This window comes from Lactobacillus sp. HBUAS51381, assembly GCF_012641095.1.
Lineage (GTDB): Bacteria > Bacillota > Bacilli > Lactobacillales > Lactobacillaceae > Levilactobacillus.
The window spans coordinates 1-56117 of record NZ_JAAVSC010000019.1 but is presented as its reverse complement, the minus strand read 5'-3'; the positions used below and the strand labels follow the sequence as shown (position 1 = coordinate 56117).

52 protein-coding genes, 2 tRNA genes and 1 riboswitch are annotated in these 56117 nt (G+C 50.4%); of the genes, 23 read left to right on the top strand and 31 right to left on the bottom strand.

What is annotated here, in order from left to right; all coding sequences use genetic code 11:
• Positions 1-192: hypothetical protein (locus HEQ50_RS12740; protein ID WP_211089271.1), on the top strand; the 192-nt coding region annotated here is incomplete at its 5' end.
• A 45-nt stretch (positions 193-237) separates the two neighbouring features.
• Here the strand turns inward: HEQ50_RS12740 and pepF are convergent.
• The 6 genes from pepF to HEQ50_RS07885 all read right to left on the bottom strand — a co-directional run bounded on the left by pepF (position 238) and on the right by HEQ50_RS07885 (position 6851).
• Positions 238-2046: an oligoendopeptidase F gene (gene pepF, locus HEQ50_RS07910; RefSeq protein WP_168899973.1), complete on the bottom strand. Its 1809-nt coding sequence runs from the start codon at positions 2044-2046 to the stop codon at positions 238-240.
• A gap of 90 nt (positions 2047-2136) precedes the next feature.
• Positions 2137-3204, bottom strand: coding sequence for a competence protein CoiA family protein (locus HEQ50_RS07905; protein WP_168899972.1), 1068 nt, complete (start codon positions 3202-3204; stop codon positions 2137-2139).
• 128 nt (positions 3205-3332) lie between these two features.
• On the bottom strand, positions 3333-3980 hold the full coding sequence (gene trmB / locus HEQ50_RS07900) for a tRNA (guanosine(46)-N7)-methyltransferase TrmB (RefSeq protein WP_168899971.1): 648 nt from the start codon (positions 3978-3980) through the stop codon (positions 3333-3335).
• Between the two features lie 63 nt (positions 3981-4043).
• Entirely contained in the window at positions 4044-4835 is a 792-nt protein-coding gene (locus tag HEQ50_RS07895) for a phosphotransferase family protein (protein ID WP_168899970.1), read from the bottom strand.
• A gap of 58 nt (positions 4836-4893) precedes the next feature.
• Positions 4894-6120 (bottom strand): ABC transporter permease, encoded by a 1227-nt coding sequence (locus HEQ50_RS07890; RefSeq protein ID WP_168899969.1) that lies wholly within the window; start codon positions 6118-6120, stop codon positions 4894-4896.
• Positions 6117-6851 (bottom strand): ABC transporter ATP-binding protein, encoded by a 735-nt coding sequence (locus tag HEQ50_RS07885; protein ID WP_168899968.1) that lies wholly within the window; start codon positions 6849-6851, stop codon positions 6117-6119. The genes HEQ50_RS07890 and HEQ50_RS07885 overlap by 4 nt, the downstream gene beginning before the upstream one ends.
• Positions 6852-7024: 173 nt before the next feature.
• Here HEQ50_RS07885 and HEQ50_RS07880 point away from each other — a divergent pair, with 173 nt between their 5' ends.
• The 4 genes from HEQ50_RS07880 (at position 7025) to HEQ50_RS07865 (ending at position 9326) form a co-directional block, all read left to right on the top strand.
• Positions 7025-7483: an HIT family protein gene (locus tag HEQ50_RS07880; RefSeq protein ID WP_370520137.1), complete on the top strand. Its 459-nt coding sequence runs from the start codon at positions 7025-7027 to the stop codon at positions 7481-7483.
• Positions 7484-7485: 2 nt separating this feature from the next.
• Positions 7486-7806, top strand: coding sequence for a hypothetical protein (locus tag HEQ50_RS07875; protein WP_168899967.1), 321 nt, complete (start codon positions 7486-7488; stop codon positions 7804-7806).
• A 112-nt stretch (positions 7807-7918) separates the two neighbouring features.
• Positions 7919-8839 (top strand): peptidylprolyl isomerase PrsA, encoded by a 921-nt coding sequence (locus HEQ50_RS07870; protein WP_168899966.1) that lies wholly within the window; start codon positions 7919-7921, stop codon positions 8837-8839.
• Positions 8840-9143: 304 nt separating this feature from the next.
• On the top strand, positions 9144-9326 hold the full coding sequence (locus HEQ50_RS07865; RefSeq protein ID WP_168899965.1) for a hypothetical protein: 183 nt from the start codon (positions 9144-9146) through the stop codon (positions 9324-9326).
• Between the two features lie 132 nt (positions 9327-9458).
• On the opposite strand, the gene HEQ50_RS07860 is transcribed toward HEQ50_RS07865, so the two are convergent.
• From HEQ50_RS07860 to HEQ50_RS07815, 10 genes are all read right to left on the bottom strand, one after another.
• Entirely contained in the window at positions 9459-10076 is a 618-nt protein-coding gene (locus HEQ50_RS07860) for a sugar O-acetyltransferase (RefSeq protein WP_211089269.1), read from the bottom strand.
• Positions 10077-10133: 57 nt separating this feature from the next.
• On the bottom strand, positions 10134-11108 hold the full coding sequence (locus tag HEQ50_RS07855; RefSeq protein WP_168899963.1) for a 3'-5' exoribonuclease YhaM family protein: 975 nt from the start codon (positions 11106-11108) through the stop codon (positions 10134-10136).
• A gap of 11 nt (positions 11109-11119) precedes the next feature.
• The gene (locus tag HEQ50_RS07850) at positions 11120-13747 is read right to left on the bottom strand and encodes an AAA family ATPase (protein ID WP_168899962.1); all 2628 of its coding nucleotides are present in this window, start codon (positions 13745-13747) and stop codon (positions 11120-11122) included.
• Entirely contained in the window at positions 13737-14957 is a 1221-nt protein-coding gene (locus HEQ50_RS07845; RefSeq protein WP_168899961.1) for a DNA repair exonuclease, read from the bottom strand. The genes HEQ50_RS07850 and HEQ50_RS07845 overlap by 11 nt, the downstream gene beginning before the upstream one ends.
• 190 nt (positions 14958-15147) lie before the next feature.
• The gene (locus tag HEQ50_RS07840; RefSeq protein WP_168899960.1) at positions 15148-15489 is read right to left on the bottom strand and encodes a YlbF family regulator; all 342 of its coding nucleotides are present in this window, start codon (positions 15487-15489) and stop codon (positions 15148-15150) included.
• 89 nt (positions 15490-15578) lie between these two features.
• Complete coding sequence (locus HEQ50_RS07835) at positions 15579-17678, bottom strand: PBP1A family penicillin-binding protein (protein WP_168899959.1); 2100 nt, start codon at positions 17676-17678, stop codon at positions 15579-15581.
• 267 nt (positions 17679-17945) lie between these two features.
• On the bottom strand, positions 17946-18413 hold the full coding sequence (locus HEQ50_RS07830; RefSeq protein ID WP_020089242.1) for an arginine repressor: 468 nt from the start codon (positions 18411-18413) through the stop codon (positions 17946-17948).
• 935 nt (positions 18414-19348) lie between these two features.
• Entirely contained in the window at positions 19349-21040 is a 1692-nt protein-coding gene (gene argS, locus HEQ50_RS07825) for an arginine--tRNA ligase (RefSeq protein ID WP_168899958.1), read from the bottom strand.
• A 313-nt stretch (positions 21041-21353) separates the two neighbouring features.
• Positions 21354-21424, bottom strand: a tRNA-Gly gene (locus HEQ50_RS07820).
• 79 nt (positions 21425-21503) lie between these two features.
• A complete protein-coding gene (locus HEQ50_RS07815; RefSeq protein WP_057733531.1) occupies positions 21504-21734 on the bottom strand; it encodes a DUF2187 domain-containing protein in 231 nt (76 codons plus the stop codon).
• A gap of 339 nt (positions 21735-22073) precedes the next feature.
• Here HEQ50_RS07815 and HEQ50_RS07810 point away from each other — a divergent pair, with 339 nt between their 5' ends.
• The 3 genes from HEQ50_RS07810 (at position 22074) to HEQ50_RS07800 (ending at position 24336) form a co-directional block, all read left to right on the top strand.
• Positions 22074-23339 carry an N-acetylmuramoyl-L-alanine amidase family protein gene (locus HEQ50_RS07810; protein ID WP_232842711.1) on the top strand — a complete coding sequence of 422 codons (1266 nt, stop codon included), beginning with the start codon at positions 22074-22076 and terminating at the stop codon, positions 23337-23339.
• Positions 23340-23403: 64 nt separating this feature from the next.
• Positions 23404-23931: a dihydrofolate reductase family protein gene (locus HEQ50_RS07805; protein ID WP_168899957.1), complete on the top strand. Its 528-nt coding sequence runs from the start codon at positions 23404-23406 to the stop codon at positions 23929-23931.
• Between the two features lie 63 nt (positions 23932-23994).
• The gene (locus HEQ50_RS07800; RefSeq protein WP_168899956.1) at positions 23995-24336 is read left to right on the top strand and encodes a DUF1516 family protein; all 342 of its coding nucleotides are present in this window, start codon (positions 23995-23997) and stop codon (positions 24334-24336) included.
• 82 nt (positions 24337-24418) lie between these two features.
• Here the strand turns inward: HEQ50_RS07800 and HEQ50_RS07795 are convergent, their stop codons facing one another.
• Genes HEQ50_RS07795 through HEQ50_RS07785 form a run of 3 tightly spaced genes read right to left on the bottom strand, consistent with a single transcriptional unit; the run spans position 24419 to position 27589 of the window.
• Positions 24419-24952 (bottom strand): hypothetical protein, encoded by a 534-nt coding sequence (locus tag HEQ50_RS07795; protein WP_168899955.1) that lies wholly within the window; start codon positions 24950-24952, stop codon positions 24419-24421.
• The gene (locus tag HEQ50_RS07790; RefSeq protein ID WP_232842713.1) at positions 24903-26060 is read right to left on the bottom strand and encodes a glycoside hydrolase family 28 protein; all 1158 of its coding nucleotides are present in this window, start codon (positions 26058-26060) and stop codon (positions 24903-24905) included. The genes HEQ50_RS07795 and HEQ50_RS07790 overlap by 50 nt, the downstream gene beginning before the upstream one ends.
• Positions 26060-27589 (bottom strand): MFS transporter, encoded by a 1530-nt coding sequence (locus HEQ50_RS07785; protein WP_168899953.1) that lies wholly within the window; start codon positions 27587-27589, stop codon positions 26060-26062. Before HEQ50_RS07785 ends, HEQ50_RS07790 begins: the two co-directional genes overlap by 1 nt.
• A 262-nt stretch (positions 27590-27851) precedes the next feature.
• On the opposite strand from HEQ50_RS07785, the gene HEQ50_RS07780 reads away from it, so the two are divergent.
• The gene (locus tag HEQ50_RS07780; protein ID WP_168899952.1) at positions 27852-28688 is read left to right on the top strand and encodes a helix-turn-helix domain-containing protein; all 837 of its coding nucleotides are present in this window, start codon (positions 27852-27854) and stop codon (positions 28686-28688) included.
• Positions 28689-28755: 67 nt separating this feature from the next.
• On the opposite strand, the gene HEQ50_RS07775 is transcribed toward HEQ50_RS07780, so the two are convergent.
• The 4 genes from HEQ50_RS07775 to HEQ50_RS07760 all read right to left on the bottom strand — a co-directional run bounded on the left by HEQ50_RS07775 (position 28756) and on the right by HEQ50_RS07760 (position 33589).
• Positions 28756-29469, bottom strand: coding sequence for an aspartate/glutamate racemase family protein (locus HEQ50_RS07775; RefSeq protein WP_168899951.1), 714 nt, complete (start codon positions 29467-29469; stop codon positions 28756-28758).
• A 5-nt stretch (positions 29470-29474) separates the two neighbouring features.
• A complete protein-coding gene (locus HEQ50_RS07770; RefSeq protein WP_168899950.1) occupies positions 29475-30728 on the bottom strand; it encodes a carboxylate--amine ligase in 1254 nt (417 codons plus the stop codon).
• A 123-nt stretch (positions 30729-30851) separates the two neighbouring features.
• Positions 30852-32735: an asparagine synthase (glutamine-hydrolyzing) gene (gene asnB, locus HEQ50_RS07765; protein ID WP_168899949.1), complete on the bottom strand. Its 1884-nt coding sequence runs from the start codon at positions 32733-32735 to the stop codon at positions 30852-30854.
• Between the two features lie 152 nt (positions 32736-32887).
• The gene (locus HEQ50_RS07760) at positions 32888-33589 is read right to left on the bottom strand and encodes a Crp/Fnr family transcriptional regulator (protein WP_168899948.1); all 702 of its coding nucleotides are present in this window, start codon (positions 33587-33589) and stop codon (positions 32888-32890) included.
• 135 nt (positions 33590-33724) lie between these two features.
• On the opposite strand from HEQ50_RS07760, the gene HEQ50_RS07755 reads away from it, so the two are divergent.
• On the top strand, positions 33725-35134 hold the full coding sequence (locus HEQ50_RS07755; protein ID WP_168899947.1) for a C69 family dipeptidase: 1410 nt from the start codon (positions 33725-33727) through the stop codon (positions 35132-35134).
• A gap of 69 nt (positions 35135-35203) precedes the next feature.
• A complete protein-coding gene (locus HEQ50_RS07750; protein WP_168899946.1) occupies positions 35204-35443 on the top strand; it encodes a hypothetical protein in 240 nt (79 codons plus the stop codon).
• A 176-nt stretch (positions 35444-35619) separates the two neighbouring features.
• Here the strand turns inward: HEQ50_RS07750 and HEQ50_RS07745 are convergent, their stop codons facing one another.
• A complete protein-coding gene (locus HEQ50_RS07745; RefSeq protein WP_168899945.1) occupies positions 35620-38127 on the bottom strand; it encodes an excinuclease ABC subunit UvrA in 2508 nt (835 codons plus the stop codon).
• Positions 38128-38365: 238 nt separating this feature from the next.
• Between HEQ50_RS07745 and HEQ50_RS12800 the strand changes: the two genes are divergently transcribed.
• The 5 genes from HEQ50_RS12800 (at position 38366) to HEQ50_RS07720 (ending at position 41119) form a co-directional block, all read left to right on the top strand.
• On the top strand, positions 38366-38896 hold the full coding sequence (locus HEQ50_RS12800; protein WP_168899944.1) for a minor capsid protein: 531 nt from the start codon (positions 38366-38368) through the stop codon (positions 38894-38896).
• Between the two features lie 53 nt (positions 38897-38949).
• Positions 38950-39450 (top strand): VanZ family protein, encoded by a 501-nt coding sequence (locus tag HEQ50_RS07735; RefSeq protein ID WP_168899943.1) that lies wholly within the window; start codon positions 38950-38952, stop codon positions 39448-39450.
• 13 nt (positions 39451-39463) lie between these two features.
• Positions 39464-39742: a heavy metal-binding domain-containing protein gene (locus HEQ50_RS07730; protein WP_168899942.1), complete on the top strand. Its 279-nt coding sequence runs from the start codon at positions 39464-39466 to the stop codon at positions 39740-39742.
• A gap of 65 nt (positions 39743-39807) precedes the next feature.
• A tRNA-Leu gene (locus HEQ50_RS07725) sits at positions 39808-39891 on the top strand.
• Between the two features lie 748 nt (positions 39892-40639).
• Positions 40640-41119 (top strand): MarR family winged helix-turn-helix transcriptional regulator, encoded by a 480-nt coding sequence (locus HEQ50_RS07720; protein ID WP_168899941.1) that lies wholly within the window; start codon positions 40640-40642, stop codon positions 41117-41119.
• 44 nt (positions 41120-41163) lie between these two features.
• Here the strand turns inward: HEQ50_RS07720 and HEQ50_RS07715 are convergent, their stop codons facing one another.
• Together HEQ50_RS07715 and HEQ50_RS07710 are read right to left on the bottom strand one after the other, a co-directional pair.
• Positions 41164-41847 (bottom strand): type II CAAX endopeptidase family protein, encoded by a 684-nt coding sequence (locus tag HEQ50_RS07715; RefSeq protein WP_334427447.1) that lies wholly within the window; start codon positions 41845-41847, stop codon positions 41164-41166.
• A 360-nt stretch (positions 41848-42207) separates the two neighbouring features.
• Entirely contained in the window at positions 42208-42411 is a 204-nt protein-coding gene (locus tag HEQ50_RS07710; protein WP_168899940.1) for a hypothetical protein, read from the bottom strand.
• A 276-nt stretch (positions 42412-42687) separates the two neighbouring features.
• On the opposite strand from HEQ50_RS07710, the gene HEQ50_RS07705 reads away from it, so the two are divergent.
• Together HEQ50_RS07705 and pgmB are read left to right on the top strand one after the other, a co-directional pair.
• The gene (locus HEQ50_RS07705) at positions 42688-45405 is read left to right on the top strand and encodes a glycoside hydrolase family 65 protein (protein ID WP_168899939.1); all 2718 of its coding nucleotides are present in this window, start codon (positions 42688-42690) and stop codon (positions 45403-45405) included.
• A 13-nt stretch (positions 45406-45418) separates the two neighbouring features.
• Entirely contained in the window at positions 45419-46090 is a 672-nt protein-coding gene (gene pgmB / locus HEQ50_RS07700; RefSeq protein ID WP_168899938.1) for a beta-phosphoglucomutase, read from the top strand.
• 258 nt (positions 46091-46348) lie between these two features.
• On the opposite strand, the gene HEQ50_RS07695 is transcribed toward pgmB, so the two are convergent.
• Positions 46349-47119, bottom strand: coding sequence for a Cof-type HAD-IIB family hydrolase (locus HEQ50_RS07695; RefSeq protein WP_168899937.1), 771 nt, complete (start codon positions 47117-47119; stop codon positions 46349-46351).
• 156 nt (positions 47120-47275) lie between these two features.
• Here HEQ50_RS07695 and HEQ50_RS07690 point away from each other — a divergent pair, with 156 nt between their 5' ends.
• The gene (locus HEQ50_RS07690) at positions 47276-47923 is read left to right on the top strand and encodes a deoxynucleoside kinase (protein WP_168899936.1); all 648 of its coding nucleotides are present in this window, start codon (positions 47276-47278) and stop codon (positions 47921-47923) included.
• Between the two features lie 52 nt (positions 47924-47975).
• On the opposite strand, the gene HEQ50_RS07685 is transcribed toward HEQ50_RS07690, so the two are convergent.
• The 3 genes from HEQ50_RS07685 to metK all read right to left on the bottom strand — a co-directional run bounded on the left by HEQ50_RS07685 (position 47976) and on the right by metK (position 51338).
• A complete protein-coding gene (locus HEQ50_RS07685; protein WP_168899935.1) occupies positions 47976-48305 on the bottom strand; it encodes a DUF960 domain-containing protein in 330 nt (109 codons plus the stop codon).
• A 66-nt stretch (positions 48306-48371) separates the two neighbouring features.
• The gene (locus HEQ50_RS07680; RefSeq protein WP_168899934.1) at positions 48372-49853 is read right to left on the bottom strand and encodes an MDR family MFS transporter; all 1482 of its coding nucleotides are present in this window, start codon (positions 49851-49853) and stop codon (positions 48372-48374) included.
• A 297-nt stretch (positions 49854-50150) separates the two neighbouring features.
• Complete coding sequence (gene metK / locus HEQ50_RS07675; protein WP_168899933.1) at positions 50151-51338, bottom strand: methionine adenosyltransferase; 1188 nt, start codon at positions 51336-51338, stop codon at positions 50151-50153.
• Positions 51336-51455: riboswitch (SMK box riboswitch) on the bottom strand. It overlaps the preceding gene by 3 nt.
• A gap of 129 nt (positions 51456-51584) precedes the next feature.
• Here metK and HEQ50_RS07670 point away from each other — a divergent pair.
• Both HEQ50_RS07670 and HEQ50_RS07665 read left to right on the top strand, forming a co-directional pair.
• Positions 51585-52292, top strand: coding sequence for a hypothetical protein (locus HEQ50_RS07670; RefSeq protein WP_168899932.1), 708 nt, complete (start codon positions 51585-51587; stop codon positions 52290-52292).
• Positions 52293-52414: 122 nt separating this feature from the next.
• Complete coding sequence (locus tag HEQ50_RS07665) at positions 52415-52759, top strand: hypothetical protein (protein ID WP_168899931.1); 345 nt, start codon at positions 52415-52417, stop codon at positions 52757-52759.
• Positions 52760-52875: 116 nt separating this feature from the next.
• On the opposite strand, the gene HEQ50_RS07660 is transcribed toward HEQ50_RS07665, so the two are convergent.
• Positions 52876-53463 carry a hypothetical protein gene (locus HEQ50_RS07660; protein WP_232842710.1) on the bottom strand — a complete coding sequence of 196 codons (588 nt, stop codon included), beginning with the start codon at positions 53461-53463 and terminating at the stop codon, positions 52876-52878.
• A 307-nt stretch (positions 53464-53770) separates the two neighbouring features.
• On the opposite strand from HEQ50_RS07660, the gene HEQ50_RS07655 reads away from it, so the two are divergent.
• Together HEQ50_RS07655 and HEQ50_RS07650 are read left to right on the top strand one after the other, a co-directional pair.
• Positions 53771-54091 carry a heavy metal-binding domain-containing protein gene (locus HEQ50_RS07655; RefSeq protein WP_168899930.1) on the top strand — a complete coding sequence of 107 codons (321 nt, stop codon included), beginning with the start codon at positions 53771-53773 and terminating at the stop codon, positions 54089-54091.
• Between the two features lie 385 nt (positions 54092-54476).
• Positions 54477-55043, top strand: coding sequence for a matrixin family metalloprotease (locus tag HEQ50_RS07650; RefSeq protein WP_168899929.1), 567 nt, complete (start codon positions 54477-54479; stop codon positions 55041-55043).
• Positions 55044-56117: the final 1074 nt, after the last annotated feature.

Sequence of the window (56117 nt, the reverse complement as noted above, 5' to 3'; positions counted from 1 at the left end):
GGGCTGACGGCTCAAAGCGAGGGAAAAGACAGCACTTTGGCTTTTCCCGATCCTTCCCACAGCGATCCAGACCAAATTTGGCGAACGGTAAGGCGGCCAATACACGACTATCATATTACAATGGCTGCTATCCTTGTCACAACAAGGCTTCTAGCTGTTTTCTATCTCTCAACCTTCAGCAGACTAAATTAAAACGGCGTCATCACTGCAAGTAATCACAGTGATGACGCCATTTGTTTATTTCTTCAATTCGTGTGCTAACTGGCTGAATTCCGCCAGCCGTTCGTCAAACGTCTTGAAGGCGGTCTCCAAGTAATCGGGCTTGGTCATATCGACACCCGCCTTCTGCATCACCGTAATCGGTAGCGCAGAACTGCCGGACTTCAAGTAGTTCAGGTAGGCATCACGCTTTGCCGTATCCCCACTTAGAATCCGTTGGGCCAGCGTTGTCGCTGCTGCAAACCCAGTGGAATATTGGTAAACGTAGTAGTCGTAATAGAAATGCGGAATCCGCGTCCACTCATCGGCAATTTGCGGATCCGAGATGACCCCATCGCCGTAGTAGCGCTGATTCAGGTCACCGTAGAACTTACTCATAAAGTCAGCCGTCAGCGTTTCGCCGGCCGCGGCCTGTTGGTGAATGTAATCTTCAAATTCGGCGAACTGGGTCTGCCGGTACACCGTCCCCTTGAAGCCGTCCAGGTAATGGTTCAGCACGTATGCCCGGACTTGCGGATCGGTTTGGGTCTTTAACAGATAATCCGTCAGCAGGTTTTCGTTAGTCGTCGACGCAATCTCCGCCACAAAAATCGAATAATCGCCGTACTGATAAGGTTGGTTGGTCCGAGTATAGTGGCTGTGCATGCTGTGACCCATTTCATGAACCAACGTGAAGAGACTCTCAAGGCTATCCTGCCAGTTCAGCAAGATATACGGCTTGGTATCGTACATCCCACCGGAGTAGGCTCCTGTTCGCTTCCCTTGATTTTCGACAACGTCAATGGCGCGGCCGTCAAACATTTTTTGGACATTAGCCACGTAATCGGGACCCAAGACGTTCAGGGCCTTGAGGGCCTCCTGTTGGGCTTCCGGATACGTGTATTTCAGGCTAGGTTCCCCGGTGATTGGCGTGTACAGATCGTACATGTGAAGTTCCGGTAAGCCCAGAATTTCCTTACGCAGGTTGACGTATTGGTGCAACGACTCCAGATGGTCATTGACCGTCTTCACCAACGTATCGTAGACCACGGCTGGCACATGGTTACTGCTCATCGCGGCCTCACGGGCACTCCCGTAATGGCGGACCTGAGCGTTGAAATTATGCGTTTTAACCTCACTTGAGAGCGTGCTGGCAAAGGTATGCCGGAACTGTTGATACACGCTATACAGGGCCTTAAAAGCCTGTTCTCGGACCTTAGGTTGGGTTGATTGGAGCAACACCCCATATAACCCCTCTGACAAACGGACATCCTTGCCGTCCTCGTCTTGAACAACGGGGAATTTAAGGTCGGCATCGCTGAGGACGCTGTAGGTCTTCGCCGAAGCACCGAAAATGTCGCTGGCACCGGCCAACAACTTCTCCTCCGCCGCCGATAACGTGTGGTCCCGCTGTTCACCCAAGACGTCAAAGAAGTGTTGGTACTCGGTCAGCCGGGGTTCGGCATCGATCAACGCCTGTAAAACGACCTGAGGGAGATTCAAGACTTCTGGTTCGTACCAAGACGTCGCCGCCGCAACCGTCGCAACCAGGCTCTCTGCCTGGCCAGACAGCGCCTGTGCGTTAGCATCGCTCGTATCCTGATCGTTCTTCAGGGAAGCGTAGACGTAGACTTTCTCCAACTGCCGGTTCAAGTCGAAAACGGCGGCCGTGACTTCGTAAAGATCGGCCGCGCTTTCTGCCAGTTGCCCCTGATGCGTTGCCACCTCCTTGGCCTGTTGTTTAACGGCAACGACCGCCTGCTTAAAGGCCGCGTCATCGGGATAAATTGGGGTTAGATCCCAGGTCAAGGCCTCGGGAACCGCCGCACGATTAGGAATTTGCTTCATGTCTTCGTCCTCCTTCAAATTTACATACTTTCAGTTTACCACTTTCGTTCCTAAGTTTGGCGGTCTGACAACTCGTTATCTCATTATTCTTTAATTTTCTCCCGGCCAACCTAACTGTCGTTGAATCGCCCAACCACCAGCCGTCTCCCGTAAATAGCCCTGACTCACCAAGTCGGCCATTAAGTGACGCTTAGCAATCTCTAATGTCCGATCAATCGTCAACCAGACCGTACGGCGATGACCACCCACAATCGCAAAACACGCCTCAGCCAGCCGATCAACCGTGGCTGCCGTGACGTTCTGCGTGGGTAAGGCAAACAATTTAGCCGCGACCAGTGCTCGCCAGACCAATAATCCCTGACCAAAGAGTGGCACCGTCTTCGCCGTGGTCGCCAGGGCCATGGGAATATCCAAAAGGTGGTGGCCTAAGGGATAGAGGTGTTCTTGAACCGCCAAGACGCCCGCCGTTCTCAAGTGAAGGTCTCTGGCCAATTTGGACCGCCAAAGCGGATAATCTAAGACGGGCTCGGGTATCGGCCACTGGGCCCCGGCAATCAGCTCGGCCAACCCGGTCAACCAGGCCGTGCCACCGTGATAATTTCCCAACGCGTCCTGATAGAGATGGTGATCGATCCGCAACCGCTGGCGGCGAACATCCCAGAATAAGAGGCACAGCCCCCACCCGCGTAGTCGCATGGCAAACCGCTCAATTAACGACCAGCCCAGCTTCTGTTGGGCATAGCGACTCCCCAAAATCCAAAGCGGCTGAACGCCCAACTTCTGGTAACCACGCGTTCGCGCTAGAACGTGCCGGGTCATAATGGGACTACATTGAAACTCCAAGGCAACTGGTGACCGGGCAGGCCGCGCGACCCAGCAATCGGCTCGTTGTTGAATCGCGGGCAACACGTGTTCCAACGTTATCGTTCCCCAATCCGCAAAGAAGGTCGCCAATTGCCGTTTCCCTGCGATATGTTGCGGCGTCTCACCTTCACTCAGAATCGTACAGGGTGCTTGCGGCCGATGGGCAAAGTAGGGCTGTACCCGGGTCCCATGCCGTAACCCCACGCGCTGATGACAAGCCGGACAAACATAGTCCGACCGCCGTTCTGCGTAGAGCGCATCCACCAACTTATCCTGTAATACCGCCACTAACACCGCGGTCACCCCCTTCTACACCTTAACTACGTCAAAGGGGGCGCAATCTTTTTTTATTTAAAAAGGCCCCTGAAAGCAAACGCTGGCTCATCGCCAATGCTTGCCCCCACGGGTCGAATGATTAAAGTTTAGTTTTCAGTCGGGAAATGCGCAATCACCTGATAGATTGGGCCCTTGGCTGAGAATTTTTGTTCATACTCGGTTTGAATATCTTCCACGTCATCCGTGGCGGCGTGCAGATCCAACCACACCCCATCAAAGACTAACCCGAAGTTATTCAAACTACTCAGGGAATACTCAAACAGTCCCCGGTTATCGGTCTTGAATTGAATGACCCCATTGGGTTGGAGAACGTCGGCGTAGTGCGCCAAAAAGACGGGCGATGTTAACCGCCGCTTGGCGTGGCGCGACTTGGGCCACGGATCGGAGAAGTTCAGGTACAGACCAGCCACTTCGCCAGCCGCAAAGAACGTATTCACCGCTTCGCCATCGGTGTGAACCAGTTGGATGTTGGTTAGTTCACTGGCCACGACCTTCTTTAAGGCCGCCGCAATCACGGAAAATTGGATTTCAATACCAATAAAGTTCCGGTCGGGATGGGCCTTGGCCATCTCCACAATGAACTGCCCCTTTCCCGTTCCAATCTCCACGAACAACGGTTGTTCCTTGGGAAAACGGCTCTGCCAGTTGCCCTTCAAAGGTTCTGGTTCTTCGACCAAGCGTTCGGGATGTTCGGCCACGTAATCCTTGGCCCACGGTTTATTTCGCACACGCACGATTCAATTCCTCCTCATAATCACAACGGCGGGCGCGAGGTTCTGCCCCGCTCCCGCCGACGTTTAATCCGTTACTGACGCTCTCGTCAGTTTTTCTAGTAAAATTAAGTGTTGATTCATAATTTGAAAACGTTGTTGATGGTAACTATCCGCAATCACACTCAGACAGTGGATCCGCGCGTACCAGTTCACCCGCGCGATCAGATCAGTGGTCATCTTCTCACCGTAGTCCTGGAGCCAACGTTGCCACTCTTCCAGCGGCACGTACTCACAGAGCAAGGCCCCTAAGTCGTAGGCGGGATCGGCAAATGTTGCGGCATCCCAATCCACCAGATACAGGCGCCGCCGGTCAGACAGCAACCAATTCTTATGATTTAAATCACCATGACAAACTTCGTAATGCGTCTTGGGCAGTTGTGGTTGCTCGCCTTGTAACGTCGCAAACGCCGATTGAATCAGCGGGTGGCGTCGCAAGTCGGCGGCTAAGGCCGGCTGTAAGCGAGTTAACAACTGGGCGGGCGTGGTAAATCGTCCGCCGACTTTTAATAACATATCATGAAGTAGGTGGGAATGGTGCACCCGATGTAGCAGCCGGGCCACCCGTTGCTCGCGCATTTCTTCGCGATGCAACGTTCGACCATTGAGCCACTCCTGGGCCGTCATCACATCCCCACTGGCAAGCCGCTTGGTCCACACCAACCGAGGTGTGATGCCCTCCATCGAGAGCGCGGCAAGAAACGGTGACGCATTTTGTTTTAAGAACACTTTTTGTGAAGCCTTCGTTCCCATATACGCCGTACCGGTATTCCCGCCCAGCGGATACAAGCTCCAGCCGTCACTGATATCCAGTGCCATGGCCACCCCTCCTCGATTTGTCAGCTATTATTAATTCTATGGGCAAACGCGACCCACGTCAACCCCTATTTTCAGCAGAACGCGTTAACCGTTGGGGGGTATAGATTCTCGCAAGATACCAAACCTCAACGACCTCGACCAACAGGGTCACGCCGGCGGTCACGACGTGGGGATTGGCCACGACAACGACCAGCCACAGTAAGCCCGCCGCGACACCAAGAATCAGGGTTACCAGCGTCACAAAGCTCTTGAGCCGTTGGGCAGGTAGTACGGGATAGACGTGGGTAAAGACCACGTCATCGTACTGCTGGAAGAACGGCAATAGCTGAAACCCAATCAGGTAGATGAATAGCGCCGCCAAAACGACCGGTAGCCATTCGCCACGCACGAAATACAGAAGAAGCATGCCAATCACGGTCAGCCGGACGACCAGCCCACTGAATTCGCTGCCGCGGACCATCCCCCGGCTAAAGAGGTAAAGGTACAAGTGGTCGTGGCTGGGCTTGATGAGCCTGTATAAGCCGTCCAAGTAGCGCCGGCGTTTGATCGTCCCCGACAGCATCGGCACCTCCGTGAACATATTGAAGAACCGATAGATGCCAAGCATCCGGTTATCCTCAATCTTAATCTGTTCTCGCCAGCGAATCTGTTGCTTCTGCCAGTGTTGGGCGAACCATCCGGCGACTGCGACATCGAGCACGAGCGCCAAAATGATGGCCACCCACGGCAACGTCCAAAGCCCGGCGGCCAAGACAATGAGGCTGACTCCCCATTTAATGGCCCAGTGGTTCATGCGCGTCTGGCCCGTTACCTGATAGGCACTGGCCAGGTCCAACCGCAAGAGCGCATCCTTTAGCACAATCTGGGCGACACCCAACGCAACCAGACTTAGGACGGTCCAATGCATCGTGACGCTCATGAAGGGTGCCAGTAAAAAGACGGCGACAATCTGCATGGCTTGGGCCAAGCCCTGACTGTAGCGCCGTGCGGCCACCAGATAGGCATGCATTGCCCGTTCCTTCGGTAGCAGGAAGACCCGGTCGGCATCCTCAATCAGCGTGGCCAATCGGCCAATCTGCGCGACAATCACCAACACGAGAAGCGCAACCACCGGCGCCCACCAGTATCCGGCCTTTAGGGTCTTCAACATATTCGAATACCCGTAACCCAGGCCACCTAGCAAGAAGAGTAGCGCAAAAACGAAGAAATCATTGAACACGAGCCGCAAATACTTGGCCATTTCCCGGAGATGGCGCTGCAGCCGTGTCTTAAATAAGGCGGTCATGCGCGGTCAACCTTCGTCATCGACAGATAAATATCGTTCAGTGATTCCCCCGCTTCCGGAAGAGCGGCTTGTAGCTCACTGAGCGTACCTTCAGTCTTCACCTGCCCGTTGTGAAGGAGAACAAAGCGGTCACAATAACGTTGCGCCGTATCCAACACGTGGGTGGACATGAGGATGCTGGCCCCCTTACGCTTACGATCTTCAATCAACTGCAAGAGATCGTTGACCGCCAGTGGATCGAGCCCCAAGAAGGGTTCATCGATAATAAACAACTTAGCCTGCGTCAGAAAGGCACAGACGATCATCACCTTTTGCTTCATCCCCTTGGAAAAGTTCGCAGGGAACCAATCCAATTTATTATCCAACCGAAACGTCTTCAATAATTTGTGGGCCGTTTTCCACGCCTGATCATGATCCAAGTCATAGGCCATCATCGTGACTTCCAAATGTTCGCGCAACGTGAGTTCCTGGTAAAGTACCGGGGTTTCTGGGATGTAGGCAATCTGTTGCTTGTAAGCCTGACTATCCTGTTGAATCGTCACGCCGTTTAACGTAATCGTCCCTTTGTGGGGCGTCAATAACCCAATAATATGATTAATTGTTGTCGATTTACCGGCACCATTTAGCCCGATTAAACCAACCAATTCGCCGTCCTTAACGTCAAAACTAATATCTTTTAAGACGGGAATCTGGGAGTACCCTCCCACAACGTGGCTAACTTCTAAAGCCATACACATTCCCTCATTTCTCCTTTAAACTAACCGAAGCGTCTCTCAAGGACCACGCCATCCGGTCATAACTCAGCTATTATACCATAGCTCACTCAGTGAACGAACGATAGTGGTGAATCACGCCCTGTTGATGGTGTATAATAAACGAAATCGATGCGAAAGAAGGAGATTTCATGGCTAAAATGACACTCGAACCGCACTATGACGATGATTGCATTTTTTGCAAAATCTTAAAGGGAGATATTCCCAGCTACACCGTCTACGAAGATAATATCGTTAAGGCATTCCTGGATATCTCGCAGGGAACCCCCGGTCACACGCTGGTGATTCCCAAGACCCACGTCAAGGACATCTTTGCCTACGATGCCGACCTTGCCGCGGCGGTCTTCTCCCGGATTCCGCGGATTGCCCGCGCCGTTAAGGATGCCAATCCCAAGATCACGGGTATGAATATCGTCAACAACAACGGGACGGTGGCCTATCAATCCGTCTTTCACTCCCACTTCCACCTCGTTCCCCGCTACACGGACGACGATGATTTCCGAATGATCTTCAAGGATAATTCTGCCAACTACACACCGGACGATTACGCCGCCATTCAGACTAAAATCAAGGCACAATTGGAGGGCTAACCATGGGTATTGGAAAATTCTTAACTGGGGTCACCCTGGCCACCGGGGTTGGTTTGGCAGCCTACTTTACGTTGACCAAACAGGATCCGCGAACCTGGGTCAAGCAGGTTCGCGCGCAAGTCAAGACCACCGCGGACCAAGTCGATGATGTCAAAAACGCCAAGGATCGGTTGACGGCTAAAGCCCAAGCCCTCAATGATGCCGTGACTGCGGCAACGCCTGCGATTGAAGACATTCAGAGCGATGTCGAAAAATTCGCCTTTAAGATTGCGCCGCGCGTTGAAGTCATTGAAGACACCGTCTCCCGGTGGGACAAACTGTAATTTTGAACTTTTTGTAAAGCTTCTCGTACCTTTTTGGGTTTGCGAATTTTTGTGTTATGATATCCAAGTATGGTGTTTACACCAATTTTGATGAATGGATGTGTTGAGTAATATGAAGAAATGGTTTATCGCCCTTGCCGGCTTGTTACTGACGGTAACGCTTGCTGGTTGTGGGAACCAAACCGTTGCAACCACTAGCGGTGGTAAAATCACCGAAAGTGCTTACTACAGCAGTTTGAAGGGAACTTCATCTGGTAAGCAAGTCTTGCAACAAATGATTCTGAACAAGGTCTTGGAAAAGCAATACGGTAGCAAGGTTTCCAAGTCTGCCGTTACCAAGCAATTTAACACTTACAAGACCCAATACGGTTCATCATTCAAGAGTGTTCTTTCCCAAAGTGGGATGACGGAATCCAGCTTAAAGACTGAAATTCGTTCTAACTTACTTTTGAAGGAAGCCGTTAAGGACAACGTTACGGTTACGGACGCGCAATACAAGAAGCAATTCAAGAGCTACGAACCAGAAGTTTCCGTTGCCCACATCTTGGTTTCCAAGAAGTCCACTGCTAACACGATTATCAGCGACTTAAAGAAGACTAAGAAGAGCGACATGACGACTGAATTCACGAAGTTAGCTAAGAAGTACTCCACTGATACGGCTACCAAGAATAAGGGTGGTAAGTTGAGTGCCTTCGATAGCACCGATACTTCTTTGGACTCAACCTTCAAGAAGGCTGCCTTCAAGCTGAAGACTGGCGAATACACCGCTACGCCTGTTAAGACGCAATACGGTTACCACGTCATCTTAATGTTGAAGAACCCTGGTAAGGGCACGATCAACCAACACAAGGCTGAACTTAAGAAGCAAATCATCGACAACGACATGAACGATTCGACTGTTCTGCACAACGTGGTTGCCAAGGTCTTGAAGAAGGGTGACGTTTCCATCAAGGATAACGACTTGAAGAACATCTTGTCTGATTACTTATCATCAAGCAAGTCTTCAACCACTTCAACTTCATCATCTAAGTAATTTCTAAATTCATGAAAATCCCTGGATCATCAGTTATGATGGTCCGGGGATTTTTTTCATTTAAATGCGGGATCAGCCCCATCGCTCCCCCATCTTGGCCCGCTTTTTAACACTGTTTCTTCTGGTCTATAGGTAAGACATTCCTCTAACAATCAGGTATGGCCTATTTTCAGAAAACGTTTGGTTACGACTCTTGCATACGGTATATTTAATGTAAGCGAAAAGCGGTGTTCCAGATGTGTCAACATCGCTGTTATTGTCTCTGTTTTCAGAAATAGCTTAATACCTAATTAGGAGGTGACTCATGTCAGCACAACCCTATTCCGCAGCTAAAAAAGCAGCGAATAAAAAATGGGACGCGGCTCATAAAGAACGAACCCGCTACATCTCTGATCGCTCAAAGGCCCGCAGCTTCGTTAAGAATCGCGCAACCACCGATGACTTACATGCCCTACTTGCCCTAATCACCGAACAACTCGAAAAATAATTTCCGTATTTGCTTAATTTGGGACAGAACTTCTCGAATTCTCTTCTGTTCCCATTCATACTCAAAAAGCTAGTGCTCACGTGCCCTCCCCCTTTTTCGAGGAGACACACGAACACTAGCTTTTTTACACGCTTACTCATCAAACAATGCGGGATCAATTCGCCGGTCCTTAAAGTAAAATTCCCGGTCGTGGTCGTTGACCTCACGCATGACGCGGCACGGATCGCCCACCGCGACCACGTTATCTGGCAAATCCTTAGTCACAACACTCCCCGCGCCAATAACCACGTTGTCGCCAATCGTGATCCCCGGCAGGACAATCACACCGGCACCTAGCCAGCAATTTCGCCCAATATGAACGGGCATGTTGTACTGGTAGTTTTGCGCCCGGAGTGCCGCGTTGATCGGATGGCCCGCCGTCGCCAACGTGACGTTGGGCCCAATCATGGTGTGACCCCCCACGTAAATGTGCGTATCATCGACCAACGTTAGGTTAAAGTTGGCGTAAATATTGGCGCCAAAGTGAACGTGATGACCCCCAAAGTTCGCGTGGAATGGCGGTTCAATGTAGCAATTCGGCCCCAATTCCGCGAACAACTCGTGAAGCAATTTTTGTCGCTGCTCGGGCTGACTCGGCCGCGTATGGTTATAATCGTAGAGTTTATCTAAATAGCGTTGCTGCTCGACCTCGATGGCCGGATCATCCGGCAGGTAGAGATCGCCCGTGTGCATTTTATCCCGGTTTGTCATGTCATGCATCCCTTCTAATACCAACTTAACATCTACTTGTGTCACCGCTAATAGCGACTAGTCCTGCTGGTTCTTCGGTGCATCCGTGGTTGGCCGATAGAACCGCCGACCATCCAGGGCAAAGACCCGCTCTGAGAATTCGCCGGGCTCCGTATGTTCCACCACAGTATCTAACATCATGATCGAGGCGTCGAGCTCGTCCAATTGATGGAGCACATCGGCTTCTCGTAAGGCCGGCCGCACTGGTGACCCATATTCCAACAAACCATGATGACTGAGGATCATATGCCGCAACAGCAGCACGTCTTCGGCCTGAGGATCTAGCTTCAACGGATCGCAGGCCCGCACCAGTTCACCATCAATCAAAACGATGTGCCCCACCAAGTTACCGGCCAGGGTATAGGTCGTCGATTGTGGTCCCGACAACTCAATGGTCTTCCCCAAGTCATGCAGGATGGCCCCGGCGAACAGCAACGGCGCGTTCAAGTCTGGATACTGTTTGACCACCGAATGGGCCAACTTCAGGATGGAAATGGTATGAAACGCCAAGCCCCCCTTGAACGCGTGATGGTTACTCTTTGCCGCCGGATACGTGAAGAATTGGTCCTGATACTCTCCCAGTAACTTCCGAACGAGCCGGTTCCAGGTCGGCTGCGTAATCTCAAAAATCGTTTGGTTGATGTAGTCTTCCATGGCCGCCCGATCCATGGGTGCCTGTTCGATGAAAAGTTCCGGATCGGCGGGTTCGCCAGGTTTAGACAACCGCAGATGGAAAATCTTAATCTGGGGATGGGTTTGATAATTCTCCCGTTTACCCTGCAGGTGGACGATGCGTCCCGCCACATAGTTGGTCACGTCCTCGTCAGACGCATCCCAGTATTTTCCAGAAATCTCACCGGAACGATCCTCAAAGACCAGAGCAATGTACTGCTTCCCGTTCTTCGCCACCCGCACATCGGCAGACTTAAGAAGCACGAATAAGTCAACCGCTTCGTCTACTGCATAGTCCATTAATTGTTTTGTTGCCGCCATGTTAGACCCTCCTAATCGGTTAATCGAATCAAATTTTCCGTGGTTAATTCATCTGTGACCACTGGATCGGCCGTGAGCAAAATCACCTGGACGTCGGCGCTAATCGTCGCCAATAGTCGGTAAGCCGCCCGCCGGCGTTGGTCATCAAAATTCACAAAGCCATCGTCAATCACCACGGGCATCGCCACCCGTTCCGCCATGACGACGGCAAAGGCCAACTTGACCGCCAAGTCCAGTTGTTCCGCCGTCCCCCGCGAGAGCTGGCTGACTAACCGCCAAGCGCCGTCCGTTCGGCGTACCCGCAGCGTGGTTGGCGTGAGTTCAATTTCAGTATACCGGTTTTCCGTTAATTTATCATAGAATTGGCTAGCCGTTTTGACAATCTGGGGCAATCGATCACCCGAAGCCGCGGCTAACGTAGCTGCAATCCACTGACTCACCAGCCGATCGACCAACCAGTCTTGCGTGAGCGCCTGCATCCGGGTTTCCAAGTTCGCCAGCTGTTGACGTAAAGTAGCCTGCGTGCCGCTTGCGGTCAAATGAACCAACTGCCCCGCCCCCGTGGCCAACGCCTCGGTCACCGTATCTAACTGGCGCTGAAACTTGGTGACCTGACTGGTTGCGGTCGTCGCCTGCTGAACCAATGTGGCCCGATCGGTCACCCGCTGCAAGGCGGCCAACTGCTGGTCGCCCATTTGCTGAGCCAGTGCATCCCGTTGGCTGAGCCGATTTCCCTGCTCGCGGACTTGTTGGTACTGACGATAAAAGGCATCCGTACTCCGAACATTTCGCGTCTGTAGGAAGGTCGTGACGGCCTGCTGGGCCCGATCAACCGCCAACTGATCGCGTTTCAACCGCGCGGCAATCGCCGCGACGTCGCTTTCCTGTGACTGTAGGCGTTGCTGCGTCACCTGTAAATCCTTGAGCTGGGTGGTCAAATCTCCCATATTGGTCACCGTCATGCGCGGTAGGACGCGTTGAATGGCGGCCTTGAAATCCGTTACCGTCTGCGTCGCCGTCGCCAGTTGTGCCGTGCCCGCCTCGAGACGCTGGGTCAGCCGATCCCAGGTCACGATGGCCGTCTGGGCCGCCGCCCACTGGTCAACCGAGATATCGCCCAACCCATGAGCGTCGCCAATATCATCGAGCTGCCGGGTCACCTGCTCGATGACCTGACTGGTCTCACGCAGTTGCGCCTGAACGTCACGAATGTCATCCTCTAGCGATTGCTGTTGTCGGCTAGCCGGCGTGCTGCTATCCACAATAAAGACACCGTAATAGCCCACGGCGACCCCTAGTAGGGCTCCGGCGAGTTTAAAGAGCGTTGCCGGTAAAAACATCGATCCCACCAAAACAATTAACCCGGCGGCCAGCCAGCCAATCTGTTTATCGGCCAAGGGATTTTTTCGTTGCTGTCGCGTTGGTTGTTGCTGCCGATATCGTTCGTTAAGCTGATTGAGCTGTTGCTGTAATCGTCGGCGTTTCTGCGTCGCCAAGGACAGGTTAGACGTTAACTGACGAACCTGCTGCGTCGTGACGAGTGAAAAGGCACGTGGCATCTGACCATGCGTGGCGTACTGCTGCTCAATCTCGCTGGCCCGCCGCTGGAGGTCGGCTTGATCCGTTTGAAGACGTTGTCGTTCGCGCTCGGCGATGGTGATGTCTGGTAGCTGGACAATCAGGGGATCAACCTGTGCGCTCACCAGAAGATAGTCCTGAAATAACGGGTCGAGCTGCTGCTGTTCCTGTAACCCGGCCAACTGATCTTGATCCGCCTGTTGCGACGCCCGCGTGGCCTTGGCTTGATTGGTCAAACGTTCCAGAGCCGTGGCATCGCGCTGTTGGAATCCCCTGTGTGTGCTTTCCGGCGTGGCTGCCAGTTTGCGCCACTGCTGATAAACGGGCCACAACGCCAATTGCCGATCGTATTGGCCAGCAATCTGGCGTTGGACGGCCAACTGACGCTGGAGATCCGTTTGCTGCTGACGGCGTTGTTGTTGCCGCTGGAGCAGGTCCCAATAGCTGGCATAACCGGCGTTGGCCTTCTCTAATTTGGCCGTCAGTTCCGCGTGTTCCTGGAGTAACTGGTTCAAGGCCGGCTTGCGGCCCTGCGGCTTATACACCTCATCGGCGGCCCGGTCCAACTGTCGGGCCTGGTGCAGCCAGAAATCGCTCCCCACCGCTCCCACATGCCGGAGCCGATCGACCAACTCCTGTTTGGATGCGGCAAACACGGTTCCCAGTTGGGGTTCGTTCATGGCATAAACGTTTTTAAATAATTGCGCATCCACCGGCGCCATTAGCCGCGGGAGGGTGGCTGCCGGGAGGGTTAAGTCCAACGTCGTATTCCGGAGGGTAACCTTCCCGCCTCGCGGACCATCGACGCGACTGAGCAGATAGTCTGTCCCGGCCAGGGTGAAAGCGATCTCGCCGCCAAAGCGACTACCGTCCAACGGTTCATACCGCAGTTCGGGATGCTTCTTGGTTGGAAATCCAAAGAAGATGGCACTGATAAACTGCGTCAACGTTGATTTTCCGGCCTCATTAGGCCCCAGTAAGACGTTCAGTCCCGCCGTGAGTTGGAACGTACGGTCGTGAAATTTACCGAAGCCATAAATCGTGAGTCGATTAAGACGCATGGTCATCCTCCTCCCCCATCAACTGGGCTAATTTTTGTTGCGCCGCCGCCTCAAGGTCACTCGGGGTCTGCGCCCGGGTGAACCAGTCGGCCAGCGCCGGAGACTGGGCTAATTTACCAAACAAGGCTTGCAGGTTGGCCGGCGTAAATGTCGTGGCGGCCCCTTGTTCCCAGTACTGTTGATCTAACTGGGGGGCACTGACCGAAGCGCCGTGGACCGTGACCGTAACCGCAATGACGTAACGGTTGGCCTGACGCATGGCCCGCTGCTGGGTCCGCTGCCAGAGGGTCAGCCAGTCCCCGCTGGCAAGTTGATCCGCATCCTCATGTGCTAAGGTTTGTGGCAAATGAACGGTCATCGCCGTCAGTGTGGGGCGATCGGCGGGATTGGCCGCCAGCCACGTCACTAACTGCTGGCTCAACGCCGTCAGCGTCGTCACATCCGCCAAGTCCAATTGCGGTGCGGCCCACAGAATGGCGGCCGCACTGAAGAACTGCGGTACCAATTTACCGGCGACGCTCGTGACCAGATAGGCGCCGCGATCACCGGCCTCGGTGATGGCGCGCCCCTGCGTGTTCCCGGCGTACAGCATGGGTGGCTGTTCTACCAGCAACTGACGCTGGTGAATATGCCCCAACGCCCAGTAATCATAGCGTTTGGCCAGCAATTCGGCCACGGTGAACGGCGCATAGTGATCGTCACTCCCGGTAGCGACCGCGCCATGCAGCATGCCAATGTGCCAATCCGTCGCGGCATGATCGGGAAACGCCGGCGTTTGATCGGACGTGACCCAACGTTGGGGGTAGCTGAAGCCACTGATGGCCACCGTTTCCCCGGAAGCCAGCGTCAACGTCTGGGTGCTCACATCGGCGCCGAAGACCGTGACGTTGGCCGGATAAGCCACGGTTTGATGCTGATCGGCCAAGTAATCGTGATTTCCGAAACTGATGAGTACGGGAATCTTCGCCGCGTTGAGCCGGTCAAACTGTTGGAATAAATACGCTTGCGCCGCCACACTCTGTTCGGCCCGATCGAACAGGTCCCCCGCGAGCAAAACGAAGTCGACCTGCTCGGCGATGGCCCGGTCGAAAACGGCAGTGGCCGCATGAAACGTGGATTCTCGTACCTGTGTCAATAGAGCGCTGGGCAAGTGTTGCAGCCCCAAAAACGGACTATCTAAGTGTAAATCAGCCGCATGAATAAATTTCATGATTCGGGCCTGCCTTTCTTTATGTTTTTATCAATTATAATTTATTGGACTGAAGCCTGACCGTACGCCACACTTGGGCTGACCCACTGCGGGCGGTAGCTCAACAGCATCAGTCCTCACCGTTCACCTAAAAAAATCGCCGGCGCCGACCTCCCGAATGGAAGGATTGCGCCGACGACTCTCTTGAACCCTAGCCTTGGTAGATGGCTTGAATGGGTTGGGTAATCATTTTGTTTAATTCGGTTAACAGGTCATTAACGCCCCGTTCCTTATCCATCAACGCCTTGATGGCATCCTTTTCGGAAACGCGACCGGCAACTTCTTGGACGTGCTTCATTTCGTCGTCCGTTGGTTGTTGACCCGTCATTTGCTTTTGTTGTAAGTCCATTTGAATTTGTTCAAATTCCTTAAACAACTTGTACGTTTCGTCGTCAGCCTTCATCGTGTCAAAAGCTGCCTGAAGGTCCTTGAATTCTTGCGTTTCTTGCAAGGTTTGGGCCACTTGTTCACCCAATGCGTGCATGTCTGCCATTAGTGTTCCTCCTCGGTGGGCGTCCGCCCGGATAAGTTAATCACCAACTATTGTACCATGCTTTAGCGTGCAACCCCAGTGCGTTTCGGCTATTCCACGTAGGATTTTGCCTTTTCCCACCACGATTTCACCTTGTCGGCGGCGTTGTTAAAACTCTTGCCAGCGTTGTCGATGCCGTTTTGGACCTGATCCCAGATATCACTCGCCGAGGAATCGGTCCCGGAATTCTGCGCCTTAGCCAGCGTGGAGGCATCCTTTGTGGTGAAGGACGTTCCCTTGGTGTTCGGCAGGATGCCTTGCATTTCGGCCTGGAACAGTGGACCTTCACCGATCCCACTGACGTTCTCCAAGTGATGCTTACTGCTGGTGCTATCGAAGCCTTCCCAGGTTGTGACGACCACATCTGGCGTGTACCCGACGATCCACTTATCCCGCGTGGCATCGGCATCCCCATCGGCTTCGGTACTCCCGGTCTTCCCGGCAATCGTGTAGCCATACGGTTTGGCACTCGCCCCAGTCCCGTAGTTAAAGACGCCCATCATCATACTGGTCATCTGCTTAGCGGTCTTCTGGGACATGACCTTAGTGGTCTTGGCCTGGCTATCATCGGTGCTGACCACGACGTTCCCCGATGCATCCACAATCTTACGAATGTAGTGGGCCGACGACATGGTTCCGTTGTTGGCAAATGCCGTGTAGGCCTGAGCTAGCTGCTGTGGCGATACCCCGGTCTTCAAGCCGCCCAACGCTAACGCCAGGTTCTTATCGGACTTGGTTACCGGCAAGCCAAACTTCTTCACCGACTCATACCCTTTGTCGACACCGATCTTATTGAGTAACCACACGGCCGGCGCGTTGGTACTTTGCGCTAATGCCTGATACATCGGAATCTTACCGCTGTATTGGTTGCCGTAGTTCCCCGGTGTATAGTGGTTCGAACCATAAGACTTCTTCTTATCCGTTAGTTCCGAATCGTAGTAGTAGCCATTCTCCAGGGCCGGTGTGTAAACCGCCAGTGGCTTAATTGTCGAACCTGGTTGTCGTTGCATTTGCGTTGCCCGGTTATAGCCCCGGAAGACGTGCTTGCCCCGACCACCGACGACAGCCTCGACACCCCCGGTATTCGGATCGATGGCGATGCTGGCGGCTTGAACCTTGGTCCCGTCGCTGGCATTGGCTGGGAAGTAACTATTATTCTTGAACAGCGTCTGCATCTGTTGCTGATTCGACTGGTCCAGCGTCGTGTAGATCTTGTAGCCCTTGTTCATGATCTCAGATTCGGTCAATCCATACTTGCTAACCGCCTCATTGATCACGGCATCGAAGAAGTAAGGATACTTGTACGTGTTCTTATAGGCATAGTTATCGCTGGTCGTTAACGCCGTGGCCTGATACTGCTTGGCTTGGCCGCTGGTAATCGCGCCCGTCTCGGCCATCAGCCCAATCACCACGTTTCGGCGAGCCTTAGACGCGGCCGGGTGATCGATGGGATTGTAGCCACTCGGTGACGTCAACATCCCCGCCAATACGGCGGATTCTGGGACGGTCAAATTCTCCGCGGACGTGCCAAAATACCGTTCGGCCGCATCCTGAACACCCCAGACTCCGTTCCCGAAGTAGGCGTTGTTCAGATACATCGACAGAATATCCTTCTTAGAGTACACATTTTCAATTTCAATCGACAGGAATAACTCCTTAAACTTCCGTGTAAAGGTTTGTTCCTGTGTCAAATAGGCATTCTTGGCCAACTGTTGGGTCAGCGTACTCCCCCCACCACTGATGTAGTTATGCCGAAGCACCTTGTTCTTGGCATACAGCCAGAAGGCCCGCGCATACCCCTTGAACGAAAAGCCATATTCATGGTAAAAGTTACGGTCCTCGGTTGAGATGACCGCGTTCTGTACGTTAGGTGAAATCTGTTTCAACGGAACGTATGTCCCCTTTTGCGAGTACAATGTCCCGGCTTTCTTATTACTTCGGTCATAGATCTGCGTGGGATTCTCCAACGCAGCCTTGAGATCACCGACATTGGCCGTCTTCGCCATAAATGTCAGGTACCCACTCAACAACAAGAACCCGCTCAACACAATCACAATCAACCACCGAGTCAGTTGGAATCGGTGCCAGATGTAGGCGAAACGCGTCTTGAAGCCTGACCAAAAGTCCTGATTAGGTTGTTGATTATTCATAGTAGCCTCTTATCTCCATTGTCAGATTGCATGCTGACTTGGTTAGCTGGCGATGATGCCAGTCTCCGTTATGCCCCGTCGTCCCCCGGATCGCTGAAATCTGGGGCTGGGGTGTAATATAGACATTTTAGCATAGTCCTTACGCTCCCCCGAAATTTCACCGAAACTTTACGAAGCTTTAAAATAGCTTAACGTCCGAATACACTCAACAAAAAAACGCAAAACGAACGACGATTCGCTTTACGCCTCTGTACCTTACTGCTTGAATTAGTGGACAATATCCGGATTCATCTCGTCGGCAATCATGTCGTGCAACTTCACCGCGACCTCGGCACTGGGACTAATAATAAAGATCGTATCATGCCCCGCCAACGTCCCCGCCACTTCGGGGAGATTGAGGTCATCAAAGATTGCCGCCAACAGATTCCCGTTGCTCGGCAGCGTTTTCAAAATATTGACAAATTCAACGCGGGTCAAACCCGTGACCACTTCGTTGATCGTCTCACGGAGCCGTTCTTCTTCGCTCCGATTTCCGGCCTTAAAAATTGTATAGCGCAAATGGCCGTGACCATCCTGTGCCTTGACGATCTGCATTTCTCGAATGTCTCGCGAGATGGTGGCCTGTGTCGCTTGGATGCCAACCTCCTCGAGATGTTCCATTAATTCTTCCTGAGTGCCAATGGGATACTGATTGATTAGCTGCTCGATTCGTGATTGACGCATGCTTTTCTTCATGGCGACCACCCTCCCGCATAAAATTGCATTAAGTATAACAAAGGATGCGGAATTTAGCCACACGTCTCTGCATATTTATAAAGCAAGTGTACCAAATATTCGTTTTCAACGCAAAAGGAAGCTCCCCAATGATCGGAAAACTACTGAACTTAAACAGCTAAAGGTTGAAAGTTCACGAACATATCCCAGTCCCCAGCTGACAAGGCTTATCGCCATAAAATCAATCATCACCGACCACCTGCGGCTGCCAGAGATTCCGGCGCTGTGGGGACCGCCTGCGGCCTGAGAACCGGTCCTCCGGCTCGGTTTGAAGCCTGATAAAAACCATCAGTCTCCAAACACGTCCCGCGCTGTAAGCTGTTGCACAGCTTACAGCGCTGTCACGGCTGCCTACATCTCTGGCTGCCTCCGGTTACATATAATTGAAATCGACTCAATGTGCGGTGACATCGCTGGAATGGCAACGTTCTGCCAGTTTAATTGGATGCATCTCATGTAGCCGTGAGTGAGTCAAATTTGGTCTCAGCCGTTGACAAGAGTGTGCCTACAGGCGGTTAACTGGTGAGCATTAACGCTGATAGGCGGATAATCCTGCCTTTGGATTATTTGTCTATCAGTGTTAAGCGGAGCCAGTTGCCTGTTGGCACACGTTTCGGCTATGTTGATGACAAGACGATAGCGGGCTGACGGTTCAAAGCGAGGGAAAAGACAGTACTTTGGCTTTTCCCGATTCTTCCCACCGCGTTCCAGACCAAATTTGGCGAACGGTAAGGCGGCCAGCACGCGACTATCATATTATAATGGATGATAGTCTTGTCACATCAAGGATTCTAGCTGTTTTCTATCTTTCAACCCTTAGTTAAACAGCAAAAAGGCCGTGACCATCAGTCTCCCAATAGTCACAGCCGCTAAAATCATTTAATTAATTATGCTGCTTACATTTCATCAGGTGCTTGAACCCCTAACAGACGCAGGGATTCTTTGAGCACCGTTGACACGGCCTTAACCAGGGCCAACCGAGCCGATAATTCGGCATCTTCCGTCAGAATCTTGGAGTGAGCGTAGTACTTGTTAAACGTCTTCGCCAACCGAATCGCATACTTGGCAACCACGGAAGGTTCCAATTCCTTGCAAGCCATCTTCACAATGGCTGGGAAGTCGGCCAAGACTTTAATCGTGTCCCAAGCCTCGGGATCGGTGATTTGGTTCCCAGCTGGTTGAACGTCAACACCGGCCGCCTTGCGTAACATACTTTCGGCCCGCGCATGGGCGTACTGGACGTAAGGCCCCGTCTCGCCTTCAAACTTCAACTGGTCGGCCAAGACAAAGTCGATGTTGTTGGTCCGCTCGTTCTTCAAGTCACCGAAGACGATGGCGCCGACACCCACTTGTTGGGCAACGGCTTGTTTGTTCGCCAAGTCAGGGTTCTTCTCATTGATTTCTTCAGCGGCCAACTTCACGGATTCTTCCAGCACCTTGGCCAACAGGATGATCCGGCCGGAACGCGTAGACAATTTCTTGCCGTCCACGGTAATCAGCCCAAATGGCACATGTTGGAGGTTGTCAGCGGACTTCACACCCATTTCTCGGAGCACGGCCTTTAATTGTTTGAAGTAGTAGGTCTGTTCGGACCCCACGACGTAGAGGTTCTTGGCCGGGGCGTACGTCCGGTCACGGTACAGCGCCGTGGCGATATCCCGCGTGATGTACAGGGAGGCCCCGTCACTCTTGAGAATTAACGCTGGGTTCAGGTCGTACTTGCTTAAATCAACCACTTGGGCGCCTTGCGATTCAACCAGCAGGTGCTTGTCCTTCAAGATCTGAACGACTTCTTCGAGCTTGTCATTGTAGAAGGCTTCCCCGTTATAAGTGTCGAATTTAACGCCTAATTCATCGTAAACATCGTTGAATTCTTGTAAGGAAGCTTCCCGGAACCATTTCCACAGACGGTGGGCTTCTTCGTCACCGTCTTCGAGCTTCTTGAACCATTCACGTGCGATGTCGTCCAATTCTGGCTTGTCGACATCTTCCTTGTGGAAGCGGACGTAGTATTCAACCAACTTGTTGATAGGATCGGCCTTAACGTCGGCTTCGTTCCCCCACAACTTGTAGGCCGTGATTAACTTCCCGAATTGGGTTCCCCAGTCGCCCAAGTGATTGTCCTTGATGGGATGATACCCGTTCTTGGTCAAAATCTCAGCGATAGAGTTCCCAATCACCGTTGAACGCAGGTGACCCATGGACATTGGCTTGGCGATGTTTGGTGAGGACATGTCAATTGGCACGTTACCACCATGACCATCTTCATTTTGGCCATAGCTGGCACCGGCCGTCAACACCGTCTTCAATGTGGCTTCACTGTAAGCGCCCTTGTCAAAGAAGAAGTTCAGGTAAGGACCCACGACTTCCACCTTTTCAAAGGCGGTCGTGTCTAGCTTGTCCGCTAAGTCCTGCGCAATCTGTTGGGGTGCGCGGTGCAAGACCTTGGCCAACGTAAACGTTGGGAACGCCATGTCCCCCTTATCAGACGTCTTGGGCCGTTCCAGCTTGGCGGCGATTTCGTCCGCCGTCAGTTGACCGTCCAGCGCTTTGGCTAACGCAGCAGTTACTGTTTGTTTGTAATCCATGCTAATTTTCCTCCCTATTAGTTGCCTTCATCAATGACGTGGTGGGTTTAGTTTACATCATTTTACCGGCGAGATAAAAAAACGTCCCCTACAAAATTATTTGTAAGAGACGAGATTTCCCGCGGTACCACTCTGTTTGACTTAAAAGTCCACTTAAATGATCAATTTAATTGACTCAGCCGCTCCGTTCCACCACACTGATTGCCCGGCTCACAGCCGCCCGGACTCGCTGAAAATCATGATGTACTGTACTATTTCGTCTGAGGTGCTTTCGAATAATAAGAAAGACGACCCTAAGGCCGCCCCATTCGAAAGCGGGTGACGGGAATCGGACCCGCGACGCAAGCTTGGGAAGCTTGAATTTTACCACTAAACTACACCCGCACAACACAAATGAGTATAGCATACCATTTGTGAGTTGTCATCATCTTTTTGCAAATAAATTCAAAATATTCAATAAAAACTAGTTTTTATCCGCTTTGTTCCCCGTAATCTTGGCAGCTGACTTGCGTACAACGGCACGGTTGTTCATATCTCCAACCGCCGTCTTATCAGCTGGATCGTAGTCCCGAATCTCAACTAAAACTGAATTATCATACACTTTGGTCACTTCACCCGTGAAATCATGTTCCAGGGGACCAAATTTCTTTGCCGCAACGTAATCGCCAATCTTAATCTCAGTCGTCTCAGCCATTGTTCGTCGCTCCTTTCGTATGCAAATAACAATTATAGTCAATATTAACTTTAAGCGCAAGCATTGCCCCCTTCTATTTCTGCCACATAAATGTAAAAAGTTTGAAACAAAGAGCGTATCACGAACTTTAAGGCTGATTTAAGAAAGCAATGAATGAAAATCCGATCGTTATCCAAATTATCTAACTATTTTCATGACGATGACGGTCAATTCCGAACAACGCCGGTAGATTACCCCCTTACTTGTTTAATATTCAACCTTCGAGAAATACGTTATAATCGAGGCGTTGCGTTACATCTTTTTTTAATTAAGAACCATTCAGCAGGAGGAGAAAAGTTTATGATGAAGAAATGGCAACACTGGGCTATTCGGGGAATCGCCCTCACAGCGGGATGCCTGGGTCTATTCTGGTCGTCCACGACCGCAAGTGCCAATGCAATCAATACTTATATTGGCAACCAGGACTACAGCACGCCTAAGATCACCAAATCTTACCAGGCCGTCTTACCGAAAAATAGCTATCGTTACAACAAACCCGAGGGGGTCGTGGTCCACGAAACGGCCAACCCTAACTCAAATATCTACGGTGAAATCAGCTACATGACTGGCCATTATAATAATGCCTTCGTGCACACTTTTGTAGATGCTAGTCGTATTATCAACATCGCCAACACGAAGTACCTGAGCTGGGGGGCCGGGCCCGTTGCCAACCAACGCTACGTGCAATTCGAACAGGTGGAGGTCCACTCCAAAGCGGCCTTCGCATCCGAACTGAACAACGCGGCATACTATACAGCCTACATTTTGAAGCAATACGGTCTGACGCCTAAGCGGTACACGACCGTCCTTTCTCATCACGATGTCTCGAATCTTCTGGGTGGCACGTCTCACTCCGATCCCGACGGCTACTGGGCAACCAACGCGAAGAAATACTTCGGCACAACTTACAACATGACCGACTTCGTTAGCTTGGTCAAGACGCAGTACGCCAACTTGGGTGGGAGCAATACAACGGACACAACGTCAACCGATGACTCCACGCAGCATACGGTGGCAAATAAGCCAACGGCAAAGCCCAAGACGGTGAGTTACTACCATGGCGGTAATAACGAAACGGCCACGTTAGCCAACAACTACACCAACTGGACCGTTTACAATCACATCAAGGGAACCAATGGTGCCCGTAAGATTGGCTGGGGTAATCTCAGTGCCGATCACCGCGGGGCCAAGGTCTATGTCGATAGCCGTGGCGTCAAGAAAGGCGGCTGGAGTGGGACCTGGTACCGGATTCGCTTTGGCAAGAACTCGGGTTACAAGTACTGGGTTTACAACAAGGTGTTGAACTTCCCTAAGGTCACTTACAGTGACGCGAGTGGAACGCCCACGCTGAACACGACACAGAATAGCGCGTTATACAACCACGTGTTGAACTCGAACTACTTGTCCAAGACGATGGCGCACACGCAAGATTTCAAGGCCAATACCACCGCTAAGATTAACAAAAAAGGCTATAAGGCCAGCGATGGGTCGACTTGGTACCGCGTGACAGTTGCCGGTAATACCTACTGGGCAAAGTCCACGAGTCTGATCGGCTTAGACGCCTAATAAATTGCTCAAGAGAACGCGTCACTGCGAGTGGCGCGTTCTTTTTACTAAGGAGGCAAATAGCATGGGACGCATTCAATTTTACGGGGCCATCTCATTAGATGGCTACCTGGCCACGCCGGACGACCGGATTGACTGGCTAACCAACCTTTCAGGAATTCCAAACGACGTTGGCGCGGAGACACTCCAGCAAATGAGCAGTGCGATTCTAGGGCGGGTAACCTACGACGCCGTCCAAGAATTGGCGCCGCACGCGCCGTTGAATCCCCACAACCCGCAAATGACCAGCTACGTCATGACGCATCGCTCCCATCCGGGCCAACCGGGATTCACCTTTACCAGCGAACCGGTGACGACCTTAGCGCAGCGCTTGGCCCACAGTGGAAACGTCTGGATCGTTGGTGGCAGTGGTATTTTGACCCCGTTGCTAACAGCACATCTGGTGGATGACCTCTACGTGCAGATTGCGCCAGTTCTGCTGGGAAACGGAAAACGCTTGTTTGAGACACTTCCCCACCAGCAAGAGCTGGAATTGGTCACCACCCATCACTACGGTCCGCTCGCCGAGGTCGTTTATCACCTGAGTAATTAATTCACTTTTAGCGGTCGAATATGGTAGGCTTGAAGCAAACAGTGCTTAAGGGAGCGGTTTACAATGTGGTTGGCCTTACATTTTTGGACTTGGATCGTCCTAACCGTTTTGGTGATCCTGGGTCTCACCCGACATTCAGAAAAACGGATAACCCAATTTTTACTTTTGGCAAGACTGGCCTACTTAGTGATGATCATTAGCGGTGTGGTGCTCAGCATTCGCACGTTCGCACATGCCCCCCTACTGATTAGTCTCAAGTTTGCGCTGGGCATCGCCACAATTGCGTTGATCGAGGTTAGCTTTGGCCGGAAGATGGAACGCGATACCCCACATCTGATTTACTGGATATTGGGCGTTGTGGCCCTGATTACGGTTGGTTTAGGATTGACATTGGCATTTCACTAATTCGATGTTTATGAAAAATAACCCAGGAAGCGGCGGTGGCCGTTTTCCTGGGTTATTTGGTGTATTCTATTACTGCTGGTAATTAGTTCAACTGAAATTGTAAAACTTGAGGTCCAAAACTAATCCTAACTTCTTGTGATGTCTCATCCGCCCCATGGATATTGCTAAACTGAACATTCTTACACCGATTCAAGTATATTGAATCCGTTGGACGATCAATTTTAATATTGTTTAAAGTAAGCTGGTTGATAAAATAGTCGGAATTATTCTCGAGTGTAGGAGCAAAGCCAATCAACTCGATTGCCTTTCCCTTCGCATGCGTAGGATGCCCCATGACATCATAGTTCCTGCGATTTCCAGATATCTCAACATTTTGTAGTTGAATATTCTCGAATTTCGGAAGTTCTGTAGCCTTCACGCCATCACTATTATATGGCGTTGAATGTGCAAAGAAACTATCAATACAGCAATCTTGAATCCGTACATTCTTAATATAGCCACCCCGTTCATCACTAGCTTTTAGCTCAATACCGGAATCTGTATCTTGAATCCTACAATGGTGAATTTCAACGTTCTCGACTCCCCCCCGACTGTTCACTTCCGATTGCCAATCCATGACCACCAGTCATTTTCAAATCAAATATTTCAATATTTCGAGATGGCCGATTGATTCGATTACCTTCGGGATTTTTGCCAGACTTGATTGCAATGCAGTCATCACCAGTATCAAATGTATTCGCGAAAATCCAAACATTTTGCGAAGAGTCTGGATCAATTCCATCTCCATTATCAATACCTTGAGATGAAATACCTATGTTGTTAACTGTGACTGCATCACAGTAAAGCAAATGTAGTGTCCAACAAGGTGGATTTTCAAAGGATACTCCCGTCAATTGCAAATCACTCACTTGAATAGCATTGACTAGCCGACCACGTACCCGACGACCGGGAATGCCATCCGAAACGTATTTTGGATAGGCCTGTGGATCACTATAGATTTTTTCCATTGCATCCCCTAATTCAGTACCGCCACCTCTAATCTGTCCAGTTCCACAGACTCGAACATTCTGACAGGTTTTACGATCCCGATTATCTGGATCCAAGTAACCAATATTAAGTAGGCTGCGATAGCAATATAACTCCCACCCCTCATATCGCGTTAAAACTAGACCATCCGAATTACAGCGACGCGTACCATTAGCAGAAATTGTCTTTGTGTATATATAATCATTGGGATCATGACTGCCTTGCAATCGGCCATCCACTTCTAGTGTGATCTCTGACTTCAAATCTAATGCCCCACTACAAACAATTGATTTAGCTGGAATTAATACGGTCCCCCCTGGTTCACAATCATTAATGGCTTGTTGAATGCGATTCGTTTCTATTTGATGGCCTGTACCGTCAGCGTTGTACGGTGGCAGGCAAACATTAAGACAGTCATGTTGCCGAAGCGTCTTTACTGTCACTCGTAGTACTTGGTCTAGCTTATCATCAGCCGACTGCGCTTGAATATCAAAATTGTAGATTTGTTCCGGATTCAGATTATCCGCATGATAGTAGGTATGTTCACTACCCACTTTTGTCAACTCCACTCCATCCTGAAAAACTGTATAGCTTTTCATAGGTTCTGCAAATTGTCGCCAGACTAAGTCACAGGAAGTTGCTGTTAATGACGCCGGAGCCACCTTCAATTTTACTCGTTCATTAGATTGTATCATCATCAATCTCCCTTAGATTCCTTAAAACCAACATTGTTATTACCAAAGCACTTTTCATACTCAAATCCCGTTAATTGCTCAACAACTTTTCGGTTTTTATCAGTAACTTCAGACAATTTACCACCCGCATGCACACGAGCCAATTCATCTAAGACAATTTGATGAGTTGCCTGATTGAATATTTTCAATCGATGCGTACTGTACATTGCGACTAAGGTTAACAGCGTCGTCCCACCAACAAACAACCATACAATCGCATCAATTGCTGAACTGGACTGCGTACCTAAACCTTCTTTAAAACCAGCAGCGGATAGTAATGCCCCGATAATAAACAGAATCGTCGCTTTCAAGAACTTATTGCAGGTGTACATTGCTCCGGCCAGGATCCCCTCCCGACGACGATTGGTAACCAGTTCATCAATATCTGCCATAAATACATAAACCGTCCAGGGAATGTAGTAAGTTCCCCCCATACTCAACCCCATGATAACTGAGAGTCCTGTCAGCAAGATGAATACAATACTGCCGGAGATACCAAGCCAATAGATACTTGCGTAGGAAAACACACAGAGAATCAAGAAGGTCAAGGCCACTTGGTTTGGTCCCATAAATCCTTTATGAGCACAAATAAATATAAACGCAAATGTCGCGATAATCTGTGCGATACTATTAAGACTGTTCATTCCAGAAACTAAAGTGGCCGATTGTTGTAATGCGTACACCACAAAATAGGTGAACATCGTGGTAAAAATAACTAGAGCTCCTTGTGCCCCAAATAGATAATTACCCAAATGTAATCGAAACGCTCGAACTCTGAAAGTAGACAAAACATCAATGAACATTTTCTTTAACCCTAACCAGAAATTCCCAACGTATTCGTCTGCCACTTCTTCTGGCTTTCGTTCCCAAGAATTCTTATAAACTAGGATCAACGTTGTTAACATCACAATACCCCACGTTAGGGAAGTTGCCAGATAAGCATATGGCGATTGCTTACCTAAAATTGTAAAGAAGACACCAGGCAATGCCCCTGTTAGAAAGCTCGCAATGTTACCAAACAAAGCCTTACTACCAGTTAAATAGGTGCGTTGTTTGAAATCAGATGTCATTTCCACAGCTAATGTATCGTAAGGCACCATAATCAAGTCATAAACCAATTCAAATCCCATATAGGTAACTAGGTAATACCAGAAATTCATGCCGCTAATCCAAATTGCCGGGTATAAAATCATCAGTGGCATGCTAATTAACAAGAAGAATCGGCGACGACCAAACCGTCGCCCTAACTTCGTTGAATACAGGCTATCACTAATGAAACCAACGATTGGGTTAGCAATAACATCCATATAGGATGTTATCGCAAAGATTAAGCTCGCTTGCCAAGCCGGAATATGACCAAAGGCTGTCAAGAAGAATAAGAGCCAAGCATTTGAAATATTTGAAGCCCCACTCCCAATCAGGTTGGCACTCCCATAAGCAATTCGCGTAAACCACGTAATTCGGCGTTGTGGTTTTGATTCTAGTCCATTCAATATCCGCACTTCCTATTCTTTATACTCATCGGTTAGTACTAATTCCACGAGTTGCGCAACTCTTAAAAACTAGAAACGTGTTAACTTCATTTCTTTAATTTAAATTGTAACCGCTTCAAAAAGAATATTCTTTGCGTTTAGCCTTCAGTTTATTGCGAAAACGAACCTTGACATTCAACATATATACGAAATGCGGTATACTAAATTCAGAAAATGGTAGCGCTTTCAACGAAACGCATTTTTTAGAGGGGAGGAATTATTGATGAATTATTTGGATTTACCACTTGATAGTACGATCAAGTATGATATTGTCTGTCTTCATAAGAGCGATCACCAATACAGCATGCCTTTCCATAAACATACTGGTTTTGAACTAGAGCTATATATATCAGGTGATATTAACCTCATTACTGATAAATTGACCTATCATATGGAACCAGGTTTTCTGACTTTGATTCCACCTGGTGTCTGGCACAGAACTATGACCGTTCACGACGTCATCCCTTATGAGCGAATTGTCCTTAACCTCAAACCAAATGTTATCGACCAACTCTCTACTTCGGAAACTAATCTGGCAGATTGTTTCTATGTAAACGGCAAAAATGATATTAATATTTTAAAATTAGACGCTCAGCAAATGTCAACGTACGTCTCTCTCTGTCACCAACTCATTCCTATAATTGATGCGTCTGACTATGGCAGTGACATCAAGCGGAAAGCCTTGATTGCCCAAATCATGTTAATTGCCAACACTGCCTCCCCATTCAACCGACCTGACAAGAAGAATATGATCCCTTCACTAATTAAGCAAATCACTGAATTTGTTGATCTGAACCTATCCGGTGATCTCACATTATCCGCTTTCAGTTCACATTTCTTCTTAACATCTGCATATATTAACCGTTATTTTAAGAGCTATATGGGGCTACCGCTACATACTTACATTATTGAGAAACGACTTGAACTAGCCAAAGAACTCCTTGCAAACGGGCAAAGCGTTTCTGATACCTGTATTCAATGTGGCTTTGGCAACTACAGTCATTTTATTCGAACGTTTAAAGCTCATGTTGGCGTATCCCCAGGTCACTATCATCTCTAGATAAAAAAGCGTAGATTGCTTTAAACCACAAGCAACCTACGCTTTTTGAATTTTCTAATTGAAAGGCCTATTTTCCCTTCTGCATCTTCAAAGCCAACTCCAACGTCCGGTCAACCAGTATAGACTGTCCATCGATCGTTGGAAACTCGGTTTCGGGCTCCCGTTCTTGGGCTAACGATAATTCCGTACACCCGAGGATCACCACATCGGCGTGCTGCTGGGTCACCATGTCCTTGACAATCCCGTGGAAGCGGGCCGCATTCACCGTATTGTTTTCCTTGATGTCGTGATAAATCAACGTCATGGTTTCATTTTCGATGGCTTCGGTCGGTAACACGGGCTCCAATCCCGCCGCAACCAGCTCTTGTTCATAGATCTTGTCGGCAATTGTTCCGCGAGTCCCCGTAATTCCGATGCGCTTGGCCTCGGGATAACGACGCTTAATTTCCTTAACCGCCTCACGTGGCATGTGCAGAATTGGAATATCCGTGGCTGCCTGTAAGTCATCATAAAAATAATGCGCCGTATTACATGGGAGGGCAAAGAATTCCGGCCCCAATTGACTCTGTTGGCGAATATCGTCTAACAAGCTCGGTAGCGGACTGGGCTGACTGTGATCCAAAATATACGTTGTCCGATCCGGAACGGTCGCGTGATTAACCAAAATATAATTCAAATACTCTTGATCGGCGTGGGCTGGTGTCCGTAAGTTTAACTGGTGCACGTAACTTTCGGTGGCCATCGTACCCATACCACCAATAATCGTAAAGAATTTTTGCATGGTCATTACCCCTTGTTTTCTGCGAAATACTTCTTAAAGTTGACGGCATAGTTATGCTGCATCCACTGAATCAACGCCCACCGCTTGAGGTTCATATCCTGATCGTAACGATACGTGGTGCCATATCTCCCGGCGGCAATCAGCTTCAATGCCCGTTCCTTATCCGCATTCTCGCGTGTATATTGCTTGAAGACCTTGACCGGCACACCCAACCAGAGTGCTTGCTTGCTTTCATCTTGATTGCCATAAACGGTTGGTGCGTCAACCAATTCATCCTTAACATAGTCCTTCACAACCCAATCCGCAAGATTGTAGCCGTTTAACGTCACAAAAAAGCTACTCCGGCCCTGCCGCAAGTTGATCTCAAATAGCTTAAACGTCTGGTCACGCACATCGTATTTCATATCGAAATTAGCGTAACCGGTGAAATCAATGGCTTCCAGGAACGTCTGAATGTTGTGGTAAATTGTCTCGTTGTATTCCGGAATAATCGCCACATAGTTTCCGATTGCGGATGGGGCGGGATCTTCCAGCAACGGATGACCTAGACACATCATTTTCACGTGATGATGCTGGTCGACGTAGGCGTTCAGGACCCGCATGTTGCTGTCATCGCCGGGGACAAAGTCCTGCAAAATCAGGTCGGACGTATACCCATTAGCGTAGGCCTTGGCCACAATGTCCTTGAACTCGGCTTCGCTTTGAATCCGGAACGCTTTCTTCCGACCTTCAAAGTGAACGTCGAGCCATTCGACACTGTTCGCCGGCTTCAGCGCTACTGGGTAATCAAAGGGTTGATCGATATTCCCGGCCGTGGCTTCTGCCTTGGTGATGATCCGCGTGGCGGGGTACGGTAAATCATATTGGTCGCAAACCTTGTAGAAGTTTTCCTTGTTATTCAAATGCCGCAGCTTGTCGTAATCAATGTACGGACAAATGAAGACATCTTCCAGCTCCGCCTTATGCTTACTAATCAGCTCGGCATAACCATCCCCACAACCGATTAGGATGACCGGTTCCGGATGGTTGGCATAGCGTTCCTTTAATTTACGCATCGTTTCGATCCAAACGGGGTCCTCATCGAAGCCCGGGATCAGTTCCAAGTTAACCACTTTTGTATAACGCGTGGGCGCCAGCTGGATGCTAGCAAAGGCCTGCACGGGTTCATGATAAAGATCGTAAAATGAGCGGGCCATCCCGTAAACGTTGAAGTCACTCCCCAACAAGATGGGGGTGAATTTGACGCCATTATTTTCCATAACGAATTAAAGTCCCTTCACAACTACTTTTTTCTGGTTAAACGCAAGCAAGGTTGTTAGCGGACGAGTCCAATAGCAACCTTGAGCGTTATCGGCAAGTCATCACTGGCGAACCGTTAAATATTAAACTTGCGTCCGACGCACCAAATCAACCGTCTTGGCCGTCGTGTCTTCTGGGAAGTAAACTTCATACCACAGAATAAACGTGTAGATCGTAAAGATCTTCTGCATGCTGGACTTCCCGTTGATGTGTTCACGAAGAATATCCATCAAGGCTTCGGTATCAAAGAACTTGTGGGCCACGTCAGAATTGAAAGCTTCAATAATCCGTGACTTGTAAGGTTCCGTCTTGATCCAAGTGGCGATTGGGGATGGGAAGCCCATCTTTTCTTTCTTCGCCACCCGTTCTGGCAGTTCGGCCTCGGCAGCCGTCCGCAGAGAGACCTTGGTTTCATCGGCATGAATTCGCGTCTTCACCGGCATGGTGGCCGCAAACTTGGCGACTTCCTTATCAACCAATGGTGTCCGCACTTCCAGCGAGTTCGCCATACTCATCCGATCGGCCTTGTGGAGAATGTCATAAGGCAACCAGGTATTGATATCGAAGTATTGCATTTGCGTCATTTCATCCAAGCCCTTGACGTCATCGAATAGGTGCTTGGTATAAGCGCCGGCATCCCGATTCAGCTTAGGATTCTTCAAGATCTTGTTACGATCGTGGTAGTCAAAGACGTAGTTCACGCGATAGTAGCGTTCGCTCAATGGCTGAGCACCCCGCACTAAGAACCGCCGACCGTGAAAACGTGGGAATTTTTCGGCAATTCCCCCGAGCATCTTGCGGATCCCCTTAGGCACCCATTTCTGGTAACGTTCGAACGGAATGGCTTCCAAATACGTGTTGTAGCCACCGAAGAATTCATCGGCCCCCTCACCGGATAACGCGACCTTCACGGACTTACGCGTTCCCTTCGACAGGTAGTAGAGCTGCATGGCTGATGGGTTGGAGAGCGGTTCATCCATGTAATACATGATCGTTGGCAGAATATCGAAATAATCATCGCCGGTCATGTATAATGGCGTGTTCTTTTGCTTGATTTCCTTAGCAAATTCCGTGGACCAGCTCAATTCACTATACTTTGAGTTCTTAAACCCTAGAGAAAAGGATTGAATGGGCTTTAACTTGGCGGCTTCGTTCAAGACGTAGGAAGAGTCGATCCCACTGGACAAGAAGCTCCCAACCTCAACATCGGCAATCATATGCGTCTTAACGGATTCATCAACGATGCCGCGAATCTTCTTGGCATCCTCTTCCACCGTCTGGCTGTTGTCGATGTGGTCGTAGTTGAACTTAAAGTAACGGTGTGTTTCCGTCTCACCATTGGCATGATGAATGAAGTATTGCCCTGGTAATACCTTGTAAACGTTCTTGAACATCGTATCGCGTGAAGGGATGAATTCAAAACTCAAATGAATGGGTAAGAGTTCTTCGTTGAATTCCTTCTTGAAGTTAGGATGTTCGAGGAACGCCTTGATTTCGGACGCCCAGAGGAACGTCTTGCCATCATCATAGTAATACATTGGCTTGATACCAAAGTGGTCACGGGCACCAAAGACTTCATTCTTCGTCTTGTCATAAATGGCAAAGGCGTACATCCCCCGTAGCCGATCCAACAGCTTAGGGCCCCAAGCATCATACCCGTGAATCAAGACTTCTGAATCCACGTCCGTTTGGAATTCATAGCCGAGCTTCTGCAAGTCCGCCCGAATTTCCTGATAGTTATAAATTTCACCATTAAACGTTAAGACCTTGGTCTGGTCCCGGTTGTACATCGGTTGCTTCCCGTGAGCCAAGTCAATGATTGACAAGCGACGGAAACCCATGACAGCCTGATCATCACTGAAGTAGGCTTCGTCATCCGGTCCCCGGTGCTTGATCCGGTCTGCCATATCGTTAATCGTGGTAGCCGGAACATCCTTTTGATTCACATAGCCAACGAATCCACACATGTGCGTATCCCCTTTTTCCTGTTTATTATTAAGTTTCGTCTATTTTGGTCGTTCATTAAGCATTTAATGAAACACAACACCCATCATTTTAGCAAATTTATTTCGGGAATACCATATTATTAAGGATTCTTAAACGGTTCGCTGAAATTGCGCTATGACGGGGCTAATGCATCAAGCGCCATGGAATCGGTTACTTTAATCTGACGGCGCCCAATCGTTTCAATAATCTCGTCCGTGACCAATTGTCGGAGCTTCCGGCTCAGCGATTCCGGTGTCATCCCCAAATAGGCTGCTAAATCTTGCTTACTCATCGGCAAATCGACCGTCCCAGTCGTATGGTTGGTGAGTTCCTGCAAATAACCGGCCAAACGTGGTAAGGCATCCGGAATGGCCAGCAACGTGGCCTGCCGTTCCGCGGCCTTCAGTCGATCCGCCAACGCCCCCAGTAGGGCCATCGATAACGGCGGCAACTTTTTAATCAACGCCGTCAAGGAAGCCCGGGAAATGGTACACAGTTCGGTCACCTTGGTGGCTTCGGCGTAGGACGAATGAATTTCATCCGTGAACAAAGCAATCTCACCGATAAAGTCGCCGGGATTTAAGACCCGTAACACCTGCTCTCGACCGTCCTCGGCCAGGTGGTATAACCGAACCTGACCTTGATTAACGATATACAACGTCTGCGAAACCTCACCCGTACTAAAAACGCTGCCGCCCTTTTCCGCGTGAATCGGTCGGGTCACTTGGGCCACCGACATCATTTGATCCGCGGAAAGACGTTGAAAGATCGGCACCTGCGAGACGCACTCCAGCTCCCGCTCAATCGAATGTTCATGCGTATGTCCCTGTACCATGACACGATCTCCTCCTTAATTGAATTATCCATTCTCTATTTTAGCAAATTATGCCCGCAAAACGGTGGTAAACGCCTCACTTCTCAAAATATGCTATAGTAAAATTTATAGATCCACTTACAAGGAGGAACCGCAATGAACCGTCAAACCCATCAGGCCTGCACGTCGTTTCTAGCCGGCAAACTAGCGACCATCGACGGCAGCCCTCTGATTGCCCGCAATGAAGACAATGGGGTCGCCATTTGGCCCAAACAGGCCGTCATCTACCCCGCCACGGACCACAATCCCACGACGTTCGTTTCCAAAAACAATCATTTCACCACAACGTTACCCACCCACGCGGCCCAGTACACCGCCGTCCCCGATAGTGATGCCAGTGCGGGCGATTACGCCGAAAGTGGCATTAACGCCCACAACGTCGCCATGAGCGCCACGGAGTCCGCCTACGCCAATAGCCGCGTACTCGGTGTCGACCCGCTCGTCAGTGACGGGATTGCCGAAGATGCCATGGTCACGGTCGTCCTGCCCTTCGTGGACTCCGCACAAGCCGGGATCAAACGGCTGGGACATCTGGTCGAGACCCACGGTGCCGCGGAAGCCAATGGCGTCTTGTTCTGCGACAGCGACGAGGTCTGGTACATGGAAATTGTCAGTGGCCATCACTGGGTCGCCCAGCGGATTCCGGACGACATGTATGCCGTGGTCGCGAATCAACTGGCCATTCAGGAGATTGACTTCGACCGGCCCGGCGACTTTCTGACCTCCGCCAACCTCCAACACTTTGTGCAGGTCAACCACCTGAATCCCGACGGCAATCGCTTCAATTCACGCCACATTTTTGGCACCCAGTCCACCTTCGATGCCCACTACAACACACCCCGCGTCTGGTACGGTCACCGGCTGTTCACGCCCAGTGCCTTTGAGAATCCAACCGATCAGGAGCTGCCCTTCCTCCGTCACGCGGAACGGAAGATTAGCGTCCCCGACGTGGCCAGCCTACTGGGTTCACACTATCAGGAGACGCCCTACGATCCGTTGGGTTCCGGTACGGCAACGGAACGCCACCTCTACCGCGCCATCGGCCTGTCTCGAACTGAAAATTCCCACATCCTTCAAATTCGCCGGCACGTCATCCCCCGCCTCGCCGGTATCGTTTGGCAGTGTTTCGGCAACCCGGCCTTCAATCCGTACGTCCCGTTTTACGCGGCCGGCGATCAGCTAGGTGCCACCTACAGGGCCGACAACCACCAATTTTCGCCGCAAAATCCTTATTGGGCCGGCAAGCTACTGGAAACACTGGGAGAAGCCCACTATCAACAAAACCGTGAGCAAATCGCCGACTTTCTCAAACAGACGCAGATCTTGGGTGTTCAACGGTTAACCCAGGGGGACGCCCTTGAGGCTCCCAATGCGCCAACCCTAGGCAAATATAATGCGGCCACCGCCGCACAATTCGCTACGGCCATCGAGAACCAGGCCGGTAAACTGCTCTGTGCCAATGCTGAACAGTCCCAATTATCCTTTAAGATGGACCAGAACTTGTGAAATGATATCGTTTTCAGAGCAAGTGCGGTATAATGAAATTAGCAGCTAGCCCCGAAAGGAATGATTATGATGGATGAAGTTGTACTTTTTAACCCTGGCGATTCAATTGGTAACTTTCACGATTATCACGAAGCCGTGCAGACGGCCCAAATCTATCAAGCACGTCACACCGATTCCGGTCATGTTTTGGTCGTAAAAAGTGACAAAGGCGAACCTTCTTTTGATATTTTCCTAGCAGAATCCCAATTAGGAAATGGCCAGACCGGCCACGCGGCCAGCGAGAAATACCGGATCAGTAAGAAACTTTAACTTTGGCTAATACGAGCGTCAACGGCAATCAAGCTGTTGGCGCTCTTTTTTAGCTTGATTTATCGAACAGGTAAACTACGACTAGAATCTGGCCGCCGCAGGTGATCGCTGATAACTAATTTAATGGCAATAACCCCTGCTAGCTGGGACCGAGACGTGTTCTCAATCTTTTAGCGTTACTTGGCGGCGAACAAGTCTAATTCCGCCTTCAAATACCGGCCGGTCACACTCGCTGGATTTTGACTAACCTCGGCGGGCGTCCCGGTGGCTACCAAGTGACCGCCGTTAATACCGCCACCCGGTCCCATGTCAATGACGTAATCCGCATTGGCGATGAGCTCTAGGTCGTGTTCGATGGCAATCACCGTGGCCCCTTGTTGCAGCAACTGATCGAAAACCTCAACCAACTGCTGAACGTCCAGGGGATGCAGCCCGACTGTGGGTTCATCGAAAATGAATAGCGTTCCGTTCTGGCGCTTGCCGATCCGGGAGACCAACTTGAGCCGCTGGGCCTCCCCACCAGACAAAGCCGGCGTACTTTCACCCAATAGCAAATAGCCTAACCCCATGTCATGCAAGGTCTGGAGCGTCTGTTCAATGCCCGTTTCGTCAGTAAAGACCGCTAACGCCTCGTCCACGGACAACGCTAAGATGTCGGCAATGCTATACCCCTGCCATTTGACGGCTAACGTCTCGCGGTTATACCGTTGCCCGTGACACTGCGGGCATACTTCCGTAATGTCCGGCAAGTACTGCACGTCCAGCGAAATCTGCCCGGTCCCATTGCAGGTGGGGCAGGCCCCCGCTTTGACGTTATAGGAGAAACGACTACTCGTATAGCCCTGCGCCTTGGCTGCCGGTGTGGCCGCAAATAACCGGCGTAGTCGATCCAAGATATCCGTATAGGTCGCCACCGTGGACCGGACATTCTTGCCCACCGGCACGGAGTCCACCTTAATCACGTGACGAATACCCGCGCGATCGAGGTGCGTCACGTGCTGCGGTAGCGGTCGGTGGGCCACGTCCGCCTCAATGCCCGGAATCAAGCTATCCAAAATCATCGTGGTCTTGCCAGCCCCACTCATCCCGGTCACCGTGGTCAGGCGATTCTTCGGAAATTTCACGGCCACATCCTGAATGTTGAAGCGGTGCTGGACCTCCAGACCAAGGCTACCCTTTTGCCAAAGAGCGCGTTCGTCGAGTTGCGGCCGCTCACGGAGCGTGGCGGTACCATTCAGAAATGGTGCAATCAATGACTGCGGACTGTGGGCAATCTCGGCGACCGTTCCCTGATCAATGACGGTTCCCCCGCGTTTACCGGCACCGGGACCAATCTCAATCACCTCATCGGCCGCCGCAATAATCCGCGTATCGTGGTCAACCACCACCACGGAATTTCCCTGGGCCACTAAGCCCCGAAAAGCCTTAATCAGCCCGGTAACGTTCGCCGGATGCAGGCCGACGGATGGTTCATCTAGCACGTAGAGGACGCCAGTGGTGGCGCTACGTAACGTCCGCCCCAGCTGAATCCGTTGCAGTTCCCCGGTCGATAGGGTTGCGCCCGGTCGACTCAACGTGAGATAGTCCAAGCCGAGGTCTACCATGGGTTGGAGACTCAATAGGAGTTCATCCACCAGGTCCGTCCCCAGTTGATGCATCCGCTCCGGCAACCAGTCGACAATTGTCTTGGCGAAGGTCCGTAGCTGATTAATGGGTAACTCACAGACCTCCGCTAAGTTCTTGCCGTTGAGTTGCTGTTTGAGACGTTCGGGATTCAGGCGTGTGCCATGGCAGGTGGGACAGGTATCGAACGTATAAAATTTATTTAATTTAGCAATGGTTCGATCGTTCTTGGTCGTGGCAAGGCTGTCCTCCACCGCCGCGAAGGCATTCTCGTAGACCGCATTGTCCATGTGGAAAATTTTTCCCTTGCTGCTGGGAATGTTAATGGCCACCGTCTGCTTCCGACCGTGGAGGACGCGTTGCTTGTCGGCGGCGCTTAGGTCCTTATAGGGCACGTCAATCGGAATGCCAATGGCGTTGGCCACGATGGGCATGAAGTTCCGCCCAGGCAGGTGCCAGGACGCCACTGCGCCCTCTTCGATGGTCTGATCTTCATTAGCAATCAACAGGGACGCATCTAGCTGACGAACTTCGCCCAGACCACCACAGGTTGGACAGGCCCCATCGGAGTTAAAGGCGAAGTCCTCCGCCCCCGGTGCCCGGAACTTCACGCCACAGGTCGGACAGGTCACATAGCCATCGTTCTCCGCCACATCGAGGGTTGGCGGCACCTGATGGCCGTTGGGGCACACGGGCGAGCCCAATCGGGAAAAGACCAAGCGTAAAATGTTGAGACTTTCCGACATCGTGCCCACCGTGGAACGCACCCCAGGAACCGCGGGCCGTTGGCGCAAGGCCAATGCGGACGGAAGATATTCCACAGAGTCCACGGCGGCCTTCCCCATCTGGTTGATTCGCCGACGGGTAAACGTCGACAGGGCGTTAAGATAACGCCGCGCCCCCTCGGCATACAACACACCCATGGCCAATGACGACTTACCAGACCCGCTGCGGCCAGTGATGGCCACAAATCGGTTCAACGGAATGTCAACGTTGAGATTCTTCAGGTTGTTGACGCGGGCCCCCCGGACTTTAATTTTTGACGGCAATTGATTCGGCATAGATATAACGGACTCCCTTCAAAATTAGTCAGTGCTTTCATTCTACCCCAGTTCCGTCGAAAATTCAGAGGCGTGGTTTGGCGATTGCTTTAAAGCCAAATTGATTGCCGTCACCAATCACGCGGATCACAACTGGTCGTTGCATCAAACCATTTCGGCCATTTGCCTGACGAACGTGTATACTATTTTTAACAGCCGTTTAGACGAGCGACCCCAACCATCATCAAGGAGGATTTTCGTGAAAAAAACGCGTAATTTATCGACAAGTATTGTTGTTTTTCTGATTTTAGACGTGACTCTAGGCGTTATCTTTTTCCTACTGGGCCAAGCCATCCTGTGGTCAACGATTATTGCCGCCGTGTTGGCCGTCATTTATTGGTCATTCCCCCAGATTAGCCGCCTGATTGGCCTGAACCGGCCACAATCGGACCAGCCAGAGATTCCAGCCGAGCAACGCCACTATGACTTTTATCAGCTGAATTGTCAGTTGGATAAGCACACCTGTCCGGACTGTGGCACGCAAGACGGGCGAATCTACCGGACAGACGAGGCCTTACCCGGCCGAAATTATCCGCCCTTTCACCCGGGCTGTCGGTGCACTGCGACCCCCTGCACGGGCGAATTGCCCGCCACGCCTAACCGGCAATACCGTGATCCACAAACAGACGACTACCAAACGGGGCCCTATCTCACCTACGCGGACTGGCGCAAGGCCATGATCGCACAGTATGGTGCCCACATTTTCTCTTCTAAAAATTCGCCAAAATGATTGTTCCCGTTCCCACGAATCGGTATACTTAATCACATTAGGGGGCGAGAACGATGGTTCGATGGCTACCGTTTATTTTGATTAGTGTGCTCTGGGCAACGCTGTGTCTGCGTGATTGGACCCACCACCGGTTCAGGCGAATCTGGTGGTGGCTGGGCTGCTGGGGACTCAACGCCCTGACCTGGACGCCGATCGCCATTACCTTAGGCGGCAGCGTGGGACAGATCCAATCCTTTCAGTGGGCCGGGGGAACTTGGGTGCTGTGGCCTCTACAACCGGCGGGAATCGACCTGTCGTTTTGGCTAAATATCGTGATGACGGTTCCCCAGGGCATGGTCTGGCAATACAATCACAGTTCCCATCGCTGGCGACAGTGGCTGGTGGTGGGCCTAGCGACAGGATTCACCCTTGAGGCTGGGCAGGCCCTCTTCAATTGGTGGGTCAGTCTCGGCCGTTGGGTTGACATCAACGACGTCATCACCAACTGTTTAGGCGTCGTCATTGGTGCTGCCCTGATGCTGGTCGCTCAACGGCACTATCCGGTCTTAAAATGAGGAGGAACTTGTAATGTTCATGACAACTGGGGGGTTGAATCGCTCCCACACCATTCAAGGGATTTTAACGGCAACCACGCATACGATGTTGCGGTCGGAAAAGCCTGATCAATTTGAGCTGTTCGATGAGCTATTCGACGAAGCCAAGCAGAAATTGATGACGCAAGCCCAGAAAAATGGCGCCGATGGCTTGATCGACGTGCGGTTTAATACCGAGGTCGTCCGGATGAATGTCGCCCCCAAATTTCTGGTGGTACATGCTTACGGTACGGCGGTGAAATTTCCGAAATAAAAAAATTTAATTTAGGGGTTCACATTTATACAAGGATAGTGTAATATATTACTTGTTGTTGAGTTGCCCCGATGGCGGAACTGGCAGACGCGCAGCGTTCAGGTCGCTGTTTGAGAGATCAAGTACAGGTTCGAATCCTGCTCGGGGCATCATGAGACGATTTACAAGAATTATAAAAAATAGGAATCCCGTTAAATTAACGTTTAGCGAGGTTCCTATTTTTTTATGACATGTTAAAAAACAGAAGAAGATCAACTCATTCTGCACATACTTTGTGCATCATCAAACTGCCCCCTCGTCACAAACTCCCCACTTCCAACTGGCTTGTGAAGCTTGAACACGTACGCCCTCAATTTCACACGTGTTGATCCCGCCAGCACCAATCGCGCGTTCTCACCGGTTGTTACCCTGTGATAACTGAGAATTTTCACATAGGCATATCTTTTCATTATCATTTTCATAAAATTTCACTTTCCATTTTGGAATCTTCTGGTATACTTAAGCAGTCTTATCAACCGACTGTTTAATTGACTACTTTAATCACCACGGCCCTATTTGTTTTGTTTCGTTCATTAACTGTGATGTGCTGAGCGAGGATATTTTTTCAACCGGGTGGTAGCCAACCTAATTTCACCACACATACCCTATACGATTCCCATCATTTGATTGCTTGTCGGATGATGGTATTTACCGTGGCTATCACTAAACATTATACTTATCAGTCGATATGCTATATAATTAATCTGATGTGACGTTTAGATTAGATTGTCCGGCAGCCGACTGATTGATGGCCATCTTTACTGGTCATATTCACTTACTACACAAGATGTTTTGCTTGCCAGTGGCAATTTAATTGTATACAATACTCTGGAAAGTAAACGAAAGGAGGCCAATCCAATGGCAGACGTTAATCCTGTCCTGTTGGACGAACAGCTATGCTTCTCAATCTATTCGGCCAGCAAGAAATTTAACCATTTTTACCAAAGCGCCCTTGCGCCCTTCGGTTTAACCTATCCACAATATATTGCAATGCTGGTTCTCTGGGAAAAGGCACCGCTCACCGTACACCAACTTGGTGAACGGCTGGAACTTGATAGCGGGACCCTTACCCCCTTACTGAAACGCCTGGAAAAACAAGGTTGGGTCAGCCGGGTACGGAGTCAAACCGATGAACGCCAAGTCCTCATTCACTTAACTGAAATGGCCACCACGAAGCGTGATGAAGTGTATTCTCGTATCGGCCAATGTCAGACCTTACTGGGCATGACTTCCAATGAGATTGACTCCATGATGTCCGAGCTGGTTACCGTCAAGGAACAACTTGATACGGTCAGTCATCAACGACTGATTGCTAAAAAAGTCGACCAAACTAATTAAAAATGACCAACGCCCCCAGTTTGAGTGCGTTGGTCATTTTTTGGTTAGTGCTGAAAGAGCGTGGCCAGCATCGCCCCAACGGCGATAAGGTTGTTGAAGCCATGCATGATAATGGTCGCCTGTAGCTTATCCGTCCGTCGATAAACATAGGCAAAGGTGCCCCCCATCACGGCATAGATTAGCCAACTAATGGGGTTATTACTCTGATGAACCAGTGAGAAAACGACACCACTGACGATGACTGGCGGCCAAAAGGCCTTGTCCGGGAAGCATCCCCCCACGAGGATTCCCCGAAACGTCAACTCTTCTAAGATGGGCGACGCCAACACGGCCGTCAAGCTCAGCATCACTAAGGTCAGGGTACTGGTTCCCATAATATTTGCAATAACCATGTTATTCTTGGTGCTGGTCTCACCAAACAGCCCCGCATTAACTAAACTCAACACGATCTCGACACCAATCATAAAGGCGTAACCTTTAATCATTAACTGCCAATCCTGACGCGTCAAACGTTGCCAGTGGACCGGATGAACGCGCACATACAGCCAACACCCTAACGCAATGGCAATGGCAAACCCGGCCAAATAACCGGCAGCCCACAGCCCCCGGTGGAGCGCCGTTCCGTGAACCATAAAGCTCAGTGGAATCTGGACCACCGAAACGACGACAATCATAATGAGTACCCACCCAAAATTCCAATAACGCGACTGTTGATCTTTTCGTTGCACGTGATCATTCCCTCTATATCATTTTGTTTTCTTGCTAAACAAACCCCAATCTCCCTTACACTACCAGCATTTCACAGCCCGTAGCCGGAAAACGTGAGAAATTTGCTAAATATTTATATTTTAATAGCATTTTTCACGGTTCTGCGTTACTATAGGGTTGCGGGTAAGTTTGAACTAACCTTCAACTTGCGCGTGAGGCTTCTGTCCTCATTCAACAGACAGATTTCATTTTACTCCCCCAAAGTAGATGAAATTTTTACAACATAATCCCCCAATTATGTTGTAACCTTACTCTTTGGCCATTGCGACTTATCGTAATGGCTTTTTTTGTGCCCATTTTTCAGCGTTTCGGCGGGGCGGTCACTCATCATCATCTTCAAAGGGACGTCGCGGCCACAATTTCCAAAACACCCAGAAATTCACTACCGTTGCCAGTGCCAGGCCACCTAAGCCAAAGAGCACCTTCACCCATCCCACTAGCGCCCAAGCCAACAATCCCCACATTGTCCCGCCAATAATTAGACCGGTCATGAGGACAATTAGAATTGCCGTTACCACTTTCATCGGTGTGTTCTCCCTTCTCATTGTCATGCTAAAAGCTTACCACGTTTCCACCCATTTGCCGACCGCCAATTTTGTCGATCACTTGGTGAAAAATTGGTCGACCCAATCCGAAAAATTGCAAAACGTGCAATCGCTTGCAACGGCGGCATTCAGGCGTTTTATCTCAATGCAAATTGTCAAAAATTAAGGGGAAATAATTGCTTATTGGCAATCGGTAACTTAAGATAAATAGTGAATGAATACGCTAAACAATAGCAGAAAGGATAACGATCAAGCTTGAAAATAATTACATTACACGTTTTAGATGATTCCTTACAAGTGAGCTACGCCCCCACCGGCCATCCCGCCGCGCAACGTCAGTTCACAATTGCATACAATTCGGATCAGGGGATTGGCGAAAATTTGGAAAACCTCCGCGTGAAACTCGTGGGCCTCGACGTCGACGCTGCCGTCATTGACAACGCCCTCAGCTACTCCTTCTCCGATACGGTCGTTGGGATTAATCACCAACGCATCGATATCGGTCTCGCCATTACCAACATGCTCAACATCCCCGTCGTCAGCAGTCAGGCGATTGCCAAACAGGGGCTGGACGCCGCTTTAAAGGCCAAACGCGACTATCTCAGTTGGCACCTCGACTACTACGGCCAGTATCAGGGCAAACGCAACTACGGGCAAGAAGCCATGCTGACCGTGGGCAACGGTTTCTTCGGCCTACGTGGTGCCTATCCGGAAGCACACGCCGATCGGGACAATTATCCGGGACTGTACAGCGCCGGCCTTTACGATCAGCTCACGACCAATATTAATGGTCGTCAGGTGACGAACGAAGATCTGGTCAACCTTCCGAATGCCCAGGCTCTGACCTTTGGCGTCGACCATCAGAATCCCTTTCAGATTAGGGCCAGTGACATTCAGGACATTTACCGGAGCCTCGACCTACACACCGGGGCACTGACGACCACGATGCTGGTTCAGCTCTCCACGGGCCACAGTCTCCAGATCAAGTCGACTAAGCTCGCCAATATGCAGGATTGGCACCGCTTGAGCATTCAGTACAGCGTGACCCCCCTCAACTTTGCCGGGTCCCTGCAGATTTACTCCGAGATAGATGGTAGCGTTATCAACGCTAACGTCGACCGGTACGCCGCCTTCGATCAACGCCACATTCAAGTCACGGGAACGGGCCAGCAGCCCGATACCATCTACCTTGAGGGTCAGACCCGGACGTCGCAGGTTGCCTTTATTCTGGGCTCTCACCTTACCGGACCTGGTCAGCCCCTCCCCGCACCCCGTGATGTCCGACCCAATGCCGAGCAACACATCCAACAGATGCGTTCGGTCACCGTTCAGCCCAACCACACGTACACCTTTGAAAAAAACGTGGTGCTCTTCACGAACCGTGAAACGCATAGTGACTTAATGACGGCGGCGCGCGCAGAATTGCCTAAGACCGGATTTGCCGATTCATTGAAGCGCAACACCGCCTACTGGCAACACCGCTGGCAAGACGCCGACATCCAGATTACCGGCGACATTACGGCGCAGAAGTTAACCCGGGTCAACTTGTACCACCTCTTCATTTCCACTCAGGCCATCGCCTCTGGCAAGATTGACGCGTCGGTTAACGCCCGCGGTCTCGACGGTGAAGCCTACCGCGGCCATGTTTTCTGGGACGAAATGTTTGATCTGCCGGTCTACGCTCTCCACGACCCTCAGCTGGCAAAACAACTCCTGATGTACCGGTATCGTCGGCTCCCCGCGGCCAAGCAAAACGCCAAGCAGGCCGGATTCGCCGGCGCCATGTATCCTTGGCAATCCGGTGCGGTTGGTGATGAACAGTCTCAAGTGGTTCACCTGAACCCCCTGACAAACACCTGGGATCCCGACTACTCGTCCTTGCAGCGACACATTTCATTGGCCGTGGCCTACAACGTCATCATGTACACCCACATTACCGGTGATCAAGCGTTTATGACCGACTACGGTCTCGAAATGTTGGAAGAAATCGCCCAGTTTTGGCTTAGTAAGGCCACCTTTGACGATCAGACGAAGCGTTACACCATTGATCAGGTCATGGGACCCGATGAATTCCACGAGAATTATCCCAATTCCGATGCCACCGGTCTCAGCAACAACGCCTACACCAACCTGATGGTCACCTGGCTCTTCAATCGGCTACGCGACTTGCGGCACCACCTGCCCCAAACCAAGGTTCAGGCGGTCGATCAGAAGACTGGCTTCACCCAAGACGTCGCCGAGAAAATGCATAACGTTAGTCACCATTTGAAGCTCGATATCAATGAGGACGGCATCATTGGCCAGTTTGAGGGTTACTTTAAGCTTCCCCAACTGGACTTCAGTAAGTACCAGAAGAAGTACGGTGACATTTCTCGGATGGACCGGATCTTGAAGGCCGAGGGGAAGACCCCCGACGCCTATCAAGTTGCCAAGCAAGCCGATGCGTTGATGGCCTTCTATAGTCTGGACGCTAAGACCGTGATGGGCTTGCTCAAGCAATTGGGCTACGAGCTCCCCCAACAGGCACTCTTGAAGAACCTGCAATTCTACCTCGATCGGACCACCCACGGGTCCACCCTTTCTCGCATCGTCTACGCCGTTCTCACCGCGATGGCCGGGAACATGGACCAATCGTGGCAACTCTTCTCGCAGGCCCTGTTATCGGACTATTACGACATTCAGGGCGGTACCACTGCCGAGGGGATTCACCTCGGCGTCATGGGCGCCGTCACCCTGATGTCAACGCGCCACTACGCCGGTGTCGATGTCCTGGCCCCAGAGATCACCGTGACGCCGCATTTGCCAAAACAGTGGCAGGCGCTTCGTTTCACGCAACTGGTGCGGGGCATTCGTTATCACTTCGAGATCGACCATCATCAAGTCAACGTCACGGCCGACCACGCCACCACCCTAACCATTGGTCAACACCAAGTTTCACTAAAACCGCAACAACCCGCAACTATTTCATATTAAGGAGTGTTTTTTCATGACAAAGTTCGCTGATATTAAAGGATTCGTTTTCGATTTAGATGGCGTCATCACCGATACATCGGTGCTTCACGGCAATGCTTGGCACCAACTCGCCGACTATCTCGGTGTTGCCTGGAGCGATGAACTCGCTAACGGCCTCAAGGGAATTAGCCGCATGGACTCTTTGGAAATGATTCTGAAGGCCGGTGGAAAGGAAAACGACTACACGCAGGCCCAAAAGGAAGAACTCGCCACTAAGAAGAACACGAATTACGTGGCCGAGGTCGACAAGATGACCCCCGCCAACATTCTGCCGGGGATGAAGGCCTTTCTCGACGATCTACGGGCGAAGGGCTACCAGTTATCCCTGGCCTCCGCGTCCAAGAACGCCCCACGAGTCCTCAGCAAATTGGAACTGGCCGACTACTTTCCTAAGGTTGTCGATCCCGCTAGCCTGACGCACGGCAAGCCCGATCCCGAAATCTACACCAAGGGCGCCGAACTCTTGAATTTGCCCGCCGCACAATGCATCGGGGTGGAGGATGCCGCGGCCGGTGTCCAAGCCATCAACGCGGCCGGTGAAGTCTCACTGGGTATTGGTGACGCCACGGAATTAGGGGCCGCTGACATGGTCTTTGCCGACACGGCGGACGTCACGTTAGCCAATATCGCTAAGAAACTCGGTTAATCACTTCATTGGGTCTTATGGACAGTTGCGGCTAGACCGTGGCTGTTCTTTTTAGTTGGCAGCAAAGGCACCGCCTACTTAATACTAATGGCAAAATAGCGGATTTTGTTGCACGGTGGCGGATGGCTTTAGGAAAACTTACGAAGTGGGATGACCACCCTGTGCAATCCCACAATAAAACGGCACGTCCGCCAGCCCCACCACGAGTTGTGGGGCTGGCGGACACGCCGTTTTTTGATGTGCTATTTTTCATGATTATTATTGAATCAGTCCGAAGTGCCGTAACCCCTTGACGATCCCATCGTCCATGTTCCCGGCGGTGACGTAAGCGGCCTTGTTCTTCGCCTGAAAGACGCCATTGCCCATGGCAACCGGAATATCCACCTCGTCAAACATTTGCAGGTCGTTCAGGCCATCCCCGAACGCATAGGTCTTAATCCCGGTCAGCCCCGCCTCCTTGAGGAAGGTCCGAATTCCCGTTTGCTTGGTGACCCCGGTCTGCATGGTATCGAGTGCTCGTGGATTGTTGCGGACGAAGGCTAACGTCCCCGCAAACTTTTCCTGATAACGCCGTTCTTTATCACGGTTAAAGACGTTGAGAAAGTTAATCTCTTGGTGTTGGTACCACGTCGGGTCCACCTGTGCATCCAACCGCAGGAGTTTGAAATTATCAGTGGTGTCCTGATTGGCCTGACTCAATCGGAAGCCACGATTGTTAAAGTAGCCCAACGGATCGCCCTGTTCCTTCGCAAAGGCCGTGATGGCCTCAAGGGTCTCTTGGGGGATGACCGCGGCCGTTAATTTTTTGCCCTGATACTGCACATAACTCCCGTTGGCACTGACTACGGCGTCAATACCCGTTGCATCGAGGACGTATTGAATTTCAAAAATGTTTCTTCCAGTCGCAATAACTGGTAGAATATGATGTTGTTGCATTTCATGAATGGCTGCGACACTTGTCGGTAAAACATTCTTGTCGTCGTCAAATAAAGTCCCATCCAGATCAAAAAAGACGATTGCTTGATACATTTAATCAACCTCCTAAATCCACTAATACCAACGGTTTCATTATACAACAATGACCAATGGACTGGAAATGACGGCATTTTTTCTTCCCGGCAGATGTAGTAGTCAGTCATTTTATGGTACACTATATCTTGTATTTCTAATAAAAGAGGGGCTATCATGGTGATAATTACAGCTGGAATGATCGGGGTCGGTAAAACAACCCTAACTGGAAAAATCGCATCACACTTAAACACGCAAGCATTCTTCGAACCGGTCGGTGATAACCCGGTATTACCACTCTACTACCGGGATCCAAAGCAATACGGTTTCTTGCTTCAAATCTACTTTTTGAACAAGCGCTTCAGTATGATCAAGCGCGCGCTCGCGGACGATAACAACGTCTTAGACCGCTCAATCTACGAAGACGCCCTGTTCACGCGAGAAAACAACGCCGAAGGAAACATCACGGACACCGAGCTTGAGGTCTACTTACAACTCCTCGACAATATGATGAACGAACTTGATGAACTGCCAAAGAAGGCACCAGATTTATTGGTTTACGCGGACGCAGACTTCGACACCATTCTTCACCGGATCAAGAAGCGTGGCCGTGACTACGAACAATTCGACAACAACCCTGAACTCGAAGCCTACTACAAGAAGATGTGGACGGCTTACCAAGGTTGGTTCGCCGATTACGACATCAGCCCTAAGATCAAGATTGACTTACAGAAGTACGACCTTGACCAACCAGGCAACACTGAAATTGTATTAGGCCAAATCGACGATGCCTTAAAGAGCATTCGTACCGACACCCCGGCCTAAATAACTTGAAAAAAGCTCCCGCAAACCACTGGGTTTGCGGGAGCTTTTGTGTCTAGTGATCCGCCGTCTCGGACGGCAACAGAATAATCTGACTGTCGCCATCATCGTAAGCCAATACCGTCTCCGGCAACTCGGGTGTATAGGCGAAATTGGTATCAACCCCTGCACTTAGCGCGCCAGGATGATTGTTCGCATCCATTTGAACGTATTCAAACGTTGTCGTCCCTTGATTGTTGTGAAGTTTAAACGTCAATAAATTCTCCAACGGGAAGACCCCTTGAAGATCGTGGTCGATAATCTTCCAAACGGCGTCGATCATGTCGCCGGGTAGAACCGCAACGGTGCCATAACTGGCATAACGTGCATGATTTTTTTCGAACATTTTCTTCGCCTCCACTCTCGGTCATTTAGAACCATTATACCTTACTCCCCTTTAAAACGGGAATAATTACGCTTGGTGATCGCTAAGGCTTTGTGTTTCTCGGCGATCAAAGACGTTGACCACAAAGGACAGCACGATCAGCAACGCCCCCGCAATGAAGATCAGGTGTAACCCTTGGTACAGGATACCATGTAACGTCGGTAAAAGGTGGGCTGGCAACGCTTTAGCCGTCTGTGGGTTAATCAACTTATTCATCATTGCCATGGAAGTCCCGGCATGACTCGCGACCCCGCGTGCCATGGCGACGTTCATGATAATTCCCAGGATGGAGACCATCACCGTCTGTCCCAGAGTCCGAGCCAACGTGTTGAATGATGTCGCGACCCCAATCTCATCGACGGCCACCTTGCTCTGTACCGTAACGGTAGTGGTGGTAATCGTAATCCCAAAGCCAGTCCCACAGATGGCGGCAATCACGAAGAAGCTCCAGAATGGTGTGGTTGCGGGAATAACGGCCATCGTAACCGCCCCAATCAAAACCAACGTCAGGCTAATATTAACGATTTGGTAAGGTGACCGCTTCATCAATAATTTCCCGGCGATAAAGGAACCCACAATCCACATCAGAGAACTCGGGGTAATCGCAAACCCGGCCTCGGACGCCTTCAGGCCGAGTAGCCCCTGCGTCCAGGTTGGCAGGTAGACCTCAAAGCCCATAATAAACCCACTCAATAGCGCTGCAATTAAGTTTTGCACCACGAAGGTTCGGTTGCTAAACAATGCCATGGGAATTAACGGGTCGTTCACCCGCTTTTCCTGGCGAATGAACGCCCAAAACGCGATGATGGCCACGATAAAGCCGAAGACCACCCACATCATGTTCAGGTCACCTTCACCGAGCAACTGGAATGTCAACATAACCGCTAGTAGGCCCACGGATAGCCAAATACAACCGGCCCAGTCCATACTGAAGGCCTTACGTTGGGTGTTTTCATTCAGATAGACCCAAATCAAGCCCATCGTGATGATCCCAATCGGAATGTTGATGAAGAAGATCCAGTGCCAACTGAGTTGGTCCACAATGAATCCCCCTAGTAACGGCGCAACCACCGCTGCGATCCCCCAGGCCGACCCGTTGAGACCCATGACGCGCGCGCGTTGTTCCACCGGATAAATATCGGCCAAAATGGTAAAGGAGACCGGCATGATTGCGCCGGCACCTATTCCTTGCAGCGCCCGCCAGGCAATCAGGGTTTCCATGCTGTGGGACATCCCCGATAACGTGGACCCCACGACGAAGATCAATAGGCCCACCAGAAAGACGACCTTCCGCCCCATCGTATCGGCTAATTTGCCATAGATGGGCGTCGCAATGGCACTGGTCAATAAGAAAATCGAGAAGACCCAGTTCATCAGGGCCACCCCCCGTAGGTCCCCCACAATGGTTGGCATGGCGGTTGAGACGATGGTTCCTTCAACGGCGGACATGAACGTTGCCACGAACACGGCAATCGTTACAACTTTAACGTTCGTTTGTTTCTTTTCCATAATTTCCTCCTACCGTTGGGCCCCACCACACAACGAAACTGAGTAGCCAAGCGCGCTACTTCCCAAATTCTGTTTGAAACAGTAATACTTTACATTATCACGGGTCACCGCTAAAAATACAACCCCTGAAGGCAAGAAACCAGTGAAGGGGCTCAAACATGTCAGATCAGCGACGGACTTAACGTCGCCTCGACCGGCTTAAGGTAATACGCAAACTCGACCTGTAAAAAAATCCCACTAGCCGGCTACAGAGCCAGGCTAACGGGATTTGAACGTTACTTATCGTTTATGTGGGACTTATTTGCAGGCCGCCTTTAACGCATCGACCTTGTCGGTGTGTTCCCAAGGCAAGTCAATGTCGGTCCGACCAAAGTGACCGTACGCAGCGGTTTGCTTGTAGATTGGCCGCTTCAGGTCCAGCATCTTGATGATTCCGGCTGGGCGCAGGTCAAAGATCTGACGAACGGCTTGGGCCAATTTAGCCTCCGAAACCGTCCCAGTACCAAACGTATTGATGGAAACGGAAACGGGTTCCGCTACCCCAATGGCGTAGGCAATCTGAACTTCACATTCGCTGGCCAACTTGGCAGCCACGATGTTCTTGGCGATGTAGCGGGCGGCGTAACTAGCCGACCGGTCCACCTTCGTGGCGTCCTTACCGGAGAAGGCTCCCCCACCATGATGGGCGGCGCCACCGTACGTGTCCACGATAATCTTCCGACCCGTCAACCCGGCATCCCCTTGAGGACCCCCGATGACGAAACGACCGGTAGGATTAATGAAGTACTTGGTCCGATCATCCAACAACTTGGCTGGAATGACTTCCTTAACGACCTGATCGATCACATCTTGCCGAATCTGATCCAACGTGACGTCGGGATCGTGCTGGGTACTTAGAACCACCGTGTCGACCCGCAATGGCTTGCCGTCATCGTCGTATTCAACGGTGACTTCCGCCTTAGCGTCTGGCCGTAAATAGTCAATGGTGCCCATCTTCCGTAAGCTGGCAATCCGCCGCATGAGGGCGTGACTGAGCGTAATCGGTAGTGGCATTAATTCCGGGGTCTCATCAATGGCATAGCCAAACATAAGGCCTTGATCTCCGGCACCAATCTTATCTAATGGATCTTCGTCCCCTTCACGCGTCTCGTAGGAGTCATCGACCCCCTGCGCGATATCGGGCGATTGTTCATCGATAGCGACCAAAACGGCACAGTTGTCGCCGTCAAAGCCATATTGGCCGTCCGTGTACCCGATTTCCTTAATCGTTTGACGGACAACCTTTTGGATATCGACATAGGCCTTCGTTGAAATTTCACCGAAAACCAGCACTAAACCGGTGGTCACGGACGTTTCACAGGCCACCCGAGAGTCCGGATCTTGGGCCAATAAGGCGTCCAAGATGGCATCGCTGATCTGGTCGGCGATTTTATCTGGATGTCCCTCTGAGACGGATTCTGATGTAAATAAATGTCTTTCTTGCAATGGATATTCCCCCTAGATAGTGTTGACGACGAGTTGACCGATAATCTCGCGTCAGTCGGTTACAAGGCAGCTTCACTGAGATGCGTGAATCCTATCGGGAATTGACTCATAACTTAAGCATTCTAACATAGATTACGGACCGTTAAAAGAAAGCACCCGTTTTTTTTGAAAAGAATGATTGACCACGCACGAAACAATATCTATTATAAAAGACAATACTAAAATTTGTTGAAATGGAGCGATTCCATGAGTCCAATCATGGCCTTCTTTAAAAATCGAACGGTCCAACAACTGTTCATCTTTGCCTTTTTTCAAAATATTCTCTGGTGGGTCGCCGGCTCGACCGCGTCCACAGGCACTCCGCTCGCGACCGACGTGAAATTTTATCTGGGCGGCTACGGCATGCTGCTAGCGGCCGGTTATTTTTTAATCCTCAACCGGCAATTTCAGTCGCACATTGGACCCATCCTGGTCGTAGCGGCTGCGACGTTGGGACTACTTGCTGCGCCACATGACCATTTGATTCAGCTATTCGCCCTGTTACTTTGCGTGTTCTTGGTGCTCGCCTGCATCCCCCAACTGGGACTACAATCGGCTTACGGTCTCATCGTTTTCAGTTTTTTGGCGGGTGGCGGCGTCCCGGTCATCCTCTTCTTCTTACGTAACCACTACCTGGCCATGCAGTTCCTGTTGCCTTTGCTTCCTCTGGTGGCCAGCTACCTGCTGTTCTTCGAGAGAAACTATTTACCCGCCGACCGTGACTGGCGCTGGACACTGGTGACACCGGCCGTTCTGGTAATCACCCTGTTCATTTCAGGGTTTTCATGGCGACACGTTATCGCCGCAATCTTCGCCCTCGCCTTCTGGTGGCTTCAACCCAAGATCAACGTACGCTATCGGCTGGTGACAACGAGTGTCGCGCAGTTAATTCTCGGCCTGCTTATCTTCGACTGAATTGCCCGTCGTTAATTATTTATTGATGTAATTTTAAAGTTTCGCTAAGCTCTGTGATAATCGGTCCTGTTCCACGATGTCCCGTGTTAAAATGGGGCATCATTAAAATTGGAGGAACCCCTATGCCTGAAATCAAAGTGATCGGTGACATCCTCAGCGGTAAGTTTCAGCCAACCTTGACTGGGAATACCATTGTCGATGCTGCCCTGATCGATCGCTTTTGTCAGAGCCTGATTACCGCCCTGTCCCTATCACCCCAGTCCGTTCGCGCTGAACACCACTGGGATTTGCAGATTGACCCAACGACCATTTACGTTGTAGATGCGGATATTCTTGCCGCTAGTGGCCATCAGCGCCGACTAGCCAATATTGTCCCCGTCAGCCACACCGAGCTCTTACGCGGTCAAATTGGCGCAACTAAACGAAGATTAGCGACAATCTTAGCGGCCCAATCATCAGCAAACTAATGAATCCAACCTCACGACGATTGTGGTTGGATTTTTTTAGTTTTCGGTTAACCCGCTGTCATCAAAAAGCGTGAGCCCAAGGATGTCCATCCTCTGGCTCACGCTGAGCATTTAATTTAAGTGAAATCCCTGATGTGTAGCAACGAGTCACGCAACCAGAATGTGCGAACTTCTAAGCGTTGCTGAAGGAGCATCAATCCATCGACGAAGGGATAGGGTTGCCCGTTGACATAGAATTGGGACTTTTGCCAATATAAATGCCGGTTCTGAATATCGAACGTGCGGCGTAACTTGTATCCCAACTTTTCGTAGGTAATCGTCTCCACCGCCGTTCCCAGCTCAATGGCACACTGGTCAGCCCGTAAGAGCTCCGATGAGGGGAAACTAAGCTTGCGGTGTGACTTGCGATCCCAGAACTCCAATTGGTAGGTCACGGCCACCGACTTTTGTAAAAAGTGACCGATGTGTTGAAAGAAGTTTAACCGAAAATGCGTTAAGTCACTGACGTCTTGATAGAACAAACGCTGGTGTTGATAGTGATTCAGAGGTTCGCGCAACTGACGCTCAACCTCAATGGTCAGTTGACGGTGAGCCTGACGGGAAGCTAAGAAACGGTCAATAATGTCACGATCCTGGTTCGATAATGGTTGCTTACGCATCTCTTGGGATGTGAAAGTTCGTGGTGGGTTATTGTCGTCAGTCATAGTTACTCCTTTGTAGGGCCCCTTAGTAGGCCTCCGTAAAGTTACTTTAGCACGTCAGACGTATAATTAACAGTTAATATTGTTTGTGAGTTTTTCTTCATACTCAGTTAACCAACGGATTATTCATTATTCGGATTGATAAGGGCCTGTGAGCGAATAAATAGCCGAAAATGCGTGTATTTATTCAAAAATTTAATCAGCTTAGGCGGTCAAAAATCGTTGAATTTTCTTCGGATTTTGACAGCATTGTATTTCTTGGCTAAAACCGGTAACATGATGGTCAAGAACCTTGAGGAGGATGAACATTATGGCAGAAATTTTAGTCACCACGACGGAAAGAATTCCCGGTCAGGACTACGAAGTTCTCGGTGAAGTCTTTGGTCTAACGACGCAGTCTAAGAATATCATGCGCAACATTGGCGCTTCCCTGAAAAACGTGGTGGGTGGTGAGATCAAGGATTATACCAAGATGTTGAATGAATCGCGGAACATCGCCATCGAACGGCTACGCACCAACGCGGCTGCGATGGGTGCCGACGCCGTGGTGATGATGCGGTTTGATTCCGGGTCCATTGGAACGGATATGCAATCCGTGGCCGCCTACGGAACAGCCGTCAAATATAAATGATTACCCCACATTCAGCGATGTGTTACCATTGAATGTTCGTTACGCTTTAATATAATTTAGTTTATAAAAATAGTGGTTAAAGTGACTCGAAAAAAAGAGTTCTACTTTAGCCGCTATTTTTTTGTCTTCAAATCAATTTGTGAAGGCGCTTTTTTTATGATTTTTCAAGTGGCCACAATGCCCGATGTGTAACGATTTTCGCGGTGTTGGCGGCCTTTTTTGCCCATTTATATCCACATCGACAAGATTGTCCCCCGGAAACTATCCACACTCGACATTATGGCATAACTACTCTTCCATGACCCGATTTATACTAACGATAGTCAATAAGATATTACACAACCGAATTGTAAAACGTTCGGAAATTAAGAAAGAGGTCATTCAAATGTTAAAGAAAGTTGTGAAATGGACAGTTTTAGTCGTTGCCACTATCGTCCTCACCCTTGCCAGTTTCAGTTCAACAATCTTAGCTTCCGCTAGCAAGCCAACACCATCCTGGGGGAGCTGGGATGATACCACCATTACTTACAAGACCAACACGTCTTCCAAGTACTACAAGAGTGTTTGGAAGAATGCCGTTAAGCGGTGGAACAAAGTCGGTGTCGTTCAGTTAAAGGCTGCTAAGAGCGGCGAAAAGGCTGACATCACCTTAACTTCTTCCGAGTCATTGAGCACCAAGAGTGGTAAGCTGGCTGGTTACACGAACTACTCCTACTTAAAGAAGAGCAATAACAACCAGATTGTTTCTGCTAAGTCCACGTTGAACCGGAGCCTGTTAACCAAGTACGGTTACACGAAGAATCAACGGACTAACGTTGCCACCCATGAAATTGGCCATGCCTTGGGCCTGAGCCATTCCGGCGACAAATCCAGCGTGATGTATGCATCTGACCGTTACGCTTCCATCGACCGGCAAGACAAGGTTGGGTTACAAAACGCCTACAACGATTAAACCTGAACGACTGAACAACTTTCTTATTTGACTGATAGATAGATCCTGGCTGGTCCGGCCGGGGTCTTTTTTTGCGCCAAATGTGCTGACTAGTCATGGATGAGCTGGCAGCTCTTGATAGGCTTCCCAAAGCAGAACTCCGCTCCTCACTGCTTCTTATTTGTCTTGTCTAAAGCTCTCCGTTAACGTCGTCTGCCACAGCTTGGCTCACCAGTGCCGTTTACAGATGAACCGTGGCTGGATTTGACCAAGCTTGACACTGACACTGGCTGAACCTCCCCCTCTCCGCCACTATACGCCGGAACCTCGCTGCTTGCTAAGTTGGGCGCATGCTTCGGTACGCACCATGGTTTGTCGACCTCCCTATGCCAGCAAGAAGATACAATCAGCGTAGACTGAAGATTGCCTGATCCAGGCCGACGTGTGGGGTTGAACCCCACCTCCGGGATTGGCTTGTAAGCAGCCTATCCGGTCATTCGGTTCTCTCGACATCGCGCTTGATGGCTGCAATCGGCCGTTAGAGGTGTATCTAGGTTGGGGGTTGGTAAATTAATCGACCAAGCTCTTGGGCCCTGAGCGCCACCATTTTGGGGGACTTCGGACGGCATTTCTCAGTCTCAGTGACATTTTCCCATCTATAGTTAACGGCCGTTACAGCCTTATTTTGGGATCGCCAGGCAGCACACAACCGCTGTTTAATTCTACTAGTCGACTACTGTTGGTCCTGGAACGTTGACCTTGCAAATTCGCTTACGATGCAAACGGACTTACAGGGACTAAATCATGTAAGCCAATAGCACTCCCCGTAGAAGAAGCGCTCTGTGCTTAAACAGTACGGTCACAACTTGATCTGTGTCGACTGACGAATTCAGCAGCACTCTCTATTGTCGAATGAGCCAGTCTTCCCACAAGTCTAAAGCCACCTAGCCAATGAACATGGGGGCCGACCCTAAACACGTTCGCTGACCATTAATAGGTAAGCACCTAATAACTGACCGTCTATGATTGATGGTCGCAAAACGATATGATTACCTCATCAAATAAATTGGTGAGGTTTTTGTTATGGATAAACCA

Coding starts and splice junctions, on each gene's coding strand:
- HEQ50_RS07805 (WP_168899957.1), top strand. CDS start 23,404: ATGGGACGCATTCAATTTTACGGGGCCATCTCATTAGATGGCTACCTG.
- HEQ50_RS07840 (WP_168899960.1), bottom strand. CDS start 15,489: ATGGCAGACATGCACGCATTGGGTGAACAAGTGGCCCAAACCTTGCAA.
- HEQ50_RS07775 (WP_168899951.1), bottom strand. CDS start 29,469: ATGCAAAAATTCTTTACGATTATTGGTGGTATGGGTACGATGGCCACC.
- HEQ50_RS07745 (WP_168899945.1), bottom strand. CDS start 38,127: ATGCCGAATCAATTGCCGTCAAAAATTAAAGTCCGGGGGGCCCGCGTC.
- HEQ50_RS07710 (WP_168899940.1), bottom strand. CDS start 42,411: ATGAAAGTGGTAACGGCAATTCTAATTGTCCTCATGACCGGTCTAATT.
- pepF (WP_168899973.1), bottom strand. CDS start 2,046: ATGAAGCAAATTCCTAATCGTGCGGCGGTTCCCGAGGCCTTGACCTGG.
- asnB (WP_168899949.1), bottom strand. CDS start 32,735: ATGTGTGGATTCGTTGGCTATGTGAATCAAAAGGATGTTCCGGCTACC.
- HEQ50_RS07875 (WP_168899967.1), top strand. CDS start 7,486: ATGGGTATTGGAAAATTCTTAACTGGGGTCACCCTGGCCACCGGGGTT.
- HEQ50_RS07865 (WP_168899965.1), top strand. CDS start 9,144: ATGTCAGCACAACCCTATTCCGCAGCTAAAAAAGCAGCGAATAAAAAA.
- HEQ50_RS07810 (WP_232842711.1), top strand. CDS start 22,074: ATGATGAAGAAATGGCAACACTGGGCTATTCGGGGAATCGCCCTCACA.
- HEQ50_RS07845 (WP_168899961.1), bottom strand. CDS start 14,957: ATGAAATTTATTCATGCGGCTGATTTACACTTAGATAGTCCGTTTTTG.
- HEQ50_RS07870 (WP_168899966.1), top strand. CDS start 7,919: ATGAAGAAATGGTTTATCGCCCTTGCCGGCTTGTTACTGACGGTAACG.
- HEQ50_RS07800 (WP_168899956.1), top strand. CDS start 23,995: ATGTGGTTGGCCTTACATTTTTGGACTTGGATCGTCCTAACCGTTTTG.
- HEQ50_RS07685 (WP_168899935.1), bottom strand. CDS start 48,305: ATGTTCGAAAAAAATCATGCACGTTATGCCAGTTATGGCACCGTTGCG.
- HEQ50_RS07655 (WP_168899930.1), top strand. CDS start 53,771: ATGGCAGAAATTTTAGTCACCACGACGGAAAGAATTCCCGGTCAGGAC.
- HEQ50_RS07770 (WP_168899950.1), bottom strand. CDS start 30,728: ATGGAAAATAATGGCGTCAAATTCACCCCCATCTTGTTGGGGAGTGAC.
- HEQ50_RS07890 (WP_168899969.1), bottom strand. CDS start 6,120: ATGACCGCCTTATTTAAGACACGGCTGCAGCGCCATCTCCGGGAAATG.
- HEQ50_RS07795 (WP_168899955.1), bottom strand. CDS start 24,952: ATGGATTGGCAATCGGAAGTGAACAGTCGGGGGGGAGTCGAGAACGTT.
- HEQ50_RS07650 (WP_168899929.1), top strand. CDS start 54,477: ATGTTAAAGAAAGTTGTGAAATGGACAGTTTTAGTCGTTGCCACTATC.
- HEQ50_RS07835 (WP_168899959.1), bottom strand. CDS start 17,678: ATGAATAATCAACAACCTAATCAGGACTTTTGGTCAGGCTTCAAGACG.
- HEQ50_RS07860 (WP_211089269.1), bottom strand. CDS start 10,076: ATGACAAACCGGGATAAAATGCACACGGGCGATCTCTACCTGCCGGAT.
- HEQ50_RS07690 (WP_168899936.1), top strand. CDS start 47,276: ATGGTGATAATTACAGCTGGAATGATCGGGGTCGGTAAAACAACCCTA.
- argS (WP_168899958.1), bottom strand. CDS start 21,040: ATGGATTACAAACAAACAGTAACTGCTGCGTTAGCCAAAGCGCTGGAC.
- HEQ50_RS07735 (WP_168899943.1), top strand. CDS start 38,950: ATGGTTCGATGGCTACCGTTTATTTTGATTAGTGTGCTCTGGGCAACG.
- HEQ50_RS07885 (WP_168899968.1), bottom strand. CDS start 6,851: ATGGCTTTAGAAGTTAGCCACGTTGTGGGAGGGTACTCCCAGATTCCC.
- HEQ50_RS07660 (WP_232842710.1), bottom strand. CDS start 53,463: ATGACTGACGACAATAACCCACCACGAACTTTCACATCCCAAGAGATG.
- HEQ50_RS07730 (WP_168899942.1), top strand. CDS start 39,464: ATGTTCATGACAACTGGGGGGTTGAATCGCTCCCACACCATTCAAGGG.
- HEQ50_RS07755 (WP_168899947.1), top strand. CDS start 33,725: ATGAACCGTCAAACCCATCAGGCCTGCACGTCGTTTCTAGCCGGCAAA.
- HEQ50_RS07880 (WP_370520137.1), top strand. CDS start 7,025: ATGGCTAAAATGACACTCGAACCGCACTATGACGATGATTGCATTTTT.
- HEQ50_RS07830 (WP_020089242.1), bottom strand. CDS start 18,413: ATGAAGAAAAGCATGCGTCAATCACGAATCGAGCAGCTAATCAATCAG.
- HEQ50_RS07855 (WP_168899963.1), bottom strand. CDS start 11,108: ATGGCGGCAACAAAACAATTAATGGACTATGCAGTAGACGAAGCGGTT.
- HEQ50_RS07695 (WP_168899937.1), bottom strand. CDS start 47,119: ATGTATCAAGCAATCGTCTTTTTTGATCTGGATGGGACTTTATTTGAC.
- HEQ50_RS07815 (WP_057733531.1), bottom strand. CDS start 21,734: ATGGCTGAGACGACTGAGATTAAGATTGGCGATTACGTTGCGGCAAAG.
- HEQ50_RS07665 (WP_168899931.1), top strand. CDS start 52,415: ATGCCTGAAATCAAAGTGATCGGTGACATCCTCAGCGGTAAGTTTCAG.
- HEQ50_RS07850 (WP_168899962.1), bottom strand. CDS start 13,747: ATGCGTCTTAATCGACTCACGATTTATGGCTTCGGTAAATTTCACGAC.
- HEQ50_RS07720 (WP_168899941.1), top strand. CDS start 40,640: ATGGCAGACGTTAATCCTGTCCTGTTGGACGAACAGCTATGCTTCTCA.
- HEQ50_RS07750 (WP_168899946.1), top strand. CDS start 35,204: ATGGATGAAGTTGTACTTTTTAACCCTGGCGATTCAATTGGTAACTTT.
- HEQ50_RS07780 (WP_168899952.1), top strand. CDS start 27,852: ATGAATTATTTGGATTTACCACTTGATAGTACGATCAAGTATGATATT.
- HEQ50_RS07680 (WP_168899934.1), bottom strand. CDS start 49,853: ATGGAAAAGAAACAAACGAACGTTAAAGTTGTAACGATTGCCGTGTTC.
- HEQ50_RS07670 (WP_168899932.1), top strand. CDS start 51,585: ATGAGTCCAATCATGGCCTTCTTTAAAAATCGAACGGTCCAACAACTG.
- HEQ50_RS07760 (WP_168899948.1), bottom strand. CDS start 33,589: ATGGTACAGGGACATACGCATGAACATTCGATTGAGCGGGAGCTGGAG.
- HEQ50_RS07790 (WP_232842713.1), bottom strand. CDS start 26,060: ATGATGATACAATCTAATGAACGAGTAAAATTGAAGGTGGCTCCGGCG.
- HEQ50_RS07895 (WP_168899970.1), bottom strand. CDS start 4,835: ATGGCACTGGATATCAGTGACGGCTGGAGCTTGTATCCGCTGGGCGGG.
- pgmB (WP_168899938.1), top strand. CDS start 45,419: ATGACAAAGTTCGCTGATATTAAAGGATTCGTTTTCGATTTAGATGGC.